A 48,908-nucleotide genomic window follows, 5' to 3' on the forward strand; every position below is an offset into this window, starting at 1 on the left:
TTTGAGGTTGTGGATAGAACTGACAGAGTCAGTATCATGTACCTACGGCAAGGTGAAGCTGACGTAGTTTGAAGAGATTTTCGAAGAGTATAAATCTTATTGATGAACTGCTTGCAGTCTGAGAAAAAATGAGCTTGGATATTATTTCCAAACTCACTTAAAGTCAATTTCAATCCACTAGAACAAGCCTAGTACAGTTCCATCGCTTTCAACATCCATGTTGAGAGCAGCTGGTCGTTTTGGAAGTCCTGGCATGGTCATGACATCACCAGTTAAGGCAACGATGAAGCCTGCACCTAATTTTGGTACCAATTCACGAATGGTAATTTCAAAGTTTTCTGGTGCTCCAAGTGCATTTGGATTATCTGAAAAACTATATTGAGTTTTTGCCATACAGATTGGCAATTTGTCCCAACCGTTTTGAACGATTTGAGCAATTTGTGTTTGAGCTTTCTTCTCAAAGTTTACTTTGCTACCACGGTAGATTTCAGTAACAATCTTTTCAATCTTTTCTTGAACAGAAAGGTCATTGTCATACAAACGTTTATAGTTAGCTGGATTTTCAGCGATAGTCTTGACAACCGCTTCAGCAAGAGCTACTCCACCTTCCGCGCCATCAGCCCAGACACTAGCCAATTCAACTGGTACATCGATTGAGGCACAAAGTTCTTTCAAGGCTGCGATTTCTGCTTCAGTATCAGAGACAAATTCATTGATTGCTACAACTGCTGGAATACCGAACTTACGGATGTTCTCAACATGGCGTTTCAAGTTGGCAAAACCGGCACGAACTGCCTCTACGTTTTCCTCTGTCAAAGCATCTTTAGCCACACCACCATTCATCTTAAGGGCACGAAGGGTTGCGACAATGACAACTGCATCTGGAGATGTTGGCAAGTTTGGTGTCTTAATATCAAGGAATTTCTCGGCACCAAGGTCTGCACCAAAACCAGCTTCAGTAACTGTGTAATCAGCCAAGTGAAGGGCTGTGCTTGTTGCCAAGACAGAGTTACATCCGTGAGCGATATTAGCAAATGGACCACCGTGTACAAAGGCAGGTGTACCGTAAATTGTCTGAACCAAGTTTGGCTTAATAGCATCCTTTAAAATCAATGCTAAGGCACCTTCAACCTGCAAATCACCTACAGAAACAGGCGTACGGTCATAGCGATAACCAATAACGATATTGGACAAACGACGTTTCAAGTCCTCGATGTCCGTTGCCAAGCAAAGAATAGCCATGATTTCAGAAGCAACTGTAATGTCAAATCCATCCTCACGTGGAATACCGTTTAGAGGGCCACCAAGTCCAACAGTTACATGACGAAGGGCGCGATCATTCAAGTCCACAACGCGTTTCCAGAGGATACGACGTTGGTCAATTCCCAACTCATTCCCTTGATGTAAGTGGTTGTCAATCAAGGCAGAAAGAGCATTGTTGGCAGTCGTAATGGCATGCATATCTCCAGTAAAATGAAGGTTGATGTCTTCCATTGGCAAAACTTGAGCATAACCACCACCAGCGGCACCACCCTTAATTCCCATTACTGGACCAAGAGATGGTTCGCGAATAGCAATCATGGTTTTCTTGCCAATCTTGTTCAAGGCATCCGCAAGACCAATGGTAATAGTTGATTTTCCTTCACCTGCAGGTGTTGGGTTGATGGCAGTAACCAAAATCAATTTCCCAACTGGATTGCTCTCAACTGCACGAATTTTATCAAAGCTGAGCTTAGCCTTGTACTTTCCATACAACTCTAAATCTTCGTAAGAAATACCAAGTTTCTCTACAACATCAACGATTGGCTTCAACTCAATACTCTGTGCGATTTCAATATCTGTTTTCATTCAAAACTCCTCTAACCTCTAATGTGATAATTCATTATAACACAAAACAAGATTTTTAACATCCTTAAACTCTCTAAACGTTCGTAAATATCCCTGTTTTTAAGATTTTTAGAGTCCTTTCTTAAATTTTATATGGCTTTATAGTTTGAAACTATATTCTTTCCTTTTACCAAAATTTTATCGCTTTCATTTTACTTACCGTTTATTTTTGTGTACAATAGTGCTATGAAAATTTTAGTTACATCGGGCGGTACCAGTGAAGCTATCGATAGCGTCCGCTCTATCACTAACCATTCTACAGGTCGCTTGGGGAAAATCATCACAGAAACCTTGCTTGCTGCAGGGCATGAAGTTTGTTTAATGACGACAAAACGAGCTGTGAAGCCAGAAGCCCATCCCAACCTAATCATTCGAGAAATTAACAATACCAAGGACCTTCTACTGGAAATGCAAGAACGTATTCAGGATTATCAGGTCTTGATTCACTCAATGGCCGTATCTGACTACACTCCTGTTTATATGACAGGTCTTGAGGAAGTTCAGGCTAGCTCCAATCTGGAAGAATTTTTAAGCAAGCAAAATCATCAGGCTAAGGTTTCTTCAATTGACGAGGTTCAGGTTTTGTTCCTTAAAAAGACACCCAAAATCATATCCCTAGTCAAGGAATGGAATCCTGCTATTCATCTGATTGGTTTCAAACTGCTGGTTGATGTTAACGAAGATCATCTGGTTGACATTGCTAGAAAAAGTCTTATCAAGAACCAAGCAGACTTGATTATCGCAAATGACCTGACTCAAATCTCAGCGAACCAGCATCGTGCTATCTTTGTCGAAAAAGATCAGCTTCAAACAGCCCAGACTAAAGAAGAAATTGCAGAACTCCTCCTTGAAAAAATTCAAGCCTATCATTCATAGAAAGGAAAGCTATGGCACATATTCTCTTGGCTGTAACGGGCTCAATCGCCTCTTACAAGTCGGCAGATTTAGTCAGTTCTCTAAAAAAACAAGGTCATCAAGTCACTGTCTTAATGACTCAGGCTGCTACAGAGTTTATCCAACCTTTGACACTACAGGTACTCTCACAGAATTACGTCCACTTAGATGTCATGAAGGAACCATATCCTGATCAAGTCAATCATATCGAACTTGGAAAAAAGGCGGATTTATTTATCGTGGCCCCTGCAACTGCTAACACTATTGCAAAACTAGCCCACGGCTTTGCGGATAACATGGTAACCTGTACAGCTCTAGCCCTGCCCAGTCATATTCCCAAACTCATCGCACCAGCTATGAATACAAAAATGTATGACCATCCAGCAACTCAGGCTAATCTGAAAACATTAGAAGCCTACGGCTATCAGCTGATTGCTCCTAAGGAATCCCTACTAGCTTGTGGCGACCATGGACGAGGAGCTTTAGCCGACCTCACAATTATTTTAGAAAGAATAAAGGAAACTCTCGATGAAAAAACGCTCTAATATTGCACCCATTGCTATCTTTTTTGCAACCATGCTCGTGATACACTTTCTGAGCTCACTTATCTTTAACCTTTTTCCATTTCCAATCAAACCGACCATCGTTCATATTCCTGTCATTATTGCCAGCATTATTTACGGTCCACGCGTTGGGATTACACTTGGATTTTTGATGGGGCTGCTTAGCTTAACTGTTAACACGATTACAATTCTACCGACAAGCTACCTCTTCTCCCCATTCGTACCAAACGGAAACATCTACTCAGCTATCATTGCCATCATCCCACGTATTTTGATTGGTTTAACTCCGTATCTAGTTTATAAACTGATGAAAAATAAAACTGGTCTGATTCTAGCTGGTGCCCTTGGTTCACTTACCAACACAGTCTTTGTACTTGGTGGAATTTTCTATCTTTTTGGAAATGTTTTTGATGGTAATATCCAAAAACTCCTAGCAACCGTTATCTCAACAAATTCGATTGCCGAATTAGTTATTTCCGCAGTTCTAACCCTAGCCATTGTTCCAAGACTACAGACTTTGAAGAAATAATAAAAACATCTCCACTTTCAAGCTTGAAGGTGGAGATTTTGCTCTATACAGTTTCTTTTCAGTGAAATCTTTACTAACTTTTAACTAAAAAAACGACCTATAAACCTAAGTAAATCCTTGCTTTATTGTCTTGTTTATAGTACTATACTAGTGTATATACAGTTAAAAAGGAGATTCTTATGAACACACGGAAAAAGACACAATTTATGACAATGACTGCCCTCTTAACGGCTATTGCGATTTTGATTCCAATTGTTATGCCTTTTAAAATTGTCATTCCTCCAGCTTCTTACACTTTGGGAAGCCACATTGCTATTTTTATAGCTATGTTCTTGTCGCCCTTGATGGCAATTTTTGTCATCATAGCCTCTAGTTTTGGATTTTTGATGGCTGGCTATCCCATGGTTATCGTTTTTCGAGCTTTTTCCCATATCTTTTTTGGGACTTTGGGGGCTCTTTACCTACAAAAATTCCCCGATACCCTAGATAAACCAAAAGCTTCCTGGATTTTCAACTTTGTGTTAGCGCTTGTTCATGCCCTTGCTGAAGTATTGGCCTGTGTCGTTTTTTACGCAACTTCTGGTACCAATGTAGAAAATATGTTTTATGTTCTATTTGTACTAGTTGGATTTGGTACAATTATCCATAGTATGGTAGACTATACATTAGCACTAGCTGTCTATAAAGTGCTTCGAAAACGCCGTTAAAAGGAAGAACTATGACAAAAGATCGCAAACAAGCCCTGCTCCAACTCTTGAAAGAAGCTCCTAAAGCCCTCAATGGCCAAAGTTTGGCGGAACATTTTCATGTCACACGTCAGGTCATTGTACAAGACATTGCAATTTTGAGAGCCGATGGCGCTCCTATCCTATCCACTAATCGTGGCTACATCTATAAACAAGTTGATACCAATCCATACGTCCACAAACTTTTCAAAGTGAAACATGAAGTTGAAGAAATCGGTCAGGAACTCCTTGCTATCATCGATAATGGAGGGCGTGTCCAGAATACCTTGATTGACCATCCCGTTTATGGAGAAATTGAAACCTTGCTGAAACTGTCTTGCCGCCGAGACGTGCAACATTTTCTAGAACAAGTCGAGCATTCTGACTTCAGACCTTTGTCTGAATTGACAGATGGCATCCATTACCACCTAGTCGAAGCCGAAACACAACAAGACCTCCGCTATATCGAGGAGGCCTTGGATCAGCTCGATTATTTAGTAAAGGACTAGAAGATTTTCTTGTCCCAGCCATCTTCTGTACGGTGGCGGTAGAAAAACTCTGACTTGTCAGGAGCTTCCATCATTTCCATCAAGGGTAGCATATCATAGAAGATGGAGAAAAAGTATTTAAAATTATAAAACGCATAATATCAAGGTTTTCAACACTTGATATTATGCGTTTTAGTGTGGAAATATTCACTTCATTTTCTCCTGAAATTGAGTTTTTACCCACCCTTACAATTTGTAAGCGTTTTAAAAAAAATAATATAATTTTGCACCCCATCTGATATATTCAAATGTGAATAAATCAGGTATGAGTACTAATTGTTGAGATTTTAAAATAAATTTTATTAATATACTTACTTTCTGAACTTCATAGTATTCAAAATTACGATATTCAAGCCTAGACATAGTCACTACTTTTCATCGGAATAATTAATTTAACCATAGCTCCATTTTCCTTATTTTGCAGTTGTATATCACCTGAATGAATGCTCATTACTTGTTTTACAAATGCCAAACCTATTCCAAAATGTTCAAATTGTGAATTCCTGCTAGTATCTTCTCGATAAAATAATTTTCCAAAATTTTCTAAAACATCATCCGAAAATTTGGAACCATTATTCCAAATACTTAAGGTAATATTGCTATCTGCTAACTCAAAGGTAACTCTGATTTTCTTTTTAGCATCATCTGCATAAGCTATAGCATTATTAACAATATTTGCCACCGAACGGATAATTAAATCTAAATCCAATTCAATATTACAGTCTCGGTCTATCTTAGTACTATATTTGTAGTCAATGCTATCTCCAATAAGGTATGTACACTCTTGTTCCAGTATTTTGGATAAATTACTGATACGATACTGATGAAAAGAAATCTGATCAGAGTAAAAAGTTTTAGAGTAGTTGATTAACTGATTAAAATAGCTATTTAATTGGTTACTTGCTCTTTCAATATCCTTGAGACATTGAACATCAATACCTGATAAAGGTGCCAATTGCAACAATTCCGAGTTTCCTTTAATCACAGTCAAAGGTGTTTTCAAGTCATGTGCCATCGCTGAAACTTTAAAGAGAATATCCGCCTTTTGGTCTTTCTCTACCTGAATCATATTTTTTATTCTTTGTTGCATTAATTCAATGTGTCTATTTGTCTCTATGAATTCAAGAATTGTTAAATTAGATGAATCGTTTACAGAGGTTAGCCATATACTGCTATGATAAACAATCTCCATTTCTTGCGTTACTCTTGTCAACAAGGCTTTAATATTAATAGAAACTATAATAATCAAAGATATACAAATATAAACCCATGAAAAAACATTAAATAATACCCCTAACAAGTCACGAGCGATTGACTGAGTTTCTGAATGAATATCAATAGAAATAGTTGATATAGGAAAAATATAAGCTACAATTATATTCAAACAAAATTGTTTAACAATCGTCCACTTCGTCTTTTTTACTAAAGTCTTAAAATCTAATTTTCGTTCCAACTATATCCGCCTCCCCACTGTGTCTTGATCGGATTAATTGAATATGGTTTTAATTTTGAACGAATTTGATAAATATACTCAGCAATAGAACGAAATTGTGCATCTGATTCCGACGGATATATTCTCTCATAGAGCTCCTCTACGGAATATACTCTCTTCGGGTTGCTTGCTAAAGTATATAAAATTGTAAATTCTCGCTTTGTCAATGATATAGTCTCTTCTTCAATTAAGATTTCTTGATTGCTGACATTAATTATCAAATTCTTTGTGCATATTTCTTTATTATTTTTACGATTTCTTTCCTCCCTTTGGATATGCATCCTAACACGAGCAACTAATTCTGTAATACTAAATGGTTTTTTTATATAATCATCCGCACCAGCTTTTACTCCACTAGCCAAGTCACTATCCAATTGCTTGGCTGTTACAAAAATTATCGGTACATCGATTTGTTCTCGAATGGATTTACAAATTTCTAAACCATCAATCGACATCATAATATCTAATAAAATTAAATCAAAGCCAATGAATGAACAAATATCTATGTTACCTACTTCTCTCCTCGTCGTAACTTCAAACTCCGAGCGTTCTAAAGAATTCTTTATCAAACGAAGAATGCTTTCATCATCATCAATTGCTAATATTTGATATACTTTTTTTTCTTTCATAATTATATAATATCACAAAATACAAAATTTTTATCGTACTATTCTCTTCCAAAATAGCAAAATAGAGAAAGATAACAGCAAAATCCCCCATAAAAATTGAATTGCAACACCTATTGTATAAGGTATATAAGATTGATTCTCAGTCATCAAAAATGAATTCATAGTGGAGATAATTGGGAAGTAGAGAAAAGCATCGCTGAATTGCAGAAGCATTTGACCCAACCCCAACAAAAAAGACAAAGACATCCCCATTGGAACAACTATACTCCTTGTTATAATCACTAAACTAAAACATATTAATATTAAACCAATTGATACCAATATTATTCTTAATGTAAAGGTATAAATAAGTAAGGGAATTAATAGACCATAAAAAATATACACTACGCAAATAGTACAGAAAGCAACCAGAGTCCAAACTAATATAGATATTGATAATATTACTATTAATTTTATAAAAAAGAATTTCCAACGTGTTGGATTAGCTAATAAACTGCTTCTTAAAGTTGAACCGTTAAATTCTTGCCCTATAAATAGTATTGTAATAATAATAATTCCAGCTTGTCCAAGATAGAAGCTTTCTAAGATTTGCGTTAAAACATAATCCTCGGTTATATAACTTGGAGTTTCATGTAAAAAAATAACAAATAAAGGCACTAAAATTATCATTGCTAATACAGTCAATAATAGCCATTTATTATAAATAAACTTTAAATACTCACTTCTAAAAGAATTCATATAACATTACCTACATCTTTTTTCAAAAATTTGTAATATGCAAAACTACTAATTACTAGCACCCAAATACTCAGAAATAAAACACTGCGTCCTGGTGTTGTGATTTTTAAAGGAGATGTTGCAATTAAATCTTGACCTAAAGATACTGGTAAATACTTTGCAAGCTGAATTCTGTCAGAAAGAAAACTGCCTAAATTATAGACTTGTGGTAGTAAGAATAATAATGATCCAAGTGAGGATTTAAAATAAAAAGCAATTGAATAGGATAATACCGTTAATAACGACCACGACAATGACCCCAATAATATAAAGTACCACACATTATTACTCAGTATCAGAGGGTTCAATCCCTCTCTCCCTAAACCAAACTGTGCACTTGCAATAGATAAATAGATTGAAACACACGATACAACAAAAATAAATACACTTGTAACAAAAAATTTTATTACAAAGAATACTGCCTTATTTGAACATAATAGCAAACTGGTACGTAAAGAACTATTTTTATATTCCATACTTCCAATAATTGCTCCTAAAATAATCATAGCAAACAAGCCCAATAATATTGCATCAAAACCAATATACTCAATTGGAGGTATTGATTCTGCTAAACTACTATTTGTTTCAGGTGTTGCATTCAATCCAACTGTTAGAATTTGTTTAGAACTGATATAAGACAATAACGGCTGAAGAATAAAAACAATTGGTAAAACTATTTGGGTTGATCTGCTATAAAAAATTTTATATAGCTCTGATAAAATATTATGGCTTTTTATACTACTTATCATAGTCACCTCCTGTTAAATGAAAGAAAACATCTTCTAAATTATCAAATCCGTTCATTATATTATGAAGTGTACCCGAAGCTATGATACTTCCTTTGTCAATAAAAACAACCTTATCAGTTACCGCCTCTACTTCTGAAAGTATATGTGAAGATAACAATACTGTCTTGCCAATACTTGCTTGTTCTCTAATAAAATTTCTAAACCATCTAATTCCACTAGGATCTAAACCATTTGTAGGTTCATCTAAAATTAGGTACTGGGGATTTCCCAACAGCGCTGTTGCAATACCTAACCTCTGACCCTCTCCTAATGAAAGGTTGCTTATTTTTGAATATCTTTTATGTTCAATATCAGTAATGGATAATACCTCTGATATTCTGGAAAAACCTATTCCATTACTAGCAGCAGCAATTTTCAAATGTTGAAAAACTGTCCGATCACTGGGAGCCCCTACGCCATCAAAAGAAGCTCCTACAGTTAAAAGAGGACGTTCAATGTCACAATATTTCTTACCTCCTATTAAAGCAGTACCTAAAGATGATCTATCCAGTCCCAAAAGTATTCGTAGTGTCGAACTTTTTCCTGCACCATTCGGTCCCAAAAAGGCCGTGACTTCCCCCTCTTCAGCTGTAAAGGATACGTTCTTTAATATATCTCCATCTTTATAAGTTTTTGTAATATCTCTTATTTCAATCTTATTTGTCATAATACGATACTCCTATACTAAAAATTGTTCTTTGGCCAGCTCTTTATATAATGGAACAGATTCCAATAACTCCATATGAGTCCCATTTCCTACAATTCTTCCGTGTTCCAAAACAAAGATTTCATCTGAATCTAAAATTGTAGATAATCTATGAGCAACCATTATTATGGTTCTCTCACCTCTCATACTTTTGATTGCTTCCTTCATTTTCTTCTCACTCAGACTATCCAAATTCGAAGTTAACTCATCCAGCAAGAGTATCTTTGCATCAGAAAGTATTGCTCTTGCCATTGCCAATCTCTGTCTTTCTCCTCCTGATAAATTGAACCCTCCTTCACTAATTGGGCTTTCAATCCCAGATGTACCTCTTTGAATTAAATGCTCCAAACCAACTTTTTCTAAAGCGTCACAACATTCATCATATGTTACATTACTATTACCCATTTTTAGATTTTCTAAGATTGTACCAGCTACTAATGGTGAATTTTGTTCAACATATGAAATATTCGAACGTAAAGTCTCACGACTTATTGTTCGAAAATCTTGTCCAAATATCTTTATACCACCACTGGTAGTATCATAGAATCTTTCAATGAGGTAAAGAAGTGTACTTTTCCCCGCACCAGACGGACCGACAATACTGACGTAATCTCCACTATTTATTTCAAAAGTAATGTCCTTTAATATGTAATTATCATCCGATTGAATATCTTGAAATTGGTAAGAGTCATATGAAAAAGTTACATTCACAAATTCAATTGCTTTGCTTCTGTCTGACTTAGATTCTAGATTTAAAATGATATCATTATCTTCTTCTTTTGGAAGATCAATAATTTCAGTAATTCTACTTAAGGCTCCCAAAGCTTCGGAAATAGTTGTGACTGACGAAAATATTTGTCCTACTGGTGAAATAGCGATATACATTAATAGCATAAAAGAAGTTAAATTTGCAATAGACATTTGCCCAGTAGAAACACGGTAGCCTCCAATTCCCAAAATAATTATCCCACACAATTGCAAGCTAAAATTTGATATCGGTGTCATTATTGATTGCACTCTTGCAACTCCAATTCCCAAGTTTTTTACTTCTTGTACCTCAGATAACATTTTAGATAATTCTGAATTCGTTTCATTTGTCGACCGAATTGTTCTAATCCCTACGATTAGCCTATTTAGGTATGCTGTCATTTTCCCCAAACCCTGATGAGCTTTATAACTTGCCGTTTGAATCAAACTACTCATCAATAAAATAAATAGGAATGATAAAGCTATAGAAATAATTGTAATTATTGCAAGATAAGTATCCTTTAGAAATAGTGTAAATATCGCACCTAAACTCAAGAACAATCCACTCGTCAGAGCAACGGTTGATTGAATGATACCTGCTCTTAGTTTACTTGTATCACTGCTAAAGCGACTAATTAGGTCTCCTGCAGATAGATCATTATACTTATAAATAGGAAGTTTCAAAAATTGAATAATTAAATTTTTTCTTGATTGAAATACTGCACTTTCTCCCATTAATTGTAAAAAGTAATATTGCAAACTGGAAATAATTGTTGAACCTACGGTAATAGTTATAAGCATATATATGGCTGGATTGTTGAATAAATTTACTCCCTTTTGAGAGATTACTTTAGATAAAAGTTCTGGTTGTAATAACGTTAAAATGGACGTAAGTATTCCCAAACATAAAACGATTAAAAAATATTTTCTTTTATTTTCTATCAAAGCAAGTAAATCACGGAATTTTACGTTAGTCATAGTATCATCTACTTTTTCTATATTTTCAGATATCATATGTTTACGCTCTTCATTTCTATCATCTAGAGTTTTTACGACTCTTTCATACGATGATACTTCTTCTAGCTCTTTAATTGGATTTCCGTTTACTTCCACCCATGCATGAGATCTAAAGGGGTTCATAGCAAATCCAGTACACCAACTTGCACGTTTATTTAAAAGAAGTAAAAACATTATTACTCCTAATGATCTTTTTACGCATCCATCTTGATTCCTACACTTATGGCTTACAGTACATATTGCATCACGAGCTAATATTGCTTCATTTTCTGTGGCAGATAATTTCGAGTTACTTAACTTATTAATCAAAAGTTCAATTCTTTTAGGCGAGAACCTTGTAAGCGGATAAGAAATCAGTAAAGCTATTTGTGCTAGTAATCTGTATTTTAGCTGAACATAGGAGTATGACTCTTGATTGAGTTGCATATCCATAATCTATAGTCCTCCTTTTTTTAGAGATTGTATAAAATCTTTAACATCTTGTTTTGCAACATCGATTTCAATGGAATACGCAACAGATATAGCGCTAACAATTTCTTCTTCGCTTTCATTTTTAGATAGTAACTCTAAAATTTTGACACCTACATCATTTGTTTGAAAGTATATTCCTTGATTTTTGTCGAATACAATTGCACCAGTATCTTGCTTTATTATTTTCAGTCTACTTTTCGATTCTTTATTAAACATAATTGTAAACCTCACTAGTTCTTCATATATAATTTGATCTGCCGTATCCAACGTTCTACCGAACATAACTTTTCAAAATAATCAATTTTACTCGGATTTCCCGCGGGTAATGACATCTCTAATTTTAACTTCTCAACATCAATAATACCCATTTTAACCAATTCAAACTGTTCTAAATTGTGGAAGTTTTTACGAACTGCTTCTCTATATCCACTATATAAGGCATCTGAATAATCCCCTTTGAAACCCCTGTTAAAAACCTCAATTGGTACGATTCCCTTCAATGCTTTTTGCAATATCGGTTTTGTCAGTTTTGAACTAACTTTATATTTTGCTGGAATTTGAAGACAAATTTCTATTAATTTTTTATGTAAAAATGGAGTTGCCCAATAAATGGAATTAGTGGTTAATTGAATTTGTCGCAATACTGATTTTTGAAATATTAAGGATTGAATCATTTGGAAGGCTGTCCTATCAGATATTATTGGCTCAGAATTGGAAAATAATAACGAGTTTAAAAAAATTTGCGATTCTTGTTTAGATTTTTCACTGAGCCAATCTGGTACTTGTAAACCATCCACCCATCCCAGTTCTCTCTTGATAGGTGCAGAAGATTCGTTGAAAACAATTTCTAAATTTTTGATCACAGTTTCCGAATATCCTCTATTATCTAACAAATCCAATAGGCAACTAAAAAATGGTCTTCTCATTATTAAACTATATTTCAGAGCATAAAGTAGTCCACCTAAATTTTCCTGACGAACAATATTCCAGGAATTAGACGGCATCGGTGTAAATAATTCATCACCACCAATACCTAGAAAGTGAGTCGGATGTTTTCTACCTTTCTGGTAACCAATCACTGATTTCAAATATCCTTCTGAATCCGCCCACAATAACGGAGAACTTGGCATAATATCATTGATATATTTTTCATCTATCGCAAATCTTTTTTCTGTTATTTCTATTGAGTCAAACTTTTTCAACTCCCTACCAAGACTTTTAGCAATAAATGTCGCCCATTTAGTATCACTATTAGCAGTGGTACTTGATTCAGCATGCAAAATAGAGAAGTCAGGTATCAGTTTATTCAATGTAAAAGCAATAGTTGCAGAATCAACACCTCCTGATACATCACTCGACACTTCATTTCTCATATTCAAATCATGATTAATGCTATTTAAAAACTCCTCTTTTATTTTTATTATTAGTTTATTAAAATCTTTTGTGTCTACTTCACAACTTGGAACTCTTTTTTCTAAACAACCTTTTTCAGATATTTCTAAATAGTTTAAAGGTCTGATATTCACTAGCTCTTCCCAGAGGCTAATTGTTTGAAATGGATAATATGGAAGTCCAAAAATAAATTGACTCGCTAAACGCTTCGTAGAGAGTTTTAAATTCAAATATTTTGCAATTTCTACAGATGAATCACTAAAAATTATATTCTTATTATTTTCAAACCAAGACAGTCTTGAATCTAAATAAGGTGAAATAATATATGTTCTTTCAACCATTTCAACAATAATTAAACCATTTGTAACATAATCTTGAAGTGCTGATATTATTTCTTCAAAACTACTAATATCATTTTGTTCTATAATTGAGCATACTCCTTCGACATAATCTTCTAAACAATAGATTTTTTTATTCTCTCCAGAAACGGTTCTATATAAATTTTTAGTAAGGAATACTATTTTTTATCAGAATATTTTTCAAAAAAATACTTATTTACCATATATATTAACAACCTCAGAAATAAAAAAACAAAGCATCTTGATATTCGTAGTTCTGGAATGAATATCAAAATACTTTATTCAAAATTATTTACCATTGTAATACATAGTTATAAGCTTAAAACTCAATTCTAATTCTTACAATTGCACGTCCACCAAAGATATCACGAAACTTACCAGTCCATAGACCTTTAGTGTCTTTTTTGAAAGTTGCAATTGATTCAAATGTTGGTTTGCAATATTTCATCTTAAACTCCTCCTATCATTTATACTAATGCCAGAACCCATTCTTATAAATGAAAAATATTTTTCAAGAGATATCTCTTGATTCAATTAAATTCTATAATATAAATTTCGGAAAAATATCAGAAAATCTATTAAGATTGAATAAATTTCAGATATTTTCACCTCCACTCTGTGTATTGCTTGTTTTTCACTATTTTGAACATATTAATTCAAAATATATCTGAAGCCACCTGCAACTAATCCTATAATCTTGGCAAGATAAATAAAAAAACAAGGCTTACTCCAAACTACCGATACCTTTTAACGATAGCCTTAGAATAAGCCATAATTTCTACACTTTATTTACTTAGTTGGTACAACTTTTGACATCAATACTACCGTCTCAACATGTGCCGATAGTAAGCTCCTGTACTATCGAACAACAGGAAAATACTAGGATTTATTATTATATTATTGAACGAAAACATAAAGAGTAACATAATCGTACCTCTCCTACTGTCTCTTTGTCATTAAGCTACTCCTAGAGCTATAGCCTCATCACGAAGACGTTCGACATCTACCACAGTTTGTTCCCAACCCTCAATCATATTAGTGCTGAGAGCATATAATACACTTTGGGAAAACCATGCGATTCTCAAAACTCACTCCCATAATCGTCATAGTTTCTTTGTTTATATCTAAGTCCATAAGTTACTTCCTATTATGACCACAAATCATTACCAAATTTCTTGCTTCTTAAATAAACTTGCTCAAAATTAACTCCAAAAAAGGCTAAGGTAATCAATTGTCGTGATAAATACTCCACATCGCCTAAATCGTCAGGTGACACATTTACCTTATTGCCGTGAGCTATATCGTTCCTAATTTTGACAAGTTGCTGAATCCTTTTACTATCTATTCTATGGAAGAATGATTTTGTAGAACCACCATCATCCAAATTATTTATTATATTGCTTAGCGCTAGAACTATGCGTCTGTGATTTTTTCTCTCAAGGCTATTTTTTAACGTTAAGTTTAGTTCTCCAGCCAATTCATTAAAGGTTTCTTCATCAAAAAACGTATTATCAAAATTCGACAAAAACAATTGCTCCAAGAAGTCCTTTATTAATTTTTTTCTTGCCTCACTAGAAATCCCTGTCAAAATTTTAGTATTATCAAGCCGCAATTTTGCTACACGTTCAATAGGCTTAAAGTACATAAAGAACTGTTCTTCACTGTGATTTCTATACTCATGTAACACTCCGATAGAACACATCTGCAGCAAAGATAAGATTTCATCCCTGCGCTTTCTATTTGTCTTATGATTCAATTTACAATCTATGATAGAAAGTCTTTCAAGCCATTCAGATACTGAGGGATTTTCTAATTGTTTTTCATCTAAAATTTCGTCAATTTTCTCGAAATTATAATCAAAAGTTGAAAGTGGTAAAGTAGTAAAAAATGATAATAGAATCAGACACTCACTAATCTTTTGTTTCTGTCCAGAAGTAATATTTAAGTAATGACTATCATTACTATTCACATACTTTATCATACATTTCCAAAATGGTATCACTGCTCCATTTGGTAATTGCATCTTAGTACTCCAAGCATCATTAAGATTATCATAAAAATCATTGAAATCAATAGTTACAGAATATGTCATTATTTTATGCCACCTCTACAGTATTCGCTTCTTAATCCAACATTATAACACAAGAATGCAAAAAAGCAATAACCACAATGGTTTCCCACTCCCGACTGTTCCTTTTACTTGATGGTTTAGCTCTCCTGTTCTCTCTTTTAGCCTTAACAAGCCATAAATGGTATTACGTGAGATTTGGAAAACGTGTGATGCTTCTGTCATACTACCTTTTCGCTCACAATAGGCGAGAACTTTTTTACGAAAATCTATTGAATATGCCATAAGAAGATTGCACCACATTATGTACTATTTTTTGTTCATTTCACTATATTAATACGATACAGAAAACACAACAAGACCTCCACTATATCGAGGAGGTCTTGAATCAGCTCGGTTATTTGGTAAAAGACTAGAAGATTTTCTTCTCCCAGCCATCTTCAGTACGGTGGCGGTAGAAAAACTCCGATTTGTCAGGAGCTTCCATCATCTCCATCAAAGGTAGCATATCATAGGCCAGATCTAAGTTTGGAATCTGGTCTTTTTGCACCCAAGAAACTTCTCCCTCTTCTGAAGAGCGAAGGGTACCAAAGAACTCAGTCGCCTTATAACAAACGACAATATAGCGCCCACCTGTATCTAGTGGCCAATTTTTAATACCGACCAGTTGAGGATTTTGGATAGTCAATCCTGTTTCTTCGTAGATTTCACGAATGACAGACTCCGCGAAAGACTCGCCATTTTCTACATGGCCTCCTGGAAAGGCATAACCAGACCAGCGATTGGTTTCAGGAGAGCGATACTGCATCACCACGCGCTGAGTTTCTAAGTCTTCAATCAGACAAATGTTTGTTAAAATCGTTAATTGGGAACGAGACATAAATTTACTCGCTTTCTAAGTTATTAAATTTTCAGACTTGGTACCATATTAGCTTTTACTTTTGAGAATTATTTAGAATAGAATACCATCCGTTTTTCCTTCATAGGCTTTCCAAGTTCAAGTATTTTTTCTTGTCCATCAAAAGTAAAACCCATTTTTTGATAGAAAGCAATGGCTCGCTTGTTATCTTTCAATACCCATAAGAATATTTCAGAAAAATGATTAAGAGCAGTCAAAGCCGCTTTCATTAACTTTTGTGCTATGCCTTTTCCGTAATAGTCTTTTAAAACATAGAAAGCAATAATTTCACCAGCTTGAATAGTCTCATCACGAAAATTGCCATAACTGATAAAACCAACCACCTTCACGCCATCCATCGCAATCAATGTATTTTCTGGATACTTTTGACTAAAGAATCGACATCTTTCTAATGTCATTGTATCCTGAAATTCCGCAGGCAAAAAGTCATCATAAGACTCTCTCCACGTTTGCCAGTGAACGAGGGATTTGCCTTCTATCTCTTCAGGAGTTTCCATTGATTTGATAATAACCGTCATTTATTTTCTCCCAGTCTTCTCTCAAAATACCATATTTAATACTATCAAAATATTTACCTTGATAATAACGAACTTTTGGAATATGAGCTTCTTTTTTCATTCTTAATTTTTCAGCAAGTTTCATCATACCAAGATTTCCTGACCAAGTTGTCAAACCCAGATGCTCCAACTCCAAGTAATCCTGAAACGTCCTATCTATCCACTGCAACATAGCAACTTTCCCAATACCAGTGTTCCAGAATTTTTTATCATAAATACCAATTCCCAATTCCATCCATCTTGTTTCTTTACATACCCAATAACGCGAAACAGTCCCAACTAGTTTATCATCAACAAAAATACCAAGGCGATTTGAGTTGCTTAAAATGGATTCTGATTTTTGTAGTTCGAATTCTTTAAAATTTGAAAAATACTGATAATCATCATAATAGGGAGCATCATACTGTTTCCAAACTGGATTAAGCTGTGAATAAGCCATTTCCCATAAAGACATCAAATCTTCTTTCTTTAACTTTCTTAAATAAATCATACTATTCCCCTAATCCAAGGCCTTGACTTCCAGCATCATATCACGAATCTGAGCTGCTAGTTCAAAGTCAAGCACTTCAACTGCTTCTTGCATTTGTTTCTCAAGCTTTTTGACTAGTTCTTTGCACTCTTGTTTGTTGAGGCTATTGATATCGACTTCCTTGTCTTCTTCCTTAGCAACTGCCTTGGTCACAGCAATCAGATCACGTATTTCTTTCTTAATGGTTTGTGGAACGATACCATGTTCTTCATTATAAGCCATCTGAATTTTCCGACGGCGGGCAGTTTCATCGATGGCACGTTGCATAGACTGGGTAACCGTGTCCGCATACATGATGACATGACCTTCACTGTTACGGGCGGCACGTCCAATGGTCTGGATGAGTCCACGTTCGTTACGAAGGAAACCTTCTTTGTCAGCATCGAGAATCGCTACGAGGCTCACTTCAGGAACGTCAATTCCTTCACGGAGCAGGTTGATTCCGACCAAGACATCAAAGACACCCAAGCGCAGGTCACGGATAATCTCTGTCCGCTCTAAAGTCTTGATATCCGAGTGCATGTACTTGACCTTGATGCCCATTTCCTTAAAGTAGTCGGTCAAGTCCTCTGCCATTTTCTTGGTCAAGGTGGTGATAAAGGTACGTTCGTTCTTTTCTACACGGGCATTGATTTCACCTAAGAGGTCATCAATCTGTCCCATAGTCGGACGGACTTCCACCTCAGGATCCAAGAGTCCCGTTGGACGAATGATTTGCTCAATTACTGTCTCGGTCTGTTCATTTTCATAGTCACCAGGTGTCGCTGAAACGTAAACAATCTGGTGCACATGGCTTTCAAACTCTTCACGACGTAAAGGACGATTGTCCAGAGCAGAAGGTAAACGAAAACCATAATTTACTAGCATTTCTTTACGAGAGCGGTCACCATTGTACATACCCTTGATTTGCCCCATTGTCATGTGGCTCTCGTCAATCATAATTAAGAAATCATCTGGGAAGAAGTCGAGAAGGGTATAAGGAGGCTCACCCTCACTACGTCCATCCATGTGGCGTGAATAGTTTTCAACCCCGTTGGTATAGCCCATCTCACGCAACATTTCGATATCATACTCTGTCCGTTGTTTCAAACGTTGGGCTTCAAGTAATTTACCTTCCTTTTCAAAGATAGCTAACTGCTCTTCCAACTCAGTCTGAATTTTAGCAATGGCAACTTCCATGTGGTCGTCATTGGTTACAAAGTGTGTCGCTGGGAAAATCGCCAAATGATCCACTTCTCCCAAGACCTGACCTGTCAAAGCTTCCACTTCGCGGATACGATCAATCTCGTCTCCAAAGAATTCTACTCGAAAGGCGTGTTCATCACGAGAAGCAGGGAAAATCTCCACCACATCCCCACGAACACGAAATCTTCCCCGTTGGAAATCAATATCATTTCGCTCAAACTGGATATCAACCAAGTCATTCAAGAGTTTATCACGAGAAATTTCAAGACCTGGACGGAGACTCACGACACTATCAGCGTACTCCTTGGGCGAACCCAAACCATAGATACAAGAGACGGAAGCTACGACAATAACATCATTACGCTCCAAAAGGGCCGAAGTCGCTGAGTGGCGGAGCTTGTCAATCTCGTCATTGACAGAGCTATCCTTTTCAATATAGGTATCACTAGAAGGTACATAGGCCTCAGGTTGGTAATAATCATAGTAGGATACGAAGTACTCAACAGAATTTTCAGGGAAAAATTCCTTAAACTCCCCATAGAGCTGTCCTGCCAGAGTCTTATTGTGGGCGATGACCAGAGTTGGTTTATTGACTTTGGAAATGACCTGACTCATGGTATAGGTCTTCCCTGTTCCTGTCGCCCCCATCAGAATCTGAGCTTTTTCTCCCCCCTCGATATTATCAACCAACTGCTCAATAGCTTGAGGTTGGTCTCCTGAAGGTTGATATTTTGATACTAGTTTAAATTGATTATCTGTAATGCGATTGATCATAAGAATCCTCTCTCGATGTGCTATTCCTATTTTAGCATACTTGTAGCATTTTCACGAAGAAAAGGACGGACCGAAGTCACATCCTTTCATTTTCTTTCTTTAATTGATAAGCGAGATAAAGAATCAGCAGAAACAAAATAATACTGGACACGATGGAACCCTCAATACCAAAAGACCCACCAGATAGCCAGTCTTGATTGCCTTGTGGAGTAAATTTCATGATTGAGGTTCCTGAAGACTGACCACTAACTAATACTCCAAAGAGGTTTCCCTGTGCGAAATTCCAGGCTCCATGAATACCACCTATACCCCATATAGTATCTGTTTTAAGAAGATATAGGGACATGGCAACTCCGAATAAAAAGAGATCAATTGCAGATAAGAAAGTTATGCCTGGATTTCCTAAATGAAGTAAGGTAAAGAGACTACTAGATATGATAATAGCGACTTTAAGATTAGTTCTCTTAGCCAATTGTGGAATCAGCCAAGCACGAGTAACCAATTCTTCTGCCGTTCCTTGTAAAATCCAAAAAGGGATTGTAAATAAAGTAAAAGCTAGCGAATAAGTATCCAAGTGAATGGAGTCAAATTGATACTGCCCCAACACTACTAGTCCAGCCAAAGCAAGTATAAAGAGGGATAGACCAAGACCGTATCCTTTAAATAAGGCACTTAAAAAATTTTCTTTATAGAATCCCAAGGTTCGAATCGGTCTTTTCTCTACTTTTCTAGTCCATCTAAACACAGTTAAGATGATAAAACCAAAGGACAGTAATTCAAATATTAAATGGGTGTCACTTGATTTATCCATCAAGCTCTGCTGCAAAGTCTGCAAGTAGGTAGCAAAAGATTGACCAGCCTCTCCAAAATTTCTAGTAAGTCCGATGAGAGCTAACAAACTAATACCATATAAAGTATAAGCCACAAACTCTCCTATAAAGACAAAAACAAAGGCTAACAAGGGGCTTGTGTAAATGTTTAAACTCATTTTTGAAGCTTGGAAGTCTTTTAAGATTCTTTTGTCTTTCATAACTTTATCCTCTTTTACTATATGATATACCTTTATTATAGCACTTCTGTTGTATGATTCAAGACAAAACAAGAATTATGGATGTTATATTTTCTGACACATAAATATAAAAATTTGCCTTTTTTTACTTTTTCTGATATAATGGGAAAATATTCGGAAAAGGAGACTAAAAATGAAGAAAAAATTTCTAGCATTTTTGCTAATTTTATTCCCAATTTTCTCATTAGGTATTGCAAAAGCAGAGACAATTAAGATTGTTTCTGATACCGCCTATGCACCTTTTGAGTTTAAAGATTCAGATCAAACTTATAAAGGAATTGATGTTGACATTATCAACAAAGTTGCTGAGATTAAAGGATGGAACATTCAGATGTCCTATCCTGGATTTGACGCAGCGGTCAATGCGGTTCAAGCTGGTCAAGCTGACGCTATCATGGCAGGGATGACAAAGACTAAAGAACGTGAAAAAGTTTTCACCATGTCTGATACCTACTATGATACAAAAGTTGTCATTGCAACTACAAAGGCACACAAGATTAGCAAGTACGACCAATTAACTGGCAAAACCGTTGGTGTTAAAAACGGAACTGCTGCTCAACGTTTTCTTGAAACAATCAAAGATAAATACGGCTTTACTATTAAAACATTTGACACTAGTGATTTGATGAACAACAGCTTGAGTGCTGGTGCAATTGATGCCATGATGGATGACAAACCTGTTATCGAGTATGCCATTAACCAAGGGCAAGACCTTCATATTGAAATGGATGGTGAAGCTGTAGGTAGCTTTGCTTTCGGTGTTAAAAAAGGGAGCAAATACGAGCACTTAGTCACTGAATTTAACCAAGCCTTAGCTGAAATGAAAAAAGATGGTAGTCTTGATAAAATCATCAAGAAATGGACTGCTTCATCATCTTCAGCAGTGCCAACTACAACTACTCTTGCAGGCTTCAAAGCCATTCCTGTTAAGGCTAAATACATCATTGCCAGCGATTCTTCTTTTGCACCTTTTGTTTTCCAAAATTCAAGCAACCAATACACTGGTATTGATATGGAATTGATTAAGGCAATCGCTAAAGACCAAGGTTTTGAAATTGAAATCATCAACCCTGGTTTTGATGCTGCTATCAGTGCTGTCCAAGCTGGTCAAGCAGATGGTATCATTGCTGGTATGTCTGTCACAGATGCTCGTAAGGCGACTTTTGATTTCTCAGAATCCTACTACACTGCCAATACTATCCTTGGTGTCAAAGAATCAAGTACCATTGCTTCTTATGAAGATTTGAAAGGAAAGACAGTCGGTGTTAAAAACGGAACCGCTTCTCAAACCTTCCTAACAGAAAATCAAAGCAAATACGGCTATAAAATCAAAACCTTCGCTGATGGTTCTTCAATGTATGACAGTTTAAATACTGGTGCCATCGATGCTGTTATGGATGATGAGCCTGTTCTCAAATATTCTATCAGCCAAGGACAAAAATTGAAAACTCCAATCGCTGGAACTCCAATCGGTGAAACAGCCTTTGCCGTTAAAAAAGGATCAAATCCAGAATTGATTGAAATGTTCAATAACGGACTTGCAAACCTTAAAGCAAACGGTGAATTCCAAAAGATTCTTGACAAATACCTAGCTAGCGAATCTTCAACTACTTCAACAAGCACTGTTGATGAAACCACAATCTGGGGCTTGCTTCAAAACAACTACAAACAACTCCTTAGCGGGCTTGGTATCACTCTTGCTCTAGCTCTTATCTCATTTGCTATTGCCATTGTCATCGGGATTATCTTCGGTATGTTTAGCGTTAGCCCATACAAATCTCTTCGTGTCATCTCTGAGATTTTCGTTGACGTTATTCGTGGTATTCCATTGATGATTCTTGCAGCCTTCATCTTCTGGGGAATTCCAAACTTCATCGAATCCATCACAGGCCAACAAAGTCCAATTAACGACTTTGTGGCTGGTACCATTGCCCTATCGCTCAATGCAGCTGCTTATATCGCTGAAATCGTTCGTGGTGGTATTCAGGCCGTTCCAGTTGGCCAAATGGAAGCCAGCCGAAGCTTGGGTATCTCTTATGGAAAAACCATGCGTAAGATTATCTTGCCACAAGCAACTAAATTGATGTTGCCAAACTTTGTTAACCAATTCGTTATCGCACTTAAAGATACAACCATCGTATCTGCTATCGGTTTGGTTGAACTCTTCCAAACTGGTAAGATTATCATTGCCCGTAACTACCAAAGTTTCAAGATGTATGCAATCCTTGCTATCTTCTATCTTGTAATTATCACACTTTTGACTAGACTAGCGAAACGCTTAGAAAAGAGGATTCGTTAATGGCAAAATTAAAAATTGATGTAAATGATTTACACAAAAGCTACGGAAAAAATGAAGTTTTAAAAGGAATTACGACCAAGTTCTATGAAGGAGATGTTGTTTGTATCATCGGTCCTTCGGGTTCTGGTAAGTCAACTTTCCTTCGTAGCCTAAATCTTTTGGAAGAAGTTACTAGTGGTCACATCACTGTGAACGGTTATGACTTAACTGAAAAAACAACCAACGTTGACCACGTCCGTGAAAATATCGGAATGGTGTTCCAACACTTCAATCTCTTCCCACACATGTCTGTATTGGACAACATCACCTTTGCTCCTATTGAGCACAAGTTGATGACTAAGGAAGAAGCTGAAAAATTGGGAATGGAATTGCTTGAAAAGGTTGGACTAGCAGATAAAGCTAATGCCAACCCAGATAGCCTATCAGGTGGTCAAAAACAACGTGTGGCCATCGCTCGTGGACTTGCAATGAATCCAGACATCATGCTCTTTGATGAACCAACTTCTGCCCTTGATCCTGAAATGGTCGGAGACGTACTAAACGTTATGAAAGACTTGGCTAAACAAGGCATGACCATGATCATTGTAACCCACGAGATGGGATTTGCCCGTCAGGTTGCCAACCGCGTTATCTTTACTGCAGATGGCGAGTTCCTTGAAGATGGGACACCTGATCAAATCTTTGACAACCCACAACACCCACGTCTGAAAGAATTTTTAGATAAGGTTTTAAACGTTTAAACTCAGACTGTAAGGACTTCCTTGCAGTTTTTTTCTATCTCGTATTGGAATTTTTGATTTTTCGGAAAATTATGTTAGAATTAAGTTTATGAAATGAGGTTTCCTCATACCTAGCAAGACTAGGAATAAAAATAGAAATTAGGTAGCTAGATGTCATCTAAGGTTATTGTTACAATTTTCGGTGCGAGTGGAGACCTGGCTAAACGCAAGCTCTACCCTTCCCTATTTAGACTATATAAATCCGGCAATCTTTCCAAGCACTTTGCAGTTATTGGAACTGCCCGTCGTCCTTGGAGCAAGGAATATTTTGAATCTGTTGTAGTCGAATCGATCCTTGATTTGGCAGATAGTACCGAACAAGCTCAGGAGTTCGCTAGTCACTTCTACTATCAAAGTCATGATGTCAACGATACAGAACACTACATTGCTTTGCGTCAATTGCAGGCTGAACTAAATGACAAGTACCAAGCTGAACACAACAAGCTACTCTTCTTGTCGATGGCGCCTCAGTTCTTTGGAACCATTGCCAAACATCTCAAGTCTGAAAACATTGTGGATGGTAAAGGTTTTGAGCGCTTAATCGTTGAAAAACCATTTGGTACAGATTACGCAACTGCAAGCAAGTTGAATGACGAACTCCTAGCGACATTTAACGAAGAACAAATTTTCCGTATCGACCATTATCTTGGTAAGGAAATGATTCAAAGTATCTTTGCAGTTCGCTTTGCCAACCTGATTTTTGAAAATGTGTGGAACAAGGACTTTATCGACAATGTTCAAATTACCTTTGCGGAGCGCTTGGGTGTAGAAGAACGTGGTGGCTACTATGATGAATCTGGTGCCCTCCGTGACATGGTACAGAACCATACACTACAACTCCTTTCCCTTCTCGCCATGGACAAACCAGCAAGCTTCACAAAAGACGAGATTCGTGCTGAAAAGATTAAGGTCTTTAAAAACCTCTATCATCCAACTGATGAAGAACTCAAAGAACACTTTATCCGTGGTCAATATCGTTCTGGTAAGATTGATGGCATGAAATACATCTCTTATCGTAGCGAGCCAAATGTAAATCCAGAATCAACAACTGAAACCTTTGCATCTGGTGCCTTCTTTGTTGACAGCGATCGTTTCCGTGGTGTTCCTTTCTTCTTCCGTACTGGTAAACGTCTGACTGAAAAAGGAACTCATGTCAACATTGTCTTTAAACAAATGGACTCTATCTTTGGTGAACCACTTGCTCCAAACATTTTGACCATCTATATCCAACCAACAGAAGGATTCTCTCTCAGCCTAAATGGGAAGCAAGTAGGAGAAGAATTCAACTTAGCTCCGAACTCACTTGATTACCGTACGGATGCGACCGCAACTGGTGCTTCTCCAGAACCATACGAGAAATTGATTTATGATGTCCTAAATAACAACTCAACTAACTTTAGCCACTGGGATGAAGTTGGTGCGTCATGGAAATTGATTGACCGTATCGAAGAGCTCTGGGCTGAAAATGGTGCCCCACTTCATGACTATAAAGCTGGAAGCATGGGACCTCAAGCAAGCTTTGACTTACTTGAAAAATTCGGTGCCAAATGGACTTGGCAACCAGATATCGCCTATCGTCAAGATGGTCGTTTAGAATAAAAAAATTTCCTGCAAGTTTATGCCTTGCAGGATTTTTACTTCTGATTAGATTAAGCCTTCCAAGAGACCCTTCATAAAGTTTTCTGAGTTAAACTCTCCAATATCATCGATTTTTTCACCAAAACCAATCAATTTTACAGGAATATTGAGTTCTTCACGGATGGCTAGAACAACACCTCCTCGAGCAGTTCCATCAATCTTAGTCAAGACAATTCCTGTCAAAGGGGTGATTTTTGAAAATTCTTTAGCCTGTACCAGGGCATTTTGACCAGTTGAAGCATCTAATGCTAAGAAGGTTTCATGGGGTGCTTCTGGTACAACACGCTTGATGATGCGTCCAATCTTCTCCAACTCAGCCATGAGGTTGTCCTTGTTTTGCAAACGACCAGCGGTATCAATCATGAGAATATCGATACCTTCAGCTACAGCACGTTCCATACCATCAAAGACCACACTGGCTGGGTCAGCTTTTTCAGGTCCAGTCACAACTGGAACGTCCACACGACGGCCCCATTCAGCTAGCTGGGCTACCGCTCCTGCACGGAAGGTATCTGCCGCAACCAACATGACTTTCTTACCTGCTTGTTTGTAGCGGTGGGCTAGTTTCCCGATAGAAGTTGTTTTCCCAACACCATTCACACCAACAAAGAGCATGACTGTCAAGCCATCTTGGAAGTGGATGCTTTCATCGTAGCTACCATCCTTTTCATAAAGCTCAACCAATTTCTCAATGATGACACGGCGCAGTGCATCAGGTTTCTTGGCGTTTTCAAGCTTGGCTTCGTAGCGTAACTCATCTGTTAAGTTAGAAGCGACCTGTACACCAACGTCACTCATGATCAGCAGTTCTTCCAGTTCCTCGAAAAATTCTTCGTCAACAGAGCGGAAATTAGCAAAGAAGGCGTTCAAGCGAGCTCCGAAGCCTGTACGAGTTTTCTTAAGACTGCGGTCATATTTTTCCTGAACAGTTTCTTCTGCTTGAGGCGTTTGTGCTTCAAGAATTTCAGAATTATTTTCTTCTACAGTCTCTAGAAACTCAGTATTCTCTTCTTCTGAGTGTGGAAATTCTGCGACTTCTTTTTGAGAAACTTCTACAACTGGCTCTAAATCCAGACTTTCTTCAACTGTGTCTTGGATTTCCTCTTCTTGGAACACAGCTTGTTCAACAATTTCCACCTCTGCTTCTTCCTGAGGAACTTCCTCAGCTTCTGTGAAGGCAGGATCAACATCTTCAGACAAATCAAGATTTTCCAGAGCTTCTTTTACAACTTCTTCGATTTTAGGTTCTTCTTTTTTTCCGAATAGACGGTCAAATAATCCCATATCTTAGTTCTCCTTTAGCACATATTCTTCGATAGCCCAGGCAACAGCTTCTTCATCATTGGTCATTGGAGTCACTACATTTGCGACTGCCTTGACTTCAAGAACAGCGTTTTGCATGGCAACACCGAGTCCTGCCCATTCAATCATAGAAAGGTCATTGGCTTCATCACCACAGGCCATGACTTGGCTTTGGTCGATTCCTAGATGGCTGATTAGTTTTGCCAAACCTGTTGCTTTATGAACATTCTTTGGTGACCACTCTAGCAACATTTCACGTGATTTAAAGATTTCATATTGGTCAAACAATTCTGGAGAAATCTTTTGAATAGCTGCATCCAAGGGTTCTTGAGCAAAGGCAGTCACGCATTTATTGTAGGTCATTTGACTAGACAAGTCTTCAAAGTCCACTGGAACAAAGGTCAAAGCTGGATTGAATTTAGCATAAAGACTTTCTTGGTCCGATTGGATTTGATAAACTGTTCCTTCTGAGATGGCATCAAGAGGTAGTGATAATTTCTCTGTTTCTTCATACAAACGTGCCACATCATCATATGAAAAGACTGTTTTATCAAGGATTTCACCTGTATTTTTCTGAACCAAACCACCATTAAAAGTAATGGTATACTCATCTTCCTGACCGTCAGTCCCTAGCTCATGGAGAAAGAAATCCATAGCTTTTAAGGGACGACCAGTTGTCAATACGACCTTGATACCACGATCACGCGCAGCTTTCAAGGTTGCCTTGGTGCGATCCGTCAACCTTTTATCAGTAGTCAGCAAGGTCCCGTCCAAGTCCAATGCAATCAATTTTATATCTGCCATTATAAGCCCTCCATATAAGCGATAACCGACTGGTCCTTATGGTGACCAATCACAGTTTCTGCTAATTCTAAAATCTCTGGTCGTGCATTTTCAGGAGCTACAGGATGTCCCACAACCTGCATCATATGCAAGTCATTTAGATTGTCTCCAAAAGCCATAACCTGATCCATTGTGATACCAAGTTTTTTAGCTAATTCAACAATAGCCACACCCTTATCGACATAGTCCAGAACGATATCAATAGATTCAAAGCCAGTTGTCATAGCCTTGACACCAGAAACATGTTCATTGACCCAAGCTTCACCAGCTTCTAGCGTTTCTTCTGTGAAGTTGGTTGTAAATTTGAAAATGTCATCTGTGATAGCTTCCAAACTCGCTACTTTTTGAATATTTTCATTATAGTGCTGACTCACTTTTAAATAGGTCTCATCAACCGTATCTAGCACATAAGAGCCTTTTTTCCCCGTCAAGAGCAGTTTATTGACATCTACATAAGGTGACGTTTTCAGCTTTTCAAAAGTCGTCAAATAAAACTCACGAGACATGGTCGCTTCATACAAGTCTTGACCTCGATACTCTACCAAACTGCCATTTTCCGCGATGAAAATAATGTCATCACGAACATCAGCAAATAATTTTTCTAAGGATAGAAATCCGCGCCCCGAAGCCACCGCAAAGTATATCCCTTTTTCCTTGTAGGAAACCAAGAGAGACTTGAGGCGGTCCATATCAAAGCGTCCATTCTCATCTAGGAAGGTTCCGTCCATATCCGTTGCTACTAGTTTAATCATAAATTCTTTATACTCCTTAATAAATCCACCTTCTATTATACCATAGAAAAAGCAAATAGCGCCTAATCCATTTGAGATTAGATGCTTGATAAACTCCCTACTTTATCACTTGATTTTTATCCAATATCGCTTACCCCTTTGGTATATCTGGATTTTTTCTAAATTCCCAAACTAACTTCCAATGCCAATAAAAGTTGAAATTAATCTGATAAAAATCAAAAAAACAAGTGGAATTCCAAGTCAGAGTAAGTTCCACTTGTTTATCATACAATAACAAGGACGAGATGCTCGCCTTTCAAAATTGTCTTAAAGGTTTCTTCATAATTTATAAGTGGTTTTATTTAATTCATAAGTAATGAACTTTCTGTTTTTCTTAAAAGCACACAAAGATGTAGTTGCTTGCCCCATAAACGGATCCAACACAACATCACCTTCCAGAGAATAAATATCAATAAGTTGATTGACAATTTGTTCTGAAAAAGCTGGTGGTCTTGTAGAATAATCCCAAGGTATATTCCAAATGCAGTCAATAAATTTAGTTCCCTCAATGTTTCTACCCCACACTATAAATTCTGACTTTTTCTTAAAAATCAATATGTATTCATAGTTATTTAGAATCAAAGACTCATTATTCGAATAACTTGAAGGATATTTTTCAACTTGATTTTTGATATATGAAGTATTATTCAAATTACATATTATTGTCCCTTCAATATAGAAATTATGCTCCGCAAAAAATTTTTCAATTTCATGTTTGATATCGTAAGACATATTTTGATTTTTTCTGCTAATTTCTACAGAACTGCAAATATTGATGCAAATTGTTCCTGTTTCTTTTAATATTTTACTACATCTTTCCCCAACACTATTTAGACTCTAAATATAGCCTTTATATGTTTCTGTTAACCCAATCTAATTATCGTGTTGATAATCAACTAAATTAAAATATGGTGGAGAAGTGATTATTAAATCAACAGAATCATTTTCGACATCTTCCATAGCTCTGGAATCACCTAAATAAGCCTTATTCTCTGTTTTCATGTTTTTTACTCCTTTTAGTTTTTTCTATTAACATATACGAGATTAATATCATTACAATCATAAAACTAGAAATCAATAAGATAGTTATTCTCATATTAAATATTTGAATTCCTACACCAATTATCGGATTTACCAACATTGTAACAAGACTAATTGAAAAGGATAGTCCTGATATAACTGTTGCTCTTGAATTGTCATCAACCCAAAGATGTAACATCTCCATGATAATAGGATCAAGAATATCTATGATAATGTACAACAGTAGAAGACTAAATATAAATGTGGCATTGAAAGGCAAAATTTGAAAAATAATGGAAATCATTAGTATCAATGATAGCAGCATAATTAATTTAGAAACTCTTATTTTTGATATTTTATAAGCTTGAGTTGCTACTATGCCACCAATGATACTATAAATCATAAACATAGCTCCATTAATAGATGTAGAAAATCCTATTTTAGAAAAATAATCTGGTAATAAAGCAAACATTACGTTAATTGCTGAGACAATAACCGTAGTAAAAGCGAACATGAAAAGAATTTTAGTAGATTCTAGCAACCTATGAAAAACTGAAAATAATTCTTTAAATTTCGGAACACCATTTTGATTAAGATCTTCTATAGCGTTTTTCTGATTATCTGGAATAGATATGATGATTATCATTGAACCTATAAGTGTAAAAGACTGAATAAAATATGGTAAATATCTTGTAATGCTATACAAACCACCTCCTATAAATGTAGCAATCCCCAAAGTCAGAGCACTGATTAATTGTAACTTTCCTCTTATTTTCCCATAACTCTCCTCCTTGCCTTCACTTCTTAGAGATTCAAAAAACAAGGCATCATCAGCTCCACTTAATAAAGCATTTCCTACTCCTTCTAAAACAAATGACCCTAGAATAACATAGTAAACATAGTCCTTCATTAGCAAGATTGATGAAAGAGTTAATAATGGAGTAATTGATAACAGAACTAGTCCCAATAGAACGATTTTCTTCTTACTAAATCTATCTCCTAAAATTCCGGAGGGAATCTCTGAAACTAATTGAGAAAATAGAAAAATAGATTGAAAAAATGCAAATTGTACTAAAGATAATCCCAAAAACTGGACAATAAAGATAATATTTACTATTCTAGTAAATCGTAAATTTGTAAAAATGATATATAGATAATATTTTAACTCTGATGAAATTTTATTGCTGATCATACCACATTCCTTCTAATTCATCTTTTACTAACCAAAAATTATGATAATATCCATCACCAAAACCAAAATCGGCAAAAATTTTGAAATTTTCTTCATACTCGGACTTCCTTTCCGTTTTTATTTATTGTACAATAAATAAAAACGGATTTAATTTTTGTTGGGAAAATGGGAAATTATGAAATCAAAACTTGGCATCACACTTAGAAAAGTTCGTAAAGGAAAACAAATTAGTCTATGCTCTGTAGCAGATGAACATCTTTCAAAATCTCAAATATCTAGATTCGAACGTGGGGAATCAGAGATATCTTGTATTCGACTTATCAATATTTTAGACAAATTACACATTACTTTAGATGAGTTTCTTATTTTACATGATGAAGATTATACTAATACTGAATTATTCGCTAATTTGGTTCAATATATTCGTAAGCAATATTCATCACAAAACATCAATAATATAGCCGCTCTACTTTCTGACTCATCACATTACACTTTAAATTCGTTCGAGAAAACAATGATAAAATCCATTCTACATACAATGGATTCCAGCATTATTCCATCAAATAAAGAATTACTTCAATTGACAGATTATCTCTTCAAAGTTGAAAAATGGGGTTACTATGAAATCACTTTATTAGGTAACTGTGTACGAACAATAAACTACAACTCCTACTTCCTATTAACAAAGGAAATGTTGAACAATTACATCTACTCTTCATTGAATAAAACAAATAAGCGAATTGTCACTCAACTGGCCATCAATTGTCTAATTCTGAGCGTAGATAAGGAAGAATTTTCAAACTGTACTTATCTAATCTCCGAGATAAAAGCATTATTAGATAATGAATTAAACTTTTATGAACAGACAGTTTTTCTCTATGCAACTGGTTACTTTGAATTTAAACGTCATTCAGATAGCGGAATTGAAAAAATGAAACAGGCCATACAAGTGCTTGATATTTTAGGAGAAGACAAGTTAAAATTACACTATACTAGCCATTTCGATAAACTGGTAAACAAAGAATAGATGAAATGATTCTCTACTATTTAACATTTTACAAATCAAGGGTGTCTCCATAAACTCACAACATCTCTAATGATTTTACCCTGATAGCAATAGACAGTTAAAAAGCCCTGAAATCAGCTAAATTTCAAGGCTTTCTTTATATGCTATTGTATCAATTTACCTATTCTGATTTCTGTTGCTACTAGTTTAATTGTCATCCTTCAATACTTTCTAAATCTTTTAACTTAACCGAAACAATTTTTGAGACACCTGATTCTTGCATGGTCACTCCATAGATGGAATCGGCTGCCGCCATAGTTCCCTTACGGTGGGTTACGACGATGAACTGACTATCCTTGTCAAAGCGATTGAGGTAATCCCCGAAACGTTTAACATTAGCTTCATCCAGCGCAGCTTCCACCTCATCCAAGATGACAAATGGGATAGTCTTAACTCGAATGATAGAAAAAAGCAAAGCAAGAGCCGATAGGGCTTTTTCCCCTCCACTCATGAGATTAAGAGACTGGATTTTCTTTCCTGGTGGTTGGACTGAAATCTCAACCCCAGCTGTCAGCAAGTCTCCCTCAGTCAAAATAAGGTCCGCCTGACCTCCGCCAAACATCTGCTTGAAGGTCACTTTAAAGGACTCACGAATCGCTTCAAAGGTTGATTTAAAGCGTTCCTTGACCTCATCATTCATCTCTGTGATGGTCTCAAGGAGCAGGTTTTTCGCTGACAAAATATCATCTCGCTGGCTATTGAGGAAATCCAGACGGCTGTGAACTTCTTCGTACTGTTCAATAGCATCCAAATTGACAGGACCCAGTGAGCGAATAGCCTTCTCTAAATCCTGCACCTCTTGCTCTGCCAGATTGAGATTTTCCAATTCATGTGCCTTTTCTAGTGCTTCAGTATAGCTAATCTGGTACTGGTCTGTTAATTGGCTTTGTAAATGGCGCAAATACTCGCTGACCTTTTCTTTCTTAGCTTCAGCACGTGTTTGCTTGCGAATCCACTCTTCATTCTGCTGGCGAGCCTGGTCCAAATGACTAGCAATATCATCCAGTTGACCTTCAATATCATCTAATTCAAACTGCTTACGAATCAAACCTTGTTGGAGGTTTGTTTTCTGCATTTTGGCTTCTTCCGCCTGTTGACTGAGCAATTCTGTATCAACTTTCTCAAGATTGTCAACCTTTTCTTGAAGAAGGCGCTGGATTTCCTCTTGTTCGATATTCAGATTATCCAATTCCTTGCCTAGACGGTCAATATCAGCCACTTCATAACGTTTTTGCCCTTGCAGTTCTGTCTTAAGCAGGCGAGCTTGCGCTAGCTCTTCCTGCAAGTTTTGATAGCGTTCTTGGATGGCGTTTTTATTAGACTTAATTTCTTCAATCTCAGCTTCCAGATTTTTCTTGTCACTGGCAATGGTAGCAAGGCGCTCTTGGCATTTTTCCTTATCTGCTTGCCAATCTCCGTCAGAAAGACGATCTAATTCCTCTTCTTGAAGTTTCCAAAGAGTTTCCAGTTCTTCAACTTGCTGACTGGTTTGTTGATAGGCGAGGTACAAACCTTGCTCCTGAATACGAGCTTGCTCTCCTTGAGATTTGATAGCTTCTAATCTTTCTGTCAATGCAGTCATCTCATTTTGCAAGATCTTCAAACTCACCTCTTCTGTACGCAAGCTTGCTTCTTCTTCAGCAATTTCTTTTTGTAATTGCTCCAGCTCTGGCTTGATAAAAATACTATTATTCTGGCGATTAGCTCCACCTGCGTAAGAACCACCTGTGCGCAACTCTGTACCGTCCAAAGTCACCATACGAACCTGATAACGAACCTGGCGAGCTGCTGCACGCGCATGCTCTACAGTATCAAAAATAGCGGTCGTAGCTAGCAAATTCTTGAAAATAGCTTCCAGTCTAGTATCGAATGTCACCAACTCATCTGCCATGCCCAGAAATCCCAGACTTGCAGCGATAGCACCTTGGTTCTGACTAGAAATCGTACGCGCCTTGATCGTTGTCAACGGAAGGAAGGTTGCACGACCGGCTCTGTTTCGTTTGAGGAAATCAATCGCCTTAGTCGCCGCGTTCTCATCTTCTACAATGATGTGCTGACTGCTTGCTCCAAGCGCAATTTCCAAGGCAGTTTGATAATGCACATCAAAGGTCAGGTGCTCACTAACAGCACCAATAATACCACCAAGGCGGACTTTTTCTTGGAGAACAGTCTTAACACCTGCATAAAAGTTACTGTGATTTCTAAGGATATTTTCCAAACTTTGAGCTCTGGCCTGCTTGTTTTTGAGATTATCCAGACGGTCAAATAGTTGACTTTGTTGAGCTTGATAGGAAGATTTCTGCTCCTCTTGCTCCTTGGCAATAGCTTGATAGTCAGCCAATAATTTTTGAACCTGCTCCTTAGCAGTTTCAAGCTCTTCTTTTTGCTGACCAGCCTTCTCTTTAGCTGTAGCCAACTGTTCTTTTAGTTTTTCTAGTTGATCTGCTTGTTTTTGAGAAAGCTGACGGCTATTTTCCAACTCATTTTCGATACGGGTCAGCTGGTTTGAGACATCTGCTTCTTCTTGTAAAAGCGCCACAAAGCGTTCACGCAAGAGCTCAATCATCTGATCAGGATCATCTGAAAAAGCTAGTAATTCAGCTTCTAAACGATTGAGTTTTTGATTATTTTGGATTAGATTTTCTTCCAAGAGGGCTAAAGAGCTTTCTTTATCAGATTTTTCTTGGCTGAGTGATTTTCTCTTATCTTCCAAAGCAGCCAAACGGTCTTGTGCTTCCTGTTGATTGAGGGCTACTTGCTCAGATTCTAATTTCGATAGGGCTAATTTTCTCTCTAAATCACTAATCAGACTGGTCAAGTCCATCAAACTGCCTTGGTCTTTGGCCATTTCAGCCTGTAAATCTTGGCGTTGCTTTTTAAGAGCTTGATTTTCTTCCTCTAATTTTTCACGCTTTTGGTAATAACTCGTCAATAATTCCTGAACCTGAGCCAACTCTTCTTCTGTCAAGTCTAGTTCAGCCTTATTTTCCTTGATTTGAGCAACCAGCACGTCTAAATAAATAGCCTTGCGTTGACCTTCCAAGTCTAAAAACTTACGGGCATTTTCAGCTTGCTTCTCAAGAGGCTTGATTTGATTATCCAACTCGTAGATAATGTCCTCTAAGCGGTCTAGATTATCCTGAGTTTGTTGCAATTTGCTCTCAGTCTCTTTTCTACGAGTCTTGTATTTTAAAACTCCTGCAGCTTCTTCAAAAATAGCTCTGCGTTCTTCAGGCTTGGAATTAAAAATCTCCTCAACCTTCCCTTGGGAAATGATGGAGAAGGAATCTCGTCCCAATCCAGTATCCAAGAAAAGGTCATGAATATCACGCAGACGGACTTTCTTTCCGTCAATCTTGTATTCGCTATCTCCACTACGATAGATATGGCGTTCTACTCTGATTTCTTGACCCGCATCCTTGATAAATCCATCATTATTATCCAGAGTCACAACTACAGAAGCATAATTGAGAGGTTTGCGACTTTCAGTTCCAGCAAAAATGACATCCGGCATCTTGCCACCACGTAGACTCTTAACACTAGACTCCCCCAAGGCCCACCGCAGACTTTCTGTAATATTGGACTTTCCAGATCCATTTGGTCCAACAACTGCCGTCACACCTTGGTCAAAGACGACCTTGGTCTTGTCAGCAAAAGACTTGAATCCCTGAATTTCGATTTCCTTTAAATACATGAATCCAGACCTTTCTCAACGGCATTTTTAGCAGCTTCCTGCTCTGCTAGTTTCTTAGAACGACCTTGACCTTGACCGATACTCTTACCTTCAACAAGAACCTCTACATCAAAGACCTTATCATGGGCAGGACCCGTTTCAGAAATCACCTGATAACGAATAGCGACATCGCCATTGACCTGAAGTAACTCTTGGAGATGGGTTTTGTAATCTGTAATCATCTCAAACTCACCTGCTTCAACCTTGGGAATCATGACTTGATAGATAAATTCCTTGACCTTGGCCACATCCTTGTCCAAAAGGAGGGCGCCAAGAAAGGCTTCAAAGGCATCCCCAAGAATGGTGTCACGATTGCGACCACCAGATTTTTCTTCCCCCTTACCCAGCTTGATAAACTGATCAAACTGGCAATCACGCGCAAAACCAGCCAAACTCTCCTCGCGAACAATCATGGCACGGAGTTTGGACAAATCTCCTTCGGGCTTTTTAGGATATTTTTTATACAGATATTCTGAAATCAATAACTGTAGAACAGCGTCTCCTAAAAATTCCAAGCGTTCATTGTGTGAAATTTTTAAGAGGCGGTGCTCATTGGCATAACTCGTATGAGTAAAGGCAGTCTCCAGTAACTTTTTGTCTGCAAATTCGATTGCAAAATGGTTCTTTAGTACAGTTTGTAATTCTTTCATACCAACCTCTTTCTAACTGATAACAGTCCTTTTTATTATATCAAAAAAAGCCTCCTGAGTCACTCTAAAACGGGACTGAAGGGGATTTGGGCATTCTTTAGACAGAGATTTTCAGTTTTATACTCAATGAAAATCAAAGAGCAAACTAGGAGGCTAGCCGCAGGTTGCTCANNATTTTCGAAGAGTATTAAGGGCAAATTTGGGTCAGGATAAAGAAAAAAGCCCTATTAAAGGCTTTCTTAAGCTATTTACATCCACCCTGAGGGAATCGAACCCCCATCTCAAGAACCGGAATCTTACGTGATATCCATTACACTAAGGGTGGAAACTTGTTTTATTATAACAAAAATTTGCTCTAATAACAAGTTTTTTTCTAGACGGATAGCTCGTCTTAGTGGGAAGCATCCCCATTCCAGATTGAGTTTTTCACGATAACATAATCAACGTGTTTAAGGTCAGCAACCTGACGTCCACCTGCATAAGAAATAGCACTTTGAAGGTCTTGTTCCATCTCAGTTAAAGTGTCTTGCAGATGACCTTTGGCAGGAAGTAAGATGCGTTTTCCTTCCACATTTTTGTAAGCACCCTTTTGATATTGTGAGGCTGAACCGTAATATTCTTTGAACTGTTCACCATCGACTTCAATCGTTTTCCCTGGACTTTCGATGTGTCCTGCAAAGAGGGAACCAATCATGACCATGCTGGCACCGAATCGGATAGACTTGGCAATATCACCGTGAGTACGAATTCCTCCATCAGCGATAATCGGTTTACGCGCAGCCTTGGCACACCAACGGAGAGCAGCCAACTGCCAACCACCTGTACCAAAACCTGTCTTGACCTTGGTTATACAAACCTTACCAGGACCAATTCCGACCTTAGTCGCATCCGCACCAGCATTTTCCAATTCACGCACAGCTTCTGGTGTTCCCACATTTCCAGCAATGACAAAGGTATCTGGCAATTCTTTCTTGATGTGTTGAATCATAGAAATCACGCTATCCGCATGACCATGAGCAATATCAATAGTGATATACTCAGGAGCATCAGCCTTGAGCTGGCTAACAAAATCATACTCATAGTCCTTAACACCGACAGAGATAGAAGCAATGAGTCCTTGATCGTGCATGCGTTTAATAAAAGGAATGCGTCCTGCCTCATCAAAACGGTGCATAATGTAGAAGTAACCACCTTTAGCCAGTTGCTCTGCTACATTTTCATCCAAAATCGTCTGCATATTCGCTGGCACAACAGGTAGTTTAAAGGTGTGATTTCCTAAAGTGACACTTGTATCCGCTTCTGCACGGCTTTTAATGACACATTTATTTGGAATCAATTGAATATCTTCGTAATCAAAAATTGGAAATTCATTTAACATATCGATGTCTCGTTTCTTTTGTAATGACCTACCTATGCTCTCGCATCACTACGCCTTTTCCGACGTTTCCTTAATTTATTATAAACTAAAGTACAGTTTTTGTCAAATTATTTTATGAATTAAAATATATTGTTCGGGTTTTGCTTGTGTTAAAAATAAAAGAAAGAGGGGAAATTATTTTCTCCCCACTTCTTCTACATTCTAATAATACTCGCCCTGACGGTAGTCCCATGAGTTAAAGGTATCTGACAGGTGCATCATGATTTTATCAATGTCAAGTCCTTTGCGGATCACAACTGGAGCTGGTGAAGTTGAGCGTGCTCCTCCTTGTTCTGGGATGAGTTTACCGTCTTTATCGACCATAGAGACCATCACACCTTGCTCATAGCGTGTTTCAATCGTTTTGTCAGGTTGGATAGATGCCACATAGTCGTCTGCTTCAATGACAAGGTCCACTGCTCCTTCGATTCGTTCTCCGATACCTTCCACCTTACCGCGGTTTCCTTTTCCAGATGGGTTAGCTGATGAGGCATATACCATCTTGCCTTCTTCCCAAAGCTTGGCAGCCAATTGTTCACCAGCTTTCCCGAATTTGATAACAAAACAGCTAGTACCACGCACGTCAGTCATCAGCTCTTCACGGCCATCCCCATACGCTTTGAGTTTTTCAAAGGCTTCTGGTTTCCAAGGAAGGATACAACCAAGAAGAATATCTTCATCCCAATGTTTTTGGTAGAAGGCTTCAATTTCTGGGTTAAGTTGTGCTAAAGCACGAAGCTCATCCATGCTACCGCAGAGAACAACACCTGGTTTGTTACGGTTACGTTCTTTAGCTTCAAACTTACGTTCAAGACCAGCCTTGTCACTAGTCATGATGATATAACCAACTTTAGTAGGGCAAACGATACATCCGCCCTCACCTTTTAAAATGTCATAGCCTTCTTGTGAAAGTGTTCCCTTCCATTGAATGTGTTTTGTCATAGTTCTATTTCCTTTTCTATTTTTCTTCTAGTCCTGCCAGTAGGCTGGTCGTTGTTTTTCATAGGCAGCAATCAAATCTTCATACTGCAAGGTAATACCAATATCATCCAAACCATTTAAGAGCTTGTGTTTCCACTCACTATCGATTTCGAAAGTGAATTCTCCAATTGGTGAGATGATTTTCTGTTGTTCCAAGTCCACAGTTACCTGGTCACTTGGTTGTAGCTGGGCTAGTTTCTCTCTAACCTCTCTAGGCTGAACAATAGGTAACATGCTATTATTGAGTTCATTATTGTAATGAATGTCCCCAAAAGACCCTGCAATCACGACCTTAAAACCATAGTCCGCTAGAGCCCAAGCTGCATGTTCCCTCGAAGACCCTGCCCCAAAGTTATCCCCTGAGATAAGAATACTAGCTTTCCGATATTCAGGTCGGTTAAAGACAAAGTCTGGATCTTCAGTATACTTGTCATCCAGATAACGCCAAGCATACATGAGGTACTTACCAAAGCCTTTTTTATCAATCAGCTTGAGAAACTGCTTGGGTAGAATTTGGTCGGTGTCGATGTTATCATTCATGAGAGGAACGGTCGTTCCCGTATAAACTGTAAATTTCTCCATATCCTCTCCTTACTGGGCTTCTGGCATTTGCCGAACATCTACGAAGCGCCCTGCAATAGCTGCTGCTGCTGCCATGGCTGGACTGCATAGATGGGTCTTAGCACCAAAGCCTTGTCTATCTTCAAAGTTACGATTGCTGGTTGAGGCGCAGTGGACACCACCAGGAACCTTGTCCGGATTCATCCCTAGGCACATGGAGCAACCTGGGTCTCTCCACTCAAAGCCAGCATCTAAGAAAACTTTATCCAAGCCCAACTTCTCAGCAGCTCGTTTCACAGGACGAGAGCCTGGAACCACGATAGCTGTTAGATTAGGAGCAATTTTCTTTCCTTTGACAAATCGCGCAGCCAGTTGCAAGTCGCTGAGACGAGCATTAGTACATGAACCTATAAAGATATAGCCCAGTTCAATATCTGCTGGCTTTTGACCAGGCTCCAAATCCATGTAATTGTAGGCGCGCTCATCATTCATATCCTTAATTTCTGGGAAGCTACTGTCAAAGTCAACCCCCATAGCAGGGTTGGTTCCCCAGGTCACCATAGGAGCCAAGTCTGAAACATCCATCTGGATAACCTTATCATAAACAGCATCATCATCACTGACAATTGTTTTCCAATCCGCCACAGCCTCTTCAAAGTCCTCTGGAACACATTCTCGTCCCTTGAGATAATCATAGGTAGTTTGATCCGGATTCATGATTCCCATCTTGGATCCAAACTCGATGGACATATTGCAGATGGTCATTCGCTCTTCCATGCTCAGTGCATCAATCGCCTGTCCACGATATTCCACCACGTAGCCAACGCCGCAAGCAACACCGTACTTGGCAATCAAGGCTAAAATGTAATCCTTGGAATAAACTCCTTTTTGAGGAACACCTGTAAATTCCACCAGCATTTTCTTGGGTTTGACCTGCCAGAGGGTCTGTGTCGCAAAGACATGTTCGACCTCACTGGTCCCAATCCCAAAGGCGATAGCTCCGAAAGCCCCGTGGGTTGCTGTGTGGCTATCTCCACAGACGATGAATTTCCCTGGTTGGGTTCGTCCTGTTTCTGGACCAACCATGTGAACAATTCCTTGTTTTTCAGAACCATGGGCCGCATGTTCAATCCCAAACTCCTCAACATTTTCAGCCAGCTTATCAATTTGAGCCTTAGAAATCACATCTCGAATATCGTAGATATTGACCGTCGGGACATTGTGGTCAAATGTTCCAAATGTCAAGTCTGGTCGTCTCAATCTGCGCCCTGCATCTCGCAAACCTTGAAAAGCCTGAGGGCTGGTCACTTCATGAATATAGTGCTGATCCACATACATGAGTTGGGGCTGCCCCTCTTCTCCTGTGATGACATGACGGTCCCATAATTTATCAAAAATCGATTTTCCTGCCATCTATTACCTCCAAATAACATATAAGGCTACTAGTGTAGTCACCATCCCAAGAAACCAAACTGTTTTAAAGTACCATTTTCGAGTCTTGTGGTGAAAGATGATTCCTGCTAGCCAAGCACCAAAACCACCACAAGTAAAGGCTAAAATGAGTAAGATTTTCTCAGGGATGCGCCAAGCTCTTCTCCTCGCCTTAGATTTGTCAATACCATAAATCAAGAAAACCATGACATTCCAAATCAAAAGGACTAGAGTAATTTTTTCGTCTAACTTCATAACCTTGCAATAATAGCTTCTGTCATTTCCTTGGTCGAAGCCTGTCCACCTATATCTCTCGTTAAAACGCCAGCCGCTAAACTAGCTTCAACAGCACGCTCAATACGCTCTGCATCCTTATAACGTCCAAAACTGTCTCTCAACATCATGGCCACTGATAAAATCATGGAGATAGGATTAGCAATTCCTTGACCTGCAATATCAGGCGCTGAACCGTGAATGGGCTCATAGAGACTTGGGCCATTTTCAGAATGACTGGCTGATGGCATAACCCCAAGTGTGCCAGATAGAACGCTTGATTCATCAGATAGAATATCTCCGAAAAGATTCTCCGTCACGATGACATCAAACTTGGCAGGATTAGTAATCATAAGCATGGCAGCTGAGTCGACTAACTGGTGTTCCAAGGTCACATCTGGGAAATCCTGCGCGACTTCCTCAGCTACTTTCCGCCAGAGTTTTGAGGTCGCTAGAACATTTTGCTTATCGATACTAGTAACGATTTTTCTGCGATTTCTTGCGATTTCAAAGGCTTTGCGAATAATTCGCTCTACTTCCTCATAGCTATAGTCGTTAATATCACGCGCTTTACGCTCTTCAAGGATATGATCTCCAAAGTAAATCCCGCCTGTCAACTCACGCACCACGACAAAGTCTACACCAGCAATTCGTTCCGGTTTTAGTGGTGACAAATGCTTAAGACTGTCAAAGATTTTTACAGGGCGAATATTAGCGTAAAGATTGAGTTCCTTACGGAGAGTTAGCAAGCCTTGTTCAGGCCGAACCACTGCTCCATCATACTGAGGACTACCGATAGCCGCTAGGAGAATGGCATCTGCTTCACGACATACATTGAGGGTTTCATCAGGTAAAGGATGCCCTGCTGCATCAATACCTGCACCTCCGAAGGGTCGTCTGTCAACCTCATAGTCAAAATCTGTTTTTTCAGCTAGAGCCTCCAGGACTTCTAAACCAGCCTCCATGATTTCTGGGCCAATTCCGTCCCCTGCTAGAACTACTATTTTATTTGTCATAGCATTCTCCTTTACACACTCGGCATGTCGCGGTAAGAAACACTGCGTCCCATCTCACCAGCATTCTCTTTTTGAACAAAGGTATTAGCGTTTATATAGGCAATAGCCGAAGCCTTCAACACATCGAAATCAAGACCTGCTGCGTTAAATATGGTCTCTGTATCTCTGTTTTCAACAGTGACCAAAACCCGAGCTTGGGCATCGATTCCATCCGTTACCGCATCAATGGTATAGGACACCAAGCGAACGGATTGGTTAAAGAACTTGTCGATAGCGTTAAAGATCGCTTCAACGGAACCTTGACCTGTCGCATTAAATTCGACCTTCTCACCATCCATATTGGCTAGGCTAACGAGCGCTTCAATGTCATTATCTGCATGGGTTTGAAGTTGTAAATCATCAAAATGGAAGCCTTCTGGATTTTCAACCATGGTTCCAGCTACCAGCGCACGAATATCTGCATCTGTGATTTCTTGTTTCTTGTCGGCCAGTGCCTTGAACTTAGCAAAGAGTGGTTTGATATCCTCTTCTGTAAAATCTAGGGCTAGTTCTATCAGCTTCTCAACGAAGGCATGGCGACCAGACAATTTTCCAAGCGGAAGACTATTACTCTTAACACCAACCAATTCAGGGGTGATAATCTCATAAGTGAGAGGATTTTTAAGAACTCCATCTTGGTGAATACCAGATTCATGAGAAAAAGCATTACCACCAACCACAGCCTTGTTTTTAGGAACTGGAATTCCTGAGAAGCGAGAAACCATTTCTGACGTATTGATGGTCTCATTTAGGACAATACTGGTTTCTGCTTGGTAGTAATCTTGGCGAATATTGAGAGTAACTGCTATTTCTTCCAAAGAAGCATTTCCAGCTCTCTCACCAATACCATTGATGGTTCCTTCAACACGTTCTGCCCCATTCTTGACGGCAGCAAGGCTATTTGCCACTGCCATTCCAAGGTCATCGTGGCAGTGAGGCGAATAGATAATCTGACGATCCGTCTTGACATTCTCAATCAAGTATTTGAAGATAGCACCGTACTCCTCTGGCGTGGTAAATCCAACCGTATCAGGGATATTGATATAAGACGCCCCTGCATCAACCGCTGTTTGAACAACTTGTAAGAGGAAATCCAACTCTGTTCTAGTCGCATCCTCAGGAGAGAATTCGACCACTTCAAACTTAGAACGGGCATAAGAAACATGCTCCTTAATAGCTTCCAAAATCTCTTCCTTGCTCTTATTGAGCTTATACTTACGATGAATGGGACTGGTAGCGATAAAGACGTGAACTTGTGGATACTTGGCGTCCTTTAGGGCCTCGTAACAAGCATCAATATCAGACTTGACAGAGCGGGCCAGACCAGTTACCGCCGTTTTCTTCAAGGCCTTAGCAATCTCCTGCACTGCTGTGAATGAATCAGGACTCGCCGCCGGAAAACCAGCTTCAATGGCTGAAATACCCCATTTCTCAAGCTGCCTTGCTATGGCAATTTTTTCTTTGATTGAAAAGTTAACACCGGGTGTCTGCTCTCCATCCCGAAGGCTGGTATCTAGAAATTCAACTGTTCGCATAAGATTTCCCCTTTTCCAAATGTGATTTTAAAAAAAACATCTCGCTCAGAAACCCAAGCGAGATGTTGATTTACTCCCGCTTGGTAAGCCAAACAGGACTAATGCTTTTTGCACTAGCCCGAGTACCTCAACAACAAAGCGAATTGATTAAACTTAGCTGTTTTCATGTTTGACTTTCTCCTTCGTTTGATATCTTGTTAAGTATTTTAGCATAGGCAAAAGCACTTGTCAAGAAAAAATCAAATATTTTCTGAAAATTTCTTCAGTAGAGAATATTTAGCTAATTGAAAGTTCTTGAAAATCCTTGAAATGTTTCATTTTTTAGAGGTTAAGTTCCAACTTTTTTCTATCAATTCCAGTACCATTTCATCTGACAACGTATCATCAAGCGCCACACTAATCCAGTAGCGTTTGTTCATATGAAAAGCTGGATAAATGCCCTTTTGTGAAAGCAGGTCCACTACTTGATCATGTTTGAGATTGACTGCTTCCACTTGTCCTTCTCTGCCCTTTTCCAGCTTATCCCAAGAGATTTTCATCAAGACGGCATACCACTTTTGATTTCCTTCATGTCTTAATACTGCCGTATCAGGCGATTTCTCCCACAGATACTCCAACTGGTTTCCATACTTTTCCTGAACCTGAACCATGATACGCTTAGTCTGAGGAAAGATAAAATCTTGCACATCAAAACAAGCCTTCCGAATCTGGTAAAGAATCTCCAAACAAGCCTCACGGACACTTCCTACAAAACTCCCACGCATACTTTCCATATGAACTTGAGGATAGAGGTCACCGGTTTCCTGGTCAAAGACCTGAAAGTTCACATTATCAGCAGTAATGGACACAGTCATGACAAAGTCACCCTGCAAAATCTGGCAACTATAGGTCCAGACTCCACTATTTTCTACAAAACCATAAGCATGAGCCTTTTCTTTATTAAATTGATAGGATTTAAAAATTTCAAACATAAGTGAAAACTGCTATCAAAAGCTAGCAGTTCCTTTCTATTTTTTAAAAGACAACCTTGGTTCCATGCAATTGTGTTATCCCCAGCTGGTCAATAAAGGTTTGACGGTTGTCAAGGTCAATCCCTCCACCTGGTAGAATTTCAATTTTACCTTTAGCATGTTCCAAAATTCTGTGATAGTGAGCAAAACGTTTCTCTAGTGAATCGCCAGACACACCAGAACGAGTCAGGATACGAGTGACACCTGCTTGGCTGAGCCAGTCAATGGCTTCCAGTTGGTCTTCTTCGCTCAATTCATCAAAGGCCATATGAAAGACAATTTCCATTCCTTTTGATGCAGCTATCAACTTCTCCAGATTAGTCTTATCCAACTTCTTATCAGCAGTTAAAGCCCCAAAAACAACCCCTTGACTTCCAGCCTGAGCAATCAACCGAATGTCTTCTAGCATAATAGCAATTTCTAAGTCATTATAGACAAAGTCACCACCACGTGGACGAATCATGGTCATGATGGTTGTATTGTAGTTAGCTGCCAGTTCAACTGCTGCCTTAGTCACTCCATAGCTGGGTGTTGTCCCACCAACTGCAAGATTATCACAGAGTTCGATTCGACGAGCTCCAGCCTCCATCGCTTTTTCAAGCAAGGTCACATTTTCAGCACAAAATTCGTAAATCATTTGATTCTCCTTGAATATTACTTTGAATTTATTATATCATATTGTTGTGAATATGTTTTTATTTTTATCAAGGCAAATAACTACTATTTTAACTATTCTTTGTCTGGAATAACCTTAAAGAGATAATAGGTGATAAAGATGGTCAAGGCTCCCAGACCGATTTTGACAGGTAAAAGAGGTGCAAAATAAATGGAAATTCCCATCAAGATGTAGATAGAGACAATAATCTCTTTTTTACGTTCACGCGCAATAGACTTAGTCTCGCGAAAATCAGCAACATATGCTTGATAGAGCTTGGTATGATACAACCAATCTTCGAAGCGCTTGGAACTTCTGGAGAAACAAGCAATAGACAACAAAAGAAAAGGCGTTGTAGGCAACAAGGGTAAAACAACCCCAACAATTGCCAAGGCCAGTGATAAAAAACCAATTATCAGATAGATAAGACGCATAACTACTCCTAATTAAAATAATCTTCTTCTAGTTTCGCATACAATGATGAATTTTGTCAAGTTCTAACCAAAAAGAGCCTGAAATTCACTTTCAGGACTCTCTTCTTATTTAATCTTTTCTTCTTCGTAGTCACCCTTGCTACAAACAACCTGCTTGCCACCACCACGGACTTTTTTCTCCATGAGGAAGTTTCCACATTTTGGACAGTCACGACCAACAGGCTTGTCCCAAGAGGTAAATTCACATTCTGGATAGCGATTGCAACCATAGAAAAGGCGATTGCGTTTGGTTTTACGCTCAATGATTTGTCCCTGATGACAACTTGGACACTCAACACCAATCTCTTTCACAATTGCTTGGGTATGGCGGCAATCTGGGAAATTGCTACAAGCGTAGAACTTACCAAATCGACCAAGTTTAATGACCATTGGACTGCCACACACTTCACAGTCAAATCCAGCTGGTTCATCCTTAATCTGGATTTTTTCCATTTCTTCTTCAGCCTTGGCCACTTCTTTAGAGAATGGTTTGTAAAAGGCATCAATAACACGTTGCCACTGCTCTTTTCCGACTTCGACATCATCCAGCTTGCCTTCCATTTCAGCTGTGAAGGTCACGTTTACGATATCTGGGAAATATTCAACGATGAGCTTGTTAACAATTTCTCCCAACTCTGTCGGTTCAAAGCGTTTGGCTGCAAGGCGAACATAATAACGTTTCTGAATAGTTTCAATGGTCGGTGCGTAGGTTGACGGACGTCCAACACCATTTTCCTCCAAGGTCTTAATCAATGTCGCTTCAGAATAACGAGCAGGCGGTTGAGTGAAATGTTGCTCTGGTTTGCTATTCACCTGCTTAACCACATCTCCAACAGCCATATCTGGTAACATTTTATTCTTGTCAGAATCATTATAAATGGCAAGATAACCATCAAACTTAACCTGACTACCATTAGCAGCAAATTGAACACCATTTTGCGACAATTTAACAGCCATGGTATCAAAGACAGCAGCTGTCATCTGACTCGCTACAAAACGATTCCAAATAAGAGTATAAAGCTTGAGCTGATCCTTATCCAGATACTTAGCAATACTTTCCGGTGTGTTAAAGACACTTGACGGACGAATAGCCTCATGGGCATCCTGAGCACCTGATGCATTTTTGACCTTGCTACCATGCTTAGAATACTTGCTACCAAAACGGTCTGTAATGAAACTTGCTGCTTCGTTCTGTGCCACTGGACTGATACGAGTCGAATCAGTACGCATATAGGTAATCAAACCTTGCACACCAGAACCGATATTGATCCCTTCATAGAGCTGTTGGGCAACCATCATGGTTTTTCGAGTACGGAAGTTAATTTTATTGGCAGCATCCATCTGCATAGATGAAGTGGTATAGGGTAATGGAGCATTGCGCTTGCGCTCTTTCTTATCTACCTGATCCACTGAAAAATCTTTGCTAGTCAGACGAGACAAGACTTCCTTGACCTCATCATTGCTAGTCAGTTTCAACTTTTTGCCGTCTACTCCATAGAAGGAAGCCTGAAATTGCTTGGTTCCCTTTTTAAAGACAGCATCAATTGTCCAGTATTCTTCTGGCTGGAAGGCATTGATTTCATTCTCACGATCAATGATGAGTTTAAGCGCAATAGACTGAACGCGACCTGCTGACAAGCCCTTCTTGACCTTCTTCCACAAAATAGGCGAAATCGAATAGCCTACCAAGCGGTCTAGGACACGACGAGCCTGTTGGGCATCGACCAAGTCCATATCAATCTTACGAGGTTCTTTAAAAGCATTTTTGACAGCATCTTTGGTGATTTCATTGAAGACCACACGGTTAGCATCATTTTCATCCAAGTTGAGAATATGGGCCAAATGCCAAGAAATCGCTTCTCCTTCACGGTCCGGGTCACTCGCGAGAAAAACTTTATTAGCTTTTTTAGCTTCTTTTTTCAAGTCATTGATAAGAGGGCCTTTTCCTCGGATATTGATATATTGCGGTTCATAATTATTTTCAATATCGACGGACATACTGGATTTCTTCAAATCACGGATATGCCCGACACTGGCTAAAACCTTGTAGTTCCTGCCTAGATATTTTTCAATCGTCTTGGCCTTAGCAGGCGACTCCACGATTACTAGATTTTTTTTAACTGTTGATTTTTTCTTTTTTGTTGCCGTAGCCACAGTATCACACCTTTTCAAAGTAATAAACTTTATAAAGTGTAAACCATTTTTTGAACCCTGTCAAGACTTAGCTACTATAATAGAAGAAAAGTTTATACTTAAGACTTCAGTCTTCCTTTGATATACATAGAAGACTCACGAGAAAAACCAGCTATTCTCAAGAAATTATTGTTCCTCAGACTCTGTATCAAATTTATTGGCTTTTTCCTTTTCTTTTGCTTCCTTATCCTTGATATACTGGAAGAAATATTCTACCAGTTCTTCCTTACTAAGTTGTTCTGAATCAGACAATTGGGAAACTTGAACAGAAACATCACTTAAACCATAGTCACCTCTCTTACTTGAAATCATATCGAGTTCTTCTTCTGTCAAATAATTTCCTGAAATGGTTAGCTTTAGGGTATGAGTCTTTTTAGAATAGATTTTTTTCAAAATATTATGCCCCTGAAATTGCTCTGATATAAATTTCTTAAGGGACTCTTTTTTCAACGTTTCTCTCACTAAAGTCGTTGCAGAGATAAAACTCGGAATCATCAGCAAAACAGCAACTAGAAGCAAAATCCTGCGCATTTTAGAGTCTTCTTCATTATCTTTAAAATAATGTTTCTTAACCATCATCAACCTAACACCTATATAAGTCGCAATGACAATAAAGCTACAATTGATGAGGAATAGGTAAGAGGAGCCTATGATAAATTTTAGATTAGCAGAAGCAATAGCATAACCTACTGTACAAAGAGGAGGCATCAAGGCGGTTGCAATAGCAACACCAGGAACAATATTATTGGTCTCTTTTTTCCTAGCACCAATAATACCTGCTATCCCTCCTACAAAAGCAATGAGAACATCCCAAATAGTCGGAGAGGTTCTAGCAACAATCTCCGAACTAGCATACGAAATAGGAGAAAGATAAAAATAAAGTGTTGAAGCTATTAAACTGGCAAGAATTTGAATAGCTAATATTTTAAAAGATTTTCTTAACAATTTAAAATCAAATATAGCTAGAGAGAGCCCCACCCCCAGAATAGGTGTCATCAAAGGAGAGATTAACATGGCTCCAATAATCACGGGAGTCGAATCCATATTTAATCCGATAGAGGCGATAAGCATGGCACATAGTAAAATCGCTAAATCACTTCTGGAAAGTTCTAATTCTTCATATATTTTATTTCTAAATTCTATCAACGAATACAGTTTATTATTTGTCACAAATATCTTCCTTTCCCAGCTAACTAGTCGCTAATACTCTTCGAAAATCTCTTCAAGCCACGTCAGCTTCACCTTGCCGTAGATATATGTAACTGACTTCGTCAGTCTTATCTACAACCTCAAAGCAGTGCTTTGAGCAACCTGCGGCTAGCTTCCTAGTTTGCTCTTTGATTTTCATTGAGTATAAATCATTCAATGTAACTGAAAAATTTCTTA

At 38.1% G+C, this 48,908-nt stretch carries 46 protein-coding genes, 1 tRNA gene and 3 pseudogenes; 9 read left to right on the top strand and 41 right to left on the bottom strand.

Going from position 1 to position 48,908, the window contains the following annotated elements; translation table 11 throughout:
* Positions 1–177: 177 nt before the first annotated feature.
* A complete protein-coding gene (locus HT701_RS00315; RefSeq protein ID WP_138705572.1) occupies positions 178–1,848 on the bottom strand; it encodes a formate--tetrahydrofolate ligase in 1,671 nt (556 codons plus the stop codon).
* Between the two features lie 225 nt (positions 1,849–2,073).
* Between HT701_RS00315 and coaB the strand changes: the two genes are divergently transcribed.
* From coaB to HT701_RS00340, 5 genes are all read left to right on the top strand, one after another.
* Positions 2,074–2,763, top strand: a complete 690-nt coding sequence (gene coaB, locus HT701_RS00320; RefSeq protein WP_172931072.1) for a phosphopantothenate--cysteine ligase — start codon at positions 2,074–2,076, stop codon at positions 2,761–2,763.
* An 11-nt stretch (positions 2,764–2,774) separates the two neighbouring features.
* The gene (gene coaC, locus HT701_RS00325; RefSeq protein WP_023938571.1) at positions 2,775–3,326 is read left to right on the top strand and encodes a phosphopantothenoylcysteine decarboxylase; all 552 of its coding nucleotides are present in this window, start codon (positions 2,775–2,777) and stop codon (positions 3,324–3,326) included.
* Positions 3,310–3,873 (top strand): ECF transporter S component, encoded by a 564-nt coding sequence (locus tag HT701_RS00330; protein WP_138705570.1) that lies wholly within the window; start codon positions 3,310–3,312, stop codon positions 3,871–3,873. The genes coaC and HT701_RS00330 overlap by 17 nt, the downstream gene beginning before the upstream one ends.
* Positions 3,874–4,052: 179 nt before the next feature.
* A complete protein-coding gene (locus HT701_RS00335) occupies positions 4,053–4,580 on the top strand; it encodes an ECF transporter S component (protein WP_001097388.1) in 528 nt (175 codons plus the stop codon).
* A gap of 11 nt (positions 4,581–4,591) precedes the next feature.
* The gene (locus tag HT701_RS00340) at positions 4,592–5,107 is read left to right on the top strand and encodes a transcription repressor NadR (RefSeq protein ID WP_172926045.1); all 516 of its coding nucleotides are present in this window, start codon (positions 4,592–4,594) and stop codon (positions 5,105–5,107) included.
* Here the strand turns inward: HT701_RS00340 and HT701_RS11295 are convergent.
* The 18 genes and pseudogenes from HT701_RS11295 to HT701_RS00420 all read right to left on the bottom strand — a co-directional run.
* Positions 5,104–5,205, bottom strand: a pseudogene (locus tag HT701_RS11295) (NUDIX hydrolase); the annotation flags it as partial. The gene HT701_RS00340 and the pseudogene HT701_RS11295 sit on opposite strands and share 4 nt — an antisense overlap.
* Positions 5,206–5,501: 296 nt before the next feature.
* Positions 5,502–6,599, bottom strand: coding sequence for a HAMP domain-containing sensor histidine kinase (locus HT701_RS00345; protein WP_138705568.1), 1,098 nt, complete (start codon positions 6,597–6,599; stop codon positions 5,502–5,504).
* Entirely contained in the window at positions 6,584–7,267 is a 684-nt protein-coding gene (locus HT701_RS00350; protein WP_000660108.1) for a response regulator transcription factor, read from the bottom strand. The genes HT701_RS00345 and HT701_RS00350 overlap by 16 nt, the downstream gene beginning before the upstream one ends.
* A gap of 30 nt (positions 7,268–7,297) precedes the next feature.
* Entirely contained in the window at positions 7,298–8,005 is a 708-nt protein-coding gene (locus tag HT701_RS00355) for a hypothetical protein (protein WP_166728203.1), read from the bottom strand.
* The gene (locus HT701_RS00360; protein ID WP_000625777.1) at positions 8,002–8,793 is read right to left on the bottom strand and encodes a hypothetical protein; all 792 of its coding nucleotides are present in this window, start codon (positions 8,791–8,793) and stop codon (positions 8,002–8,004) included. Before HT701_RS00360 ends, HT701_RS00355 begins: the two co-directional genes overlap by 4 nt.
* Positions 8,783–9,499, bottom strand: a complete 717-nt coding sequence (locus HT701_RS00365; protein WP_138705566.1) for an ATP-binding cassette domain-containing protein — start codon at positions 9,497–9,499, stop codon at positions 8,783–8,785. The genes HT701_RS00360 and HT701_RS00365 overlap by 11 nt, the downstream gene beginning before the upstream one ends.
* Positions 9,500–9,511: 12 nt before the next feature.
* Positions 9,512–11,734 (bottom strand): lasso peptide biosynthesis B2 protein, encoded by a 2,223-nt coding sequence (locus HT701_RS00370; RefSeq protein WP_138705565.1) that lies wholly within the window; start codon positions 11,732–11,734, stop codon positions 9,512–9,514.
* A gap of 3 nt (positions 11,735–11,737) precedes the next feature.
* On the bottom strand, positions 11,738–11,989 hold the full coding sequence (locus tag HT701_RS00375) for a PqqD family protein (protein ID WP_001854569.1): 252 nt from the start codon (positions 11,987–11,989) through the stop codon (positions 11,738–11,740).
* A gap of 14 nt (positions 11,990–12,003) precedes the next feature.
* Entirely contained in the window at positions 12,004–13,506 is a 1,503-nt protein-coding gene (locus tag HT701_RS00380) for an asparagine synthase-related protein (protein WP_240152338.1), read from the bottom strand.
* 337 nt (positions 13,507–13,843) lie between these two features.
* The gene (locus HT701_RS00385; protein ID WP_000872572.1) at positions 13,844–13,972 is read right to left on the bottom strand and encodes a hypothetical protein; all 129 of its coding nucleotides are present in this window, start codon (positions 13,970–13,972) and stop codon (positions 13,844–13,846) included.
* A gap of 508 nt (positions 13,973–14,480) precedes the next feature.
* Positions 14,481–14,609 carry a hypothetical protein gene (locus HT701_RS11695; RefSeq protein ID WP_275690217.1) on the bottom strand — a complete coding sequence of 43 codons (129 nt, stop codon included), beginning with the start codon at positions 14,607–14,609 and terminating at the stop codon, positions 14,481–14,483.
* A 62-nt stretch (positions 14,610–14,671) separates the two neighbouring features.
* Positions 14,672–15,616 carry a HEPN domain-containing protein gene (locus HT701_RS00390; protein ID WP_138705563.1) on the bottom strand — a complete coding sequence of 315 codons (945 nt, stop codon included), beginning with the start codon at positions 15,614–15,616 and terminating at the stop codon, positions 14,672–14,674.
* Positions 15,617–15,712: 96 nt separating this feature from the next.
* A pseudogene (locus HT701_RS00395) lies at positions 15,713–15,877 on the bottom strand (IS630 transposase-related protein); the annotation flags it as partial.
* Positions 15,878–16,004: 127 nt separating this feature from the next.
* Positions 16,005–16,472, bottom strand: a complete 468-nt coding sequence (locus HT701_RS00400) for an 8-oxo-dGTP diphosphatase (RefSeq protein ID WP_172931073.1) — start codon at positions 16,470–16,472, stop codon at positions 16,005–16,007.
* Positions 16,473–16,540: 68 nt separating this feature from the next.
* Positions 16,541–17,029 (bottom strand): GNAT family N-acetyltransferase, encoded by a 489-nt coding sequence (locus tag HT701_RS00405; RefSeq protein WP_119946651.1) that lies wholly within the window; start codon positions 17,027–17,029, stop codon positions 16,541–16,543.
* Positions 16,995–17,558, bottom strand: a complete 564-nt coding sequence (locus tag HT701_RS00410) for a GNAT family protein (protein WP_000639831.1) — start codon at positions 17,556–17,558, stop codon at positions 16,995–16,997. The genes HT701_RS00405 and HT701_RS00410 overlap by 35 nt, the downstream gene beginning before the upstream one ends.
* 9 nt (positions 17,559–17,567) lie before the next feature.
* Positions 17,568–19,556 (bottom strand): excinuclease ABC subunit UvrB, encoded by a 1,989-nt coding sequence (gene uvrB, locus HT701_RS00415; protein ID WP_172931074.1) that lies wholly within the window; start codon positions 19,554–19,556, stop codon positions 17,568–17,570.
* Positions 19,557–19,632: 76 nt separating this feature from the next.
* Complete coding sequence (locus HT701_RS00420; RefSeq protein ID WP_172931075.1) at positions 19,633–20,586, bottom strand: type II CAAX endopeptidase family protein; 954 nt, start codon at positions 20,584–20,586, stop codon at positions 19,633–19,635.
* A gap of 172 nt (positions 20,587–20,758) precedes the next feature.
* Between HT701_RS00420 and HT701_RS00425 the strand changes: the two genes are divergently transcribed.
* The 3 genes from HT701_RS00425 to zwf all read left to right on the top strand — a co-directional run bounded on the left by HT701_RS00425 (position 20,759) and on the right by zwf (position 25,302).
* Positions 20,759–22,924, top strand: coding sequence for an ABC transporter substrate-binding protein/permease (locus tag HT701_RS00425; protein ID WP_172931076.1), 2,166 nt, complete (start codon positions 20,759–20,761; stop codon positions 22,922–22,924).
* A complete protein-coding gene (locus HT701_RS00430) occupies positions 22,924–23,664 on the top strand; it encodes an amino acid ABC transporter ATP-binding protein (RefSeq protein WP_172931077.1) in 741 nt (246 codons plus the stop codon). Before HT701_RS00425 ends, HT701_RS00430 begins: the two co-directional genes overlap by 1 nt.
* Before the next feature lie 150 nt (positions 23,665–23,814).
* Positions 23,815–25,302 carry a glucose-6-phosphate dehydrogenase gene (gene zwf, locus HT701_RS00435; RefSeq protein ID WP_172931078.1) on the top strand — a complete coding sequence of 496 codons (1,488 nt, stop codon included), beginning with the start codon at positions 23,815–23,817 and terminating at the stop codon, positions 25,300–25,302.
* A 45-nt stretch (positions 25,303–25,347) separates the two neighbouring features.
* Here the strand turns inward: zwf and ftsY are convergent, their stop codons facing one another.
* The 7 genes and pseudogenes from ftsY to HT701_RS00465 form a co-directional block, all read right to left on the bottom strand.
* Positions 25,348–26,625, bottom strand: coding sequence for a signal recognition particle-docking protein FtsY (gene ftsY / locus HT701_RS00440; protein WP_119919720.1), 1,278 nt, complete (start codon positions 26,623–26,625; stop codon positions 25,348–25,350).
* Positions 26,626–26,628: 3 nt separating this feature from the next.
* The gene (locus tag HT701_RS00445; RefSeq protein WP_119919721.1) at positions 26,629–27,447 is read right to left on the bottom strand and encodes a Cof-type HAD-IIB family hydrolase; all 819 of its coding nucleotides are present in this window, start codon (positions 27,445–27,447) and stop codon (positions 26,629–26,631) included.
* Positions 27,447–28,238, bottom strand: coding sequence for an HAD family hydrolase (locus HT701_RS00450; protein WP_119919722.1), 792 nt, complete (start codon positions 28,236–28,238; stop codon positions 27,447–27,449). The genes HT701_RS00445 and HT701_RS00450 overlap by 1 nt, the downstream gene beginning before the upstream one ends.
* Before the next feature lie 318 nt (positions 28,239–28,556).
* Positions 28,557–29,096 (bottom strand): annotated as a pseudogene (locus HT701_RS00455) (DNA methyltransferase); the annotation flags it as partial.
* 54 nt (positions 29,097–29,150) lie between these two features.
* Entirely contained in the window at positions 29,151–29,279 is a 129-nt protein-coding gene (locus HT701_RS11300) for a site-specific DNA-methyltransferase (RefSeq protein ID WP_004242334.1), read from the bottom strand.
* Positions 29,263–30,489 carry an MFS transporter gene (locus HT701_RS00460; protein WP_055356796.1) on the bottom strand — a complete coding sequence of 409 codons (1,227 nt, stop codon included), beginning with the start codon at positions 30,487–30,489 and terminating at the stop codon, positions 29,263–29,265. The genes HT701_RS11300 and HT701_RS00460 overlap by 17 nt, the downstream gene beginning before the upstream one ends.
* Positions 30,490–30,516: 27 nt before the next feature.
* The gene (locus HT701_RS00465; RefSeq protein WP_133302227.1) at positions 30,517–30,585 is read right to left on the bottom strand and encodes an SHP2/SHP3 family peptide pheromone; all 69 of its coding nucleotides are present in this window, start codon (positions 30,583–30,585) and stop codon (positions 30,517–30,519) included.
* A gap of 79 nt (positions 30,586–30,664) precedes the next feature.
* On the opposite strand from HT701_RS00465, the gene HT701_RS00470 reads away from it, so the two are divergent.
* On the top strand, positions 30,665–31,516 hold the full coding sequence (locus HT701_RS00470) for an Rgg/GadR/MutR family transcriptional regulator (protein ID WP_055356795.1): 852 nt from the start codon (positions 30,665–30,667) through the stop codon (positions 31,514–31,516).
* Positions 31,517–31,709: 193 nt separating this feature from the next.
* On the opposite strand, the gene smc is transcribed toward HT701_RS00470, so the two are convergent.
* From smc to HT701_RS00545, 15 genes are all read right to left on the bottom strand, one after another.
* Positions 31,710–35,249, bottom strand: coding sequence for a chromosome segregation protein SMC (gene smc, locus HT701_RS00475; protein WP_166728201.1), 3,540 nt, complete (start codon positions 35,247–35,249; stop codon positions 31,710–31,712).
* The gene (gene rnc / locus HT701_RS00480; RefSeq protein ID WP_000661480.1) at positions 35,240–35,938 is read right to left on the bottom strand and encodes a ribonuclease III; all 699 of its coding nucleotides are present in this window, start codon (positions 35,936–35,938) and stop codon (positions 35,240–35,242) included. Before rnc ends, smc begins: the two co-directional genes overlap by 10 nt.
* 253 nt (positions 35,939–36,191) lie before the next feature.
* A tRNA-Arg gene (locus HT701_RS00485) sits at positions 36,192–36,263 on the bottom strand.
* A gap of 66 nt (positions 36,264–36,329) precedes the next feature.
* Positions 36,330–37,316 carry a GMP reductase gene (locus tag HT701_RS00490; RefSeq protein ID WP_000931164.1) on the bottom strand — a complete coding sequence of 329 codons (987 nt, stop codon included), beginning with the start codon at positions 37,314–37,316 and terminating at the stop codon, positions 36,330–36,332.
* 201 nt (positions 37,317–37,517) lie between these two features.
* Positions 37,518–38,297 (bottom strand): Sua5/YciO/YrdC/YwlC family protein, encoded by a 780-nt coding sequence (locus tag HT701_RS00495; RefSeq protein ID WP_000160496.1) that lies wholly within the window; start codon positions 38,295–38,297, stop codon positions 37,518–37,520.
* A 27-nt stretch (positions 38,298–38,324) separates the two neighbouring features.
* Positions 38,325–38,918 (bottom strand): 3-isopropylmalate dehydratase small subunit, encoded by a 594-nt coding sequence (gene leuD / locus HT701_RS00500; protein ID WP_172931079.1) that lies wholly within the window; start codon positions 38,916–38,918, stop codon positions 38,325–38,327.
* Positions 38,919–38,927: 9 nt separating this feature from the next.
* Positions 38,928–40,310 (bottom strand): 3-isopropylmalate dehydratase large subunit, encoded by a 1,383-nt coding sequence (gene leuC, locus HT701_RS00505; protein WP_055356790.1) that lies wholly within the window; start codon positions 40,308–40,310, stop codon positions 38,928–38,930.
* A gap of 3 nt (positions 40,311–40,313) precedes the next feature.
* Positions 40,314–40,583, bottom strand: a complete 270-nt coding sequence (locus HT701_RS00510; protein WP_033680381.1) for a DUF1294 domain-containing protein — start codon at positions 40,581–40,583, stop codon at positions 40,314–40,316.
* The gene (gene leuB / locus HT701_RS00515; RefSeq protein WP_172931080.1) at positions 40,580–41,617 is read right to left on the bottom strand and encodes a 3-isopropylmalate dehydrogenase; all 1,038 of its coding nucleotides are present in this window, start codon (positions 41,615–41,617) and stop codon (positions 40,580–40,582) included. The genes HT701_RS00510 and leuB overlap by 4 nt, the downstream gene beginning before the upstream one ends.
* Before the next feature lie 11 nt (positions 41,618–41,628).
* Positions 41,629–43,191: a 2-isopropylmalate synthase gene (locus HT701_RS00520; RefSeq protein WP_172931081.1), complete on the bottom strand. Its 1,563-nt coding sequence runs from the start codon at positions 43,189–43,191 to the stop codon at positions 41,629–41,631.
* Positions 43,192–43,505: 314 nt separating this feature from the next.
* On the bottom strand, positions 43,506–44,162 hold the full coding sequence (locus tag HT701_RS00525; RefSeq protein ID WP_023936522.1) for an MmcQ/YjbR family DNA-binding protein: 657 nt from the start codon (positions 44,160–44,162) through the stop codon (positions 43,506–43,508).
* A gap of 43 nt (positions 44,163–44,205) precedes the next feature.
* A complete protein-coding gene (locus HT701_RS00530) occupies positions 44,206–44,838 on the bottom strand; it encodes a copper homeostasis protein CutC (protein WP_138705556.1) in 633 nt (210 codons plus the stop codon).
* Between the two features lie 92 nt (positions 44,839–44,930).
* The gene (locus HT701_RS00535; RefSeq protein ID WP_023936524.1) at positions 44,931–45,290 is read right to left on the bottom strand and encodes a YbaN family protein; all 360 of its coding nucleotides are present in this window, start codon (positions 45,288–45,290) and stop codon (positions 44,931–44,933) included.
* A 105-nt stretch (positions 45,291–45,395) separates the two neighbouring features.
* Positions 45,396–47,483 carry a type I DNA topoisomerase gene (gene topA / locus HT701_RS00540; RefSeq protein WP_000179656.1) on the bottom strand — a complete coding sequence of 696 codons (2,088 nt, stop codon included), beginning with the start codon at positions 47,481–47,483 and terminating at the stop codon, positions 45,396–45,398.
* Between the two features lie 165 nt (positions 47,484–47,648).
* Positions 47,649–48,692: a TIGR00341 family protein gene (locus HT701_RS00545; RefSeq protein ID WP_007284808.1), complete on the bottom strand. Its 1,044-nt coding sequence runs from the start codon at positions 48,690–48,692 to the stop codon at positions 47,649–47,651.
* Positions 48,693–48,908 lie beyond the last annotated feature (216 nt).

The sequence above is a fragment of the Streptococcus sp. 10824 genome (assembly GCF_013276595.1).
GTDB classification, from domain to species: domain Bacteria; phylum Bacillota; class Bacilli; order Lactobacillales; family Streptococcaceae; genus Streptococcus; species Streptococcus pseudopneumoniae.

Bases quoted from the DNA above. Each gene is read 5' to 3' on its own strand.
- HT701_RS00315 (WP_138705572.1), bottom strand. From the start codon at position 1,848: ATGAAAACAGATATTGAAATCGCACAGAGTATTGAGTTGAAGCCAATC.
- coaB (WP_172931072.1), top strand. From the start codon at position 2,074: ATGAAAATTTTAGTTACATCGGGCGGTACCAGTGAAGCTATCGATAGC.
- coaC (WP_023938571.1), top strand. From the start codon at position 2,775: ATGGCACATATTCTCTTGGCTGTAACGGGCTCAATCGCCTCTTACAAG.
- HT701_RS00330 (WP_138705570.1), top strand. From the start codon at position 3,310: ATGAAAAAACGCTCTAATATTGCACCCATTGCTATCTTTTTTGCAACC.
- HT701_RS00335 (WP_001097388.1), top strand. From the start codon at position 4,053: ATGAACACACGGAAAAAGACACAATTTATGACAATGACTGCCCTCTTA.
- HT701_RS00340 (WP_172926045.1), top strand. From the start codon at position 4,592: ATGACAAAAGATCGCAAACAAGCCCTGCTCCAACTCTTGAAAGAAGCT.
- HT701_RS00350 (WP_000660108.1), bottom strand. From the start codon at position 7,267: ATGAAAGAAAAAAAAGTATATCAAATATTAGCAATTGATGATGATGAA.
- HT701_RS00355 (WP_166728203.1), bottom strand. From the start codon at position 8,005: ATGAATTCTTTTAGAAGTGAGTATTTAAAGTTTATTTATAATAAATGG.
- HT701_RS00360 (WP_000625777.1), bottom strand. From the start codon at position 8,793: ATGATAAGTAGTATAAAAAGCCATAATATTTTATCAGAGCTATATAAA.
- HT701_RS00365 (WP_138705566.1), bottom strand. From the start codon at position 9,499: ATGACAAATAAGATTGAAATAAGAGATATTACAAAAACTTATAAAGAT.
- HT701_RS00370 (WP_138705565.1), bottom strand. From the start codon at position 11,734: ATGGATATGCAACTCAATCAAGAGTCATACTCCTATGTTCAGCTAAAA.
- HT701_RS00375 (WP_001854569.1), bottom strand. From the start codon at position 11,989: ATGTTTAATAAAGAATCGAAAAGTAGACTGAAAATAATAAAGCAAGAT.
- HT701_RS00380 (WP_240152338.1), bottom strand. From the start codon at position 13,506: ATGGTTGAAAGAACATATATTATTTCACCTTATTTAGATTCAAGACTG.
- HT701_RS00385 (WP_000872572.1), bottom strand. From the start codon at position 13,972: ATGAAATATTGCAAACCAACATTTGAATCAATTGCAACTTTCAAAAAA.
- HT701_RS00390 (WP_138705563.1), bottom strand. From the start codon at position 15,616: ATGACATATTCTGTAACTATTGATTTCAATGATTTTTATGATAATCTT.
- HT701_RS00400 (WP_172931073.1), bottom strand. From the start codon at position 16,472: ATGTCTCGTTCCCAATTAACGATTTTAACAAACATTTGTCTGATTGAA.
- HT701_RS00405 (WP_119946651.1), bottom strand. From the start codon at position 17,029: ATGACGGTTATTATCAAATCAATGGAAACTCCTGAAGAGATAGAAGGC.
- HT701_RS00410 (WP_000639831.1), bottom strand. From the start codon at position 17,558: ATGATTTATTTAAGAAAGTTAAAGAAAGAAGATTTGATGTCTTTATGG.
- uvrB (WP_172931074.1), bottom strand. From the start codon at position 19,556: ATGATCAATCGCATTACAGATAATCAATTTAAACTAGTATCAAAATAT.
- HT701_RS00420 (WP_172931075.1), bottom strand. From the start codon at position 20,586: ATGAAAGACAAAAGAATCTTAAAAGACTTCCAAGCTTCAAAAATGAGT.
- HT701_RS00425 (WP_172931076.1), top strand. From the start codon at position 20,759: ATGAAGAAAAAATTTCTAGCATTTTTGCTAATTTTATTCCCAATTTTC.
- HT701_RS00430 (WP_172931077.1), top strand. From the start codon at position 22,924: ATGGCAAAATTAAAAATTGATGTAAATGATTTACACAAAAGCTACGGA.
- zwf (WP_172931078.1), top strand. From the start codon at position 23,815: ATGTCATCTAAGGTTATTGTTACAATTTTCGGTGCGAGTGGAGACCTG.
- ftsY (WP_119919720.1), bottom strand. From the start codon at position 26,625: ATGGGATTATTTGACCGTCTATTCGGAAAAAAAGAAGAACCTAAAATC.
- HT701_RS00445 (WP_119919721.1), bottom strand. From the start codon at position 27,447: ATGGCAGATATAAAATTGATTGCATTGGACTTGGACGGGACCTTGCTG.
- HT701_RS00450 (WP_119919722.1), bottom strand. From the start codon at position 28,238: ATGATTAAACTAGTAGCAACGGATATGGACGGAACCTTCCTAGATGAG.
- HT701_RS11300 (WP_004242334.1), bottom strand. From the start codon at position 29,279: ATGAAAACAGAGAATAAGGCTTATTTAGGTGATTCCAGAGCTATGGAA.
- HT701_RS00460 (WP_055356796.1), bottom strand. From the start codon at position 30,489: ATGATCAGCAATAAAATTTCATCAGAGTTAAAATATTATCTATATATC.
- HT701_RS00470 (WP_055356795.1), top strand. From the start codon at position 30,665: ATGAAATCAAAACTTGGCATCACACTTAGAAAAGTTCGTAAAGGAAAA.
- smc (WP_166728201.1), bottom strand. From the start codon at position 35,249: ATGTATTTAAAGGAAATCGAAATTCAGGGATTCAAGTCTTTTGCTGAC.
- rnc (WP_000661480.1), bottom strand. From the start codon at position 35,938: ATGAAAGAATTACAAACTGTACTAAAGAACCATTTTGCAATCGAATTT.
- HT701_RS00490 (WP_000931164.1), bottom strand. From the start codon at position 37,316: ATGTTAAATGAATTTCCAATTTTTGATTACGAAGATATTCAATTGATT.
- HT701_RS00495 (WP_000160496.1), bottom strand. From the start codon at position 38,297: ATGACAAAACACATTCAATGGAAGGGAACACTTTCACAAGAAGGCTAT.
- leuD (WP_172931079.1), bottom strand. From the start codon at position 38,918: ATGGAGAAATTTACAGTTTATACGGGAACGACCGTTCCTCTCATGAAT.
- leuC (WP_055356790.1), bottom strand. From the start codon at position 40,310: ATGGCAGGAAAATCGATTTTTGATAAATTATGGGACCGTCATGTCATC.
- HT701_RS00510 (WP_033680381.1), bottom strand. From the start codon at position 40,583: ATGAAGTTAGACGAAAAAATTACTCTAGTCCTTTTGATTTGGAATGTC.
- leuB (WP_172931080.1), bottom strand. From the start codon at position 41,617: ATGACAAATAAAATAGTAGTTCTAGCAGGGGACGGAATTGGCCCAGAA.
- HT701_RS00520 (WP_172931081.1), bottom strand. From the start codon at position 43,191: ATGCGAACAGTTGAATTTCTAGATACCAGCCTTCGGGATGGAGAGCAG.
- HT701_RS00525 (WP_023936522.1), bottom strand. From the start codon at position 44,162: ATGTTTGAAATTTTTAAATCCTATCAATTTAATAAAGAAAAGGCTCAT.
- HT701_RS00530 (WP_138705556.1), bottom strand. From the start codon at position 44,838: ATGATTTACGAATTTTGTGCTGAAAATGTGACCTTGCTTGAAAAAGCG.
- HT701_RS00535 (WP_023936524.1), bottom strand. From the start codon at position 45,290: ATGCGTCTTATCTATCTGATAATTGGTTTTTTATCACTGGCCTTGGCA.